Source organism: Arthrobacter sp. NPDC093139 (assembly GCF_044754165.1).
Lineage (GTDB): Bacteria > Actinomycetota > Actinomycetes > Actinomycetales > Micrococcaceae > Arthrobacter.
Genome location: NZ_JBIVOO010000015.1, coordinates 57471 through 104218 on the forward strand (window position 1 = coordinate 57471; position 46748 = coordinate 104218).

The window sequence follows — 46748 nt, forward strand, 5'->3', positions numbered from 1 at the left end:
CGCAGTCGCTGACACGGTCCGGGCATACCGGACCGCAGTCAACGAGCGCCGGACGGTGGTGCTGTCCCTTCCCACGGACGTCCAGGCCGCCCCCGCGCCGGACGGCAGTTCCTTACCGGGACCACTTGCTCCGCCGCAGCGGTTCGCACCCTCGGACGCGGCCGTAGAAGAGCTGACAGAGCTCCTCCGGAGCGCCCGGCGACCGGTTTTTGTGGCCGGCCGCGGCGGCCGCACGGCAGGGCCCGAAATCGCTGCACTGGCGGAGGCGGCCGGGGCACTTGTGGCAACATCCGCCGTCGCGCACGGCCTGTTCCAGGGCGACCCGTTCAACCTGGGCATCTCCGGCGGCTTTTCTTCGCCCTTCACCGCCAAGACGATTTCCGAAGCGGACCTGATTGTGGGGTGGGGATGCGCCCTGAACATGTGGACCATGCGCCACGGTTCACTGATCGGTGCCACGGCCAAAGTAGTTCAGGTGGACGTTGAGGACCGCGCCCTTGGGGCCAACCGGTCCATTGACCTGGGGGTGCTGGGCGACAGTGCAGAAACAGCGGTGGCTGTGCTGGAAAGGCTGCGCTCACTCCAGCACAACGCGGTACACCTGCGGACGCCGGAAATGGCACGACAGATCGCCGAGCATGCCCGCTGGAATACGGAACTGACAGAAGACTTGTCCACCTCCGACGTCATTGACCCCCGCGTGCTAAGCCGCGAACTTGACCGCATCCTGCCCTCCGAGCGCATTGTGTCCATCGACTCCGGCAATTTCATGGGTTATCCCAGTGCATACCTGTCCGTTCCGGACGAATTCGGGTTCTGCTTTACCCAGGCATTCCAGTCAATCGGCCTCGGTTTGTACACCGCCATTGGTGCCGCCAAGGCACGGCCTGACCGGCTGCCCGTCCTGGGTGCGGGCGACGGAGGCTTCCTCATGGCCATCTCGGAACTGGAGACCCTGGTCCGCGAGAAGATCCCCTTGGTGGCCACTATCTACAACGATTCCGCGTACGGTGCCGAGGTTCATCACTTCGATGCCGACGACGACGACCTGGAGGTTGTGCGGTTCCCGCAGGTGGATATCGCCTCAATCGCCCGCGGATATGGCGCTGCCGCCCTCACTGTCCGCTCGGTGGGTGACCTTGACGGCGTCAACGAATGGCTGGCAGGGCCCCGCAGTGCGCCGCTGGTCATCGATGCCCGCATCGCTTCTGACAGCGGGGCATGGTGGCTGGCGGAAGCGTTCAAGGGTCACTGATTGGAGGGCCCGGTCTTTCAAATATGCTTGGAAGGATTGCGATCCCGACAGAATCGAAAGCCAATCTCATGATTGACATGCCTGCGCCTTCGCTGCCCCAGCAACAGCTCATCTTGACGATATACGGTCTCTACGGGCGCCGCGGGGGCGGGCAGCTTCCCATCTCCGTGCTGATCCAGATGCTTGGCGAACTGGGTCACGATGCGCCCGGCGTCCGCTCGGCCGTGTCCCGCCTGAAAGCCAAGGGAGTGCTGACGAGCGTCAAGAACGGCGGCGTAGCCAGATACGAGCTCTCCGAACGTTCACTGAAGCTCGTCAGTGAGGGCGACGAACGCATCTTCGCGCCCTACCGTGCAGCCACCGGAGCCCCGTGGGTCCTGGCCATCTTTTCCGTGCCGGAGTCGATGCGGGACCGCCGGCACCAGCTGCGCACCGAGCTGACCAGGCTGGGTTTTGGTTCCATGGGGGCGGGGGTCTGGATCGCTCCTTCCGGGGTGCGGGAGGGCGCAAGGAAGCGGCTCGAATCCCGGGGGCTGGACGAGTATGTGGAGTTTTTTACCGGCGACTACTCGTCGGATTCCGACATGCGGGCGAAGGTGGCCCAATGGTGGGACCTGGAGGCCCTCGAATCGCAGATCTCCGAGTTCATGGACACGTATGGCGGATCACTGGAGGACTGGACCGCCCTGGTAGGGGACGACCCGGAAAAGGCTTTGGCCGCTTCCTCGGAAGATCTTCGCCGGGACGCTTTCCGCTACTACATCCCAATGCTGACCCTGTGGCGGCGCTTGCCCTACCGTGACCCCGGGCTGCCCCTTGAGTACCTCCCCCCGGGCTGGCAGGGGCCCGAGGCGCGCCGGATTTTCTTCAGCGTGCACCGCCTGATCGCCCCGATGGCTGAAATGTATGCCATGTCCCTGGTGCGGGAAGCGGAAGCAGCCTAGAAGTTAAAGCCCAGAACCCAAGAGAGGATCCGGCTGGCCAAATGTGGCCGGCCGGGTCCTCTTTTACTTTTCCGGGTCAGCGATCGCTGATGACAGCGATTCCCTGGATTTCAATCATTGCTTCTTTCTGCCACAGGCGGGTGACGCCGATGCCTGCCATCGCCGGGTACTGCGAACCCGCCATTTCACGCCAGATGCGTCCGATCTCGCGGCCGTTTGCCATGTAGTCCTCCACGTCGGTCAGGTAGATGGTCACGTTGACCAGGTCCTCCGGCTGGCCGCCCGCTTCGCGCAGGGTGGTGAGGACGTTCGAGAAGGCCTGCGTGAACTGTTCGATGATGCCGCCGGGGACGATGTTCATGTCCTTGTCCAGGGCTGTCTGGCCGCCCAGAAACACCGTGTTCCCGGCGAGCATCCCGTGCGCGAATCCGGACGGCTTGGGAAGCGACTCCGGGTTGATTGTCTTGTGGCCCATGCTGTTCCTCCTGGTGGGATGGCTTCTGGAAAAAGTTCAGGAAAGGCTCTGTGCAGATCCTTACCGCCATGCTACGTTGAGCATATGTGACGATCGTAAAAAAGTCGACACATCATTCATGAAGGGACAGAATCCAATGAAACTCGCCACCTTGCGCATGGCCGGACAGGGAACGACGGCGTCACTCGCCACGGGTGCCGGCGCACATGTTGCCCTCCCCGCCGCCGACGTCGGGGAACTGCTGGCCCGGCCGGACTGGCAGGACGTGGTCCGCGAGGCCGCTGCCACAGAGGAGCCGGTGGAGATTGAAGCCGGCGCCGTTGACTACGCGCCCCTTCTTCCCCGCGCAGGCAAGGTCATCTGCTGCGGCCTGAACTACGCGGACCACATCCAGGAGATGGGCAGGGAACTTCCCCGGTACCCCACGCTATTCGCCAAGTACGCGGACACCCTGGTGGGAGCGAATGACACCATCGAGATCCAGGGAAGCGACCGGGTTGACTGGGAAGCCGAACTGGCGGTCGTGGTCGGCGCTGAAATCTTCCGCGCGGACGAGGATCAGGCCGCAGCGGCAATAGCCGGCTACACCGTCGCCAATGACGTCTCCATGCGCGACTGGCAAAACCGGACACTGCAGTGGTTCCAAGGCAAGGCGTTTGACGCCACCACTCCGGTAGGTCCCGTCCTCGTCACACCCGACGAAGCCGGCGCAACATTCGACGTCGTTGGCTATGTCAACGGTGACGTCGTTCAAAAGGGCAACACCGGCACCCTGGTGTTCGGCCCCGCAAAACTGCTTTCCTACATCTCCCAGTTCACCACCCTGCGCCCAGGCGACCTTGTCCTGACGGGAACGCCCGGGGGAGTGGGCATGGGCATGACGCCGCCCCGTTTCCTGAATGACGGCGACGTTCTCGCCACCGAAATCACCGGGATCGGACGCCTTGAAAACGTCGTCCGCATCAGTCCAACATCAACCAAGGAGTGACCGCAATGAACCAGACAGCTACCGATTACCGCCTCAACGGCGACAACTCCATCTACGTCCAGGCCGACGGCAAGGTAGTGCCCGTGGTCACCCGGGCAGGGCATGAGGACACCAACACCGCCCAGTCCGGGGACTGCATCCGCGTCTCGGGCGTCAGCATCCAGCACACTCCGGCCACCAAGATCTGGTTCGGCCAGGTATCCAACACCCCCGGCTACCGCTCGCTGCCGCACCACCACGGCGAAGCCGAAACGGGCGGTTACGTGCTGCGCGGCCAGGGGCGCATCTACTTCGGGGAGAACTACCAGGAATTCCTCGACATGAAGGCCGGCGACTGGGTCTTCGTCCCGCCGTTCATGCCCCACGTGGAGGCAAACATGTCCGTCACCGAGGAGCTCGTCTGGCTGACCGCCCGCACCCCGGAGAACCTGGTGGTCAACCTCGACGACGTCGCCGACGCAACCCTCGCCGGCTACCGCAGGGCCTGACCGCATGATCACCGGAACCCTGACCTCGGAGACCTTCCTGCGGGCCGTGGAGCTCACGCCCACCCCGGCTCAGGTCTACGACGAGGCCTACGACGCCACAACCCAGTATGTGCCGTGGCCGAAGGCCTACGGCGGGGACATGGTGGCCCAGGCGGCAGCAGCAATGATGCGCTCAGTCGACGGAGACAGGGCACTGCACTCAATGCACAGCTACTTCATGCGGCCCGTCGACGTCGGGGCCACCATCCGCTACGAAGTGGAGCGGCTGCGTGACGGCCGCGGGTACTCCACCCGGACCGTCCGCGGGTTCCAGAACGGCAAGGCTGTCTACGCCGCAATGGGCTCATTCCAGGTTCCCGAGGACGGCCTGGACTTCCAGCCTAAGGCTCCCGCCGCCGTCGATCCTGACTCGCTGCGCAGCGCGGCCGAGGCGCTGGAAGAAGCCGGCGGCCCTGCCGCCGACTACTGGTCCACGGGCCGCAGCTTCGATATGCGGCATGTACCGGGACCCGTGTACATCGAACTGGAGGGCGGTCCCGTTCCCCAGCAGGTCATCTGGGTCAAGGCTTTCGATTCCCTGCCGGACGATGCCGATCTTCACCGGACAGCGCTGGCCTATGTATGCGACTACACCATCCTGGAACCGCTCTTGAGGGTCAGCAGCCTCCACTGGTCCAGCCCCGGACTCGCCACGGCCAGCCTGGACCACTCCATGTGGTTCCACCGCGACGGCCGCGCTGACGAATGGATCCTGTACGCCCAGGAAGCCGTGTCCGGCCAGAGCAACAGGGGCCTGGCCATGGGCCGCTTCTTCGACCGGCAGGGACGGCTCCTTGCCACCGTTGCCCAGGAGGGCATGATCCGCCCGGGCGCCTGATGTGCCACCCACACTCAACCACCTGCTTCACCGACGCACCACTGAAAGGAACGGCCATGAGCATGACGCCATCGGCCCACGTGGACACGTTCACCCGCGACCACCTGCCGCCCGCCGACACCTGGCCGGCGCTCGAATTCACCCTCCCCGAACTCCAGTATCCTGAACGGCTTAACGCCGCCGTTGCGCTCATCGACAGTGCCGTCGCCGAGCACGGCGCGGACAGGCCAGCGCTGCGGACCCCGGACGGTACCGTCTGGACCTACGGGGAACTTCAAAAGCGCGCCAACCAGGTAGCCCAGGTCCTCACTGAAGACCTCGGTGTGGTCCCCGGGAACCGCGTGTTGCTGCGCGGACCGAACAATCCGTGGATCGTCGCCGCCTGGCTGGGCGTGCTGAAGGCCGGGGCAGTAGTGGTGACCACCATGCCCATGCTGCGTTCCAGTGAGGTCGCCACGCTGATCCAGCTCACCAAGCCCGTGGTGGCCATCTCCGATCACCGCTTCGTGGAGGACCTCGAGCCTGCCGCCCGTAGGGTCGCGGTTGTGACCTATGGAGGGCCCGACGGCGGTGACCTCACCGCGCGTTGCGCCGCCAAGAGCGGGACGTTCTCAGCTGTGGACACCGCTGCTGACGACGTGGCACTCCTGGGTCCGACTTCCGGCACCACCGGCGTGCCGAAGGTGACCATGCACTTCCACCGGGACATCCTGGCCAACGCCGACACCTTCGCCCGGCACATCCTGCAGCCCACCGCCGACGACGTCTTTGCCGGGTCGCCGCCCCTGGCCTTCACCTTCGGACTGGGCGGACTGGTGGTCTTTCCCCTGCGGTTCGGGGCGTCCTCACTGCTCACGGAGAAGGCCGGCCCGGTGGAGCTGGCCGAACGCGCGGCAGGTGCGGGAGCGACTGTTTTCTTCACCGCTCCCACTGCCTACCGCGCCATTCTGAAGGAAGGACGGGGCGACCTCCTCCGGAACCTGAGGATCGCCGTCTCCGCTGGTGAGCACCTGTCCAAGGAGACGTGGGAAGCCGTTCACGAGGCCACCGGACTGCGGCTGGTCAACGGCATCGGCTCCACAGAGCTTCTTCACGTCTTCATTTCAGCGGCAGGGGATAACATCCGGCCGGGAACCACAGGCAAGGCAGTCCCGGGCTACCGGGCCACCATCCTTGACGATGACGGCAATGAACTCGGGCCCGGGCACAACGGGCGCCTGGCGGTCATCGGTCCCACCGGATGCCGCTACCTGGACGACCCGCGCCAGTCCAAATATGTTGTGGGGGGCTGGAACGTCACAGGCGACACCTTTTCCATGGATGGGGACGGCTACTTCACGTACCAGGCCCGGTCCGACGACATGATCGTCTCATCCGGCTACAACATCGGCGCCCCCGAGGTTGAAGCTGCGATAGACCAGCACCCGGATGTGGTGGAGAACGCCGTCATCGGCCGGTCCGATCCCGAGCGGGGAACTGTAGTCTACGCCTTCGTGGTGCTGCGCGACGGCGTCATCGGCGACGCTGCCAAGCGCAAGGAAATCCAGGACTTCGTGAAGGCGACCATCGCGCCCTACAAGTACCCGCGCGAACTCCACTTCGTCACCGAGCTGCCCCGCAACCCGAGCGGCAAGCTGCAGCACTTCAAGCTCCGCGACAGCATCGCGGGCGAAACCCAACTACTGACTGCTGCCGGCCAGTGCCAGGCATAAAAAGGAGTAAGACCATGAAAATCGCCATTGTTGGAGGCGGACCCGGCGGCCTGTACTTCGCAGCCCTGATGAAGCAGCTCGACCCGTCCCACGAGATCACCCTCTGGGAACGCAACGCAGCGAACGATACCTTCGGGTTCGGCGTCGTCTTTTCAGACGAAACGCTCGGCGGAATCGGTAACGCGGATCCGGTTGTGGCCGAATACATGAGCCGCCGCTTCGCCCGCTGGTCCGATATCGACGTCCACTTCGCCGGGCAGATGATCAGCGTGGGCGGCCAGGGATTCGCCGCGATGAGCCGCAAGGAACTCCTGGAACTGCTGCAGCGCCGCTGCGCTGAACTCGGCGTGGACCTGCGCTTCCAGACCATCGCCCCCGCCATCGAGGAACTCGAAGCGAACTATGACCTGGTGCTGGCGGCTGACGGCGTCAACTCGCAGATCCGGGCAAAGTACGCGGATGCCTTTGGCCCTGACCTGGATCCGCGGACGAACAAGTACATGTGGCTCGGTACGGACCAGGTATTCGAAGCCTTTAAGTTCATCGTGAAGGAAACCGAGTGGGGCGTCATGCAGATCCACGGTTACCCCTACTCTGATGAAGGCTCCACGTTCATCGTCGAGATGCATGAGAATGTGTGGCATGCCGCCGGCTTCGATGAAACCGCCAATGACGTCCTTCCCCCCGGAGTCTCGGATGAAAAGGCCATCGCCAAGGTGCGCTCCATTTTTGCTGAGGAACTGGACGGTTACGAAGTCCTTTCCAACAACTCGAAATGGCTGAACTTCAACACCGTGCGCAACCGCAGTTGGCGCAAGGACAACGTGGTGCTGCTCGGCGACGCAGCCCACACCGCGCACTTCTCCATCGGCTCCGGCACCAAACTGGCCATGGAAGACTCCCTCGCGCTGGCCGCCTGCCTACACGAACACCAGGACCTGGAGTCCGCCCTCTCCGCGTACGAGGCGGAGCGCCGCCCCGTGGTCGAATCCACCCAGCGGGCCGCCCAGGCATCCCTTGAATGGTTCGAACGGATCGGCCAGTACAAGGACCAGCACGCAACCCAGTTCGCGTTCAACCTGCTGACCCGCAGCCGCCGCATCACCCAGGAGAACCTGCGCCTGCGGGATCCGGAATTCGCTGCCGACGTGGAGCGGCATTTCGCACAGTCCCAGGGGCTTACCCAGATGGCACCGGCAATGTTCCAGCCCTTCCGCATTGGCGGACTGGAACTAAAGAACCGGGTTGTGGTGTCTCCCATGGACATGTACTCCGCCGTTGACGGTATCCCCGGTGACTTCCACAAGGTCCACCTCGGGTCAAAGGCCCTGGGCGGTGCGGGCCTGGTGATGACCGAAATGGTGTGTGTCTCCGAAGCAGGCCGCATCACGCCTGGCTGCACCGGGCTGTACACGGACGTCCAGCGGGACAGCTGGAAGGAAATCGTGGACTTTGTTCACAGCCAGTCCAGCGCCAAGATCGGCGCCCAGATCGGCCACTCAGGCCGCAAGGGTTCCACCAAGCTCATGTGGGAAGGCATCGACGAACCGCTGGACGCCGGCAACTGGCAGGCGGTTGGCCCATCTGCGGTCGCCTACGGCCCCCGGAACCAGGTTCCCCTGGAGCTGGACCGCGCCGGTTTGGACTCCATTAAAGAGGAGTTCGTCGCCGCCACGCTGCGGGCCGAGGAAGCAGGTTTCGACCTGCTTGAGGTGCACGCTGCCCACGGCTACCTGCTGTCCTCGTTCCTCTCGCCGGTGTCCAACCGACGGACCGACGAGTATGGCGGCAGCCTGGAGAACCGGCTGCGGTTCCCCCTGGAGGTGTTCGACGCCGTCCGGGCCGCCTGGCCTGCCGGCAAGCCGGTGACGGTGCGCATCTCCGCCACGGACTGGATCGACGGCGGCAACACCTCCGACGATTCTGTCGAGATCGCCCGGGCCTTCGTGGCACACGGTGCGGCCGGCCTGGACGTATCCACCGGCCAAGTGGCCAAGGAGGAAAAGCCTGCCTTCGGCCGCAGCTACCAGACGCCGTTTGCCGACCGCATCCGCCAGGAAGTGGCCGTCCCGGCAGGCGTGGCGGTCATCGCCGTCGGCGCCATCTCCACCTACGACGACGTCAACTCGATCCTCCTGGCCGGCCGCGCCGACCTCATTGCGTTGGGCCGCACCCACCTGTACGACCCCCAGTGGACCCTGCACGCTGCCGCGGAGCAGGAATACCAGGGCCCGGGTGCCGCCTGGATCCCGCAGTTCCGGGCCGGCCGCCGCAAGCCGCCGAGCTCCCGCACTGATGCCGTACGCCCCCGTCTTTCCCTCCTGAAGGAACCAGATGCTGAAACCACCAACCCACATCTTCGCTGGACCCCCGCGTCAGCCGCTGCATCGGTCCTGGTGAAGTAGCCATGGCCGCCGCACCCGCTACCAGCTGGAACGTCCCCAAGCGCAGCACCGGCATTGTCCTCTTCTGCTGCTGGCTTGCCATCCTGGCCGAGGGCTACGACGTCGGCGTGCTCGGCGCCGTCCTCCCCGCCCTTGCCGAGTACAAGGAATGGAACCTGAGTCCGCTTGCCTTGGGCGCCCTAGGCTCCTATGCATTGATTGGAATGCTGATCGGCGCACTGTTCATCGGCACGCTCAGCGACCTCGTGGGCCGCAAGAAGATGCTGCTGGCCTCGATGGCCATCTTCACCCTGACCCAGGCAGGTGCAGCATGGGCTCCCACCCCGGAACTGTTCGGCCTGTTCCGCCTCATCGGCGGCCTGGGCATGGGCGGTGTCATCCCCGTGGCAGCGGCGCTGACCATCGAATACTCGGCCCCGAACAAGCGCTCCTTCAACTACGGGCTCATGTACTCGGGCTACTCGCTGGGCATCGTGGCAGCCGCCCTGGCCGCTTTGTTCGTCCTTCCGCTCGGCGGCTGGCGTGCCGTGATTGCGATAGGCGCCGCACCGGTGGTCCTTCTGCCGGTGATCTGGAAGCTCCTCCCCGAATCGCTGGAATACCTCGAGTCCAAAGGCCGCAGGTCCGAAGCGAAGGCGCTGGCCGCGAGGCTCCGAATCACTGACTACGCACCGGTCGCTGCACCGGCACCGACGGCAGCGGGAGCAGTGGTAGAACCGTGGTGGAGAACCATCACCACCATGTTCTCCCGCAAGTACCTGCGGTCCACGGTCTTCTTCTGGATCTCCTTGTTCTGCGGACTGGTCCTTGTTTACGGCCTTAACACCTGGCTGCCGAGCATCATGAAGAAGGCCGGCTACGATCTCGGCTCATCCCTCACCTTCCTGCTGGTCTTCAGCCTTGCCTCCGCCATCGGCGGCCTCCTCCTCGGCCGCGCTGCGGACAAGTATGGCAAGAAGCTCATCCTGGTGGTGTTCTATATCCTTGGCGGCCTGGGCATCATGCTGCTGGTCTTCCCGAACACTATGGTGGTCAACCTGCTGTTCGTCGCGTTCGCAGGCGTTGGTTCGATCTCCACGTCCCTCGTTCTGACGGGCTACATCGCCGACTACTACCCGGCCAAGGTCCGTGGCACTGCCACTGGCTGGGCCCTGAGCTTCGCCAGGCTGGGCGCCATCTCCGGCCCCTTGATCGGCGGCTGGATCGCCGGCTCGAAGCTGCCGTTCGAGGCCAACTTCGCGATCTTCGCCGGAATCGCGGTGTTGGCAGCCGCGGCGGTGGCGATGATTCCCAAGCCGCAACCCGAACCGCTGATGTTCTCGGCAACTGCCTATGGCGATCCGGACGAAGAGGCCGCCGGGATCGGCGCACGCTAGGAGCATCATGAATCACGCTGGAATGCGGGGGAGTGCCCCTGCGGAGAGTGTCGGAAGCCCGGACGCCCAGTTTCCGGAGGCAAGCGTCGAGCGGACCGTGGAGTGGGTGGATACCGACGCGTCGGGCCACCAGCACAATTCCGCCGTTCTGCGGTGGGTGGAGGCGGCAGAGGCTGAGCTCTTCCGCAATCTGCAATTGCCGCGGTACTTTCCTAGCGCCCCCCGCGTCCAGCAGGTGGTCAACTACACGGCCAAGCTGTGGTTCGGACAGCGCGTAAGGGCGACAGTGAAGATCACCGCGCTTGGCCGGACCTCGCTGACCATGGGCTTTGAGGTCCGGTGCGAACCTTCCGGTGCCCGGGACGACGCAACGCCGAACGCCGGCACCGTGGCCGCGTTCGGCACAGTCACCACGGCACATGTCCCGCAGGGAGCTTGCACCGCACAGCCCTGGCCGGAGGACTTCGTCAGGGCTGTGCAGGGCACTGCTTAGCGAGCCCACTTCCGGGGTACCACCAACAATCTCAAAAGAGGATTTTGTCATGACCAGAATGTTGATCATTGGGCCGCCCGGCTCCGGCAAGGGAACCCAGGCAGAACGGATTTCCGGGCGACTTGGCGTCGTTGCCATCTCCACCGGTGACATCTTCCGTGCCAACATGAAGGGCAACAACCCTCTTGGCCGGGAAGCTAGAAAAGTATCTGGACGCCGGCGACTTCGTTCCGGACAACGTCACGAACAACATGGTTCGTGAGCGCCTCAACGAGTCCGACATGGACAGCGGTTTTGTGCTGGACGGCTATCCCCGGACTGTTTCATAGGTGGACTACCTGGAACGGATCCTGGCTGCAAAGGGCCAGAAGCTCGACGTAGTCCTGCAGCTGACTGCAGGCAACGACGAGCTTGTTGCGCGCATGCTTCGCCGGGCGAAGGAGTCGGAGCGTACTGACGACAATGAAGTCGTCATCCGCCACCGCCTGGACCTCTACCACGAGCAAACCGAAGCCGTTGTGGCACAGTACGCTCGGCGCGGCATTCTGACGAAGGTGCATGGCACCTGCAGCGTTGGCCAAGTCACGGAGCGCGCGCTCAACTCCTCAGACAGCGTAGTGGCAGCCTCTTAAGCCATCATCGCGTCGGCGATGCCCTACGGTCTAGTCAGGGGGAGCGCATCCCTCGATGTTGGCGTTGCGCAGGATTAAATGTCCAACCGTGCTGCTTGGGACAGTTTGTTGAAGTTGGACCAGTTCGGTGCGCGTCCGCATGAAGGGAGTGTGTGGACATTGTCCACACACTCCACGTTGGACCGGGCATTACAGCCTTCGGACTGCTTCGGATTCTGCATGTTCGCAGGTTCCCAGTGTTTGCAGGGGTCGGAATACGGTTAGAGTCCCACCTCGGGCACAGTGTTTTCCCAGGTCAGAGGTTTGTTTGGAGTTTGAGTGTTGACAAAACTTGACGCATGGGGAGTCCAAGGTGTAATGGCAGGACCCGTTGCGTGGGCTGGAAGGCCTTATCCGTGACCGGTGGCTCGTTTCGGTTTCCCAGTGGATCACGCAGCCCTTCTGCCCAATTACCGCCAGTACTTGAGCACGCATGTCATGCACGCGCCGTCCGACCAGCAGCGGCAACTTGCCCGTGGCAGCGGAGTCGGGGCCGTGAAGCGTCACGTTGGGGTTTAAGACCTGCTTCATTAATCGTCAGTAAAAGGGAACTGGTACCAATTCTGACGGCTCGGGACTCCTGCCTGACGTTATGCTGGGGTGTGCTTCAGCCTGACGGTTACTCACCTTCCAAGCTTTTTCAGGCCATTGTTGGTGATACGACCGCGCACCAAGGCCTGGAGGGGTTTCCGGGCCTTATTGGCCGAGACTTATTAGCTTCCATGGCAGACGGCTGGGTTGTCCGGCTGTGATGTCGAGTGAGGCCTCGGCTTGTTCTATGTCTTCCGGTGCGAGCAGGGTGCCTGTGGCGATGCGGGCGTTGTTTGATGCGATGACCCTGCCGTTGGGGCCCAGCAGGACGACGGCCGGTTCGCGTATTTGGAGCGCCCGGAGGAAGACTTTCTCGAGCTTCACCAGCGGAAGATCGCATCCCAAAACATGTGTCCCTTGTGCCGTGGGGGCAGGGACGCAGAGGGTGATGATGCTGACGTTGATGCCACCTAAGTCGACGTAGGGGCCTACAGCCACGGGCCGTCCGGTGGAGGAGGGGAGTTTGAACCATTCACGAGTGGTGTAATCGTAGTAGTTCAGCGAGTCGGGATTGAGGTCGTGGGTGACGAATTTTGGTTCGCCTTTAGGCTGCGCCCTCCACCATTCCAACCAGTGCGGTGCTTCAGGGAGGCTCCCCGGGGCGTAGGCAATCCCTGCGCCGATGATGAGGTCTGAGTGCAACTGGATGAAGCGGGACAGTTCCTGCTTGAGGAAGAGAAACTCTGCACGGCGGGGGATTCCGGGCGCGGCGTTGGCGGCCGCCGAGACGGTGTTGGCGATCTTTTCCAGGTCGGCGAAGACGCCGTTGATGCTGGTGGAAAGGGCCTCCGCGGTTCGCTGAAGGGTTTCCGTGAGGGATTCCAGGTCAGGCTCCTTCTTCGGGCTGCATCGTTAGTCTCAAGTGCTGTTCAATCAAGAATTCCATGTCGCTTCGGCTGTGCTGTTCAGCTGCGCGGGCGGCTGCATCGGCGTCCCGGTCCCTAATTGCCTGGACGATCGCCGTGTGCTGTTCCACCGCTGAGTTTTCGCCGTCGACGTGATCCGGGATGCCCCACCAAAGGGTCATCAGTTCAGCTTCGAGTTGAAGTGCGACCGAGGTCAGCCTGCTTGATTGCGCGCCAATGCTGATGGCCACATGAAATCGGCTGTCCACGCGGCGCCGCGCCTTTTCATCGACCGTGTCGCGGTGGCGTTTGGCCAGGTCTTCGAGATGTTCTACGTTTTGAGGATCGGCGCGGCTGGCGGCGAGCCGGGCAGACATGGAAGCTACGGCAGCCCTCAGGTCGCCAAGGTCCCTCAGCGCTTCTGTGCTTGTCTCCCTGAGCTTGTGCTGTAACTCCGTGTCGGTCAGTTCGATCTGGCGGCGGATGACGCTGCCCCCGCTGCGGCCGCGGCTGGTTTCGATCAGTCCTTTGGTCCGGAGGGCGGCCAGGGACTGGCGAAGGGTTATGGGGGAGATGCCAAGCTCCGAGGCGAGTGCAGACTCGGTCGGCAGCCTGTCGCCTTCGGTCAGGATGCCCATCAGGATCGCTGTCTCTATTTGATGGGAGACCTGGTCCGCGCGGCCCAGTCCTTCCGGCTCGCTTCCACGCAGTAGCAGCAGCAGGTCCAGGGCGCGCGTGGAGATTACGGCACTTTCCATTCCGGATCCTTCCTGTCGCTGGTCCAGCGGGCCTTGGCCGGCGCACTTTCCCTATTGCCTTGAATCTTTACACATTAGAAGCCGATCCGAAACCGCGGCTGGTCGTAAAACATATATCTCTAAACTATTGCTTCAATAGTAGATGTTGTGATCTACTTCATATGTCCCCAGAGGAGCCGGACGTGACCGACCCCGGTCGGCAGCTGATTTGGGACACCGTCCGTCCCAAACCCATGGGAGCCCGGCGGTCACCGTTCGGACTCAGCACTCAGCGGATTTGGCCGCGCAGGTCCCGATTCGCCCACCTCTATCGGTAAACATCAACGACAGTCATTTCAGGAGAGACATATGAACCTTCGTCCGTTCTCCCGCACGATGCGGAGCAGCCTCACGGCAACCATCCTCGTCACCGCCCTGGTTGGAGCGTCCGGATGCGGCTCTTCGTCGCAGGCCCAGTCCGGTGGAGGTACGGCCGGCTCGGCCACTCCCAGCGCGGATTCCACACTCACCCAGATGGTGCCAGCCTCGGTCCGCGACAAGGGCACCATTACGGTCGCCACAGCGGTTTACGCCCCCGCGGTCATGGAACCCGTCGGAGGCGGCGAGGTGACGGGCTGGGACATCGAGCTCACCCGCAAGGCGGCCGCTCTGCTCGGCCTGAAAGTCGACTTCAAGGTCGTTCCCTTCGACGGCATCATTCCGGGACTGCAGGCCGGCCGCTACGACGCCGCTACGGGCGAGATCAACGTGACCCCGGAGCGAACAAAGGTCGTCACCTTCGTTACTAACTACGCCTCGAAGGATGAGTTCGTCGTCAAGGCCGACTCGGCAAAGGAAGGTTTTGCTACGCCGGCTGACGTTTGCGGGTTGAAGATCGGTGCTTCTCTTGGGTCTTCCCAGGCGGCAACGGCACAGTCGATGGTGGATGCGTGCAAGGCATCAGGCGGAGCGCCGACCACGGTGGAGACCTTCCAGACTCAGGCGCAAGTGAACCTGGCGCTTAGTCAGAGCCGAATTGATGCCTCTCTGGCCAGCAGCAGCCAGGCAGCCTACACCGTTGATCAGACCAAGGGTCAGTTCAAGCTGGCAAGGCTCGGGTTTGGCCCCGAAATCCAGTCCGGCCTCGCCCTGGCCAACAACGCTGACACCCCCAAGCTCGCCAAAGCCTTCCAAGCCGCCACGGACAAACTCATCAAGGACGGCGACTTGGACAAGGTCCTCGGCGAGCTTAACGGTGGCCTGGGCGCAGTGGATAAGTCCGAGATCGTCCCGAATCCAGGCAGCTGATTCCGGATGAAGACGGACGGAACCGAAAGGTATTAGTGTCATGGAAAGCGCAAAAGTAACATCACGCTCCCATAAGATGCCGGCCGCTAGCGGTGGCGGGGCAACAGCAATGACGGTCGACCAGCAAACCTTAGCCAAGGAAACCGTCCCGTTGCGGCACCACGGCCGAAGGGTCGCCGCTGTCATCCTTCTACTGCTTGTGGCGAACCTGATCCACTCCATGGTGACCAACGAGAACTTCCAGTGGGTGACCGTGTGGCACTACCTGTTCCACCCGGAAATCATGGCCGGACTGGGGCGCACCCTGATCCTGACCATCGTCGGCATGACCTTCGCAATCCTGCTGGGAATCCTCCTGGCAGCCTGCCGGCTCTCAGAGAACAAGGTCCTTCAGTCCGTGGCGGGCGCCTACCTCTGGTTTTTCCGGGGAACACCACTGCTGATCCAACTCATCTTCCTGTACAACCTTTCCGCGCTTTACCCGCGGCTGGGCATTGGTGTTCCCTTCGGCGGACCGGAGCTGCTGGGAGGCCCCACCAACTCCGTGCTGTCGCTGTGGACCGTGGCCTTGGTGGGTCTGGCCTTGCACGAGTCTGCCTACATGGCCGAGATCGTGCGGGGAGGGTTGCTCTCGGTGCCCAAGCACCAGACCGAAGCGGCAGCGGCGCTGGGCATGAACAACCTGATGTCCTTCCGGCGCATCATCCTGCCCCAGGCGCTGCGGGTGATCGTGCCGCCAACAGGCAATCAGGTCATCGGCATGCTTAAGTACAGTTCCCTGGTCAGTGTCATCGCATTGCCTGATCTGCTCTACTCCGCCCAGATGATTTACACCCAGACCTTCGAGACCATCCCGCTTCTCATCGTCGTCTCGTTCTGGTACCTGCTGTGCACGAGCATCCTGACCATCTTCCAACAGCGCATCGAGCGCTACTACGGACGCGGCGTTGCAGGCCACCAGGCCATTGCTCAGCGGCGCGGCGGGTTCCTGGGCTTGGGGGCACCGCGCAAGCGCGTCCGGACGACGTTGTCATCGACCACCGTTGAGGAGGGCTAATCATGGCCACCACCCCCAGTACTGAACTGATCAGGGATCCGTCTGAACCCATCGTGAAGATCGTTGAACTGCGCAAGAGCTTCGGCGACCTGGAAGTGCTCAAGTCCGTCAACCTGGATGTCTATCCCGGTCAGGTCGTTGTCATCCTCGGCCGATCCGGCTCGGGCAAGTCCACGATGCTGCGATGCATCAACCACCTCGAAAAGCCTTCCAGCGGAGCCGTCATGGTCAACGGAGAGGTTGTCGGGTACAGGGTCAAGGGCGAGAAGCTGCACGAACTGCGACCGAACGAGATCGCACGCCAGCGGGCAGTTACAGGCATGGTCTTCCAATCCTTCAACCTGTTTCCGCACCTGACCGTCCTGGAGAACCTGATGGAGGCGCCGTGCCGCGTTCTGGGGCGATCCCCGAGCCAGGTTCGCGAAGAGGCCATGAGGCTGCTCGCCAGCGTCGGGCTGGCCGAGAAGGCCGATGCCTACCCCGGCACCCTGTCCGGCGGGCAACAGCAGCGGGTCGCCATCGCCCGGGCCCTGGTTATGAAGCCGTCGGTCATGCTGTTCGATGAACCCACGTCAGCGCTCGACCCTGAACTCGTCGGCGAGGTCCTTGAGGTGATGAAAGAGTTGGCGCGAAGCGGCATGACCATGATCGTAGTGACCCACGAGATCGGATTCGCCCGCGGAGTCGCGGACGAGGTGGTCTTCATGGCCGATGGGCGCGTTGCAGAGCAGGGCCCCCCGTCCCAAGTCATCGACAACCCTCAGACCGAGGCCACCAAAACCTTCCTGCGCAGCCTCAACGAACGCCGCGACACCCCTGTCCACTGATTACCGCGCCCGGGCAACACTGTTCCTGCAACCGCACGCCAGAGGTGCCGAGTCGCTTTGCCGGCCCAGCACGCAAAGCTATTGCATTAATCATACAATGATGTATCTTTAAGTTGTGACCAGGGGCACAGCGGCCTCTGAAGCCAACCCCGGACCTCGTGCACGCAGGCCGCGCGCTGTCAGTGAAGAGAGTGACGGTATCTGCGTCACCACACAGCTTCCCCCTCGGGTGCCTCCTGCTGAATGGCAGACAGAGCATCATTGCTCCCTCTAGAAGGAAAGTTCAAACACATGAAAGATGTAGTCATCGTCGGTGCAGGACTCGCCGGTCTTTCGGCCGGATGGCGCCTGCGCCACTGGGACACGCTCCTGCTGGAGTCGGGCCACCGTGCGGGCGGGCGAATTCGCTCAGAGCGCCGTGGTGCCTACTGGCTGAATTGGGGAGGGCACGTCTTCGCAGGGGCCGGATCGTCCACGGATGCCTTGCTCAATGAAGTCGGCGTAACCGCCGTTCAGATTCCGGGTTCCCTCCAGGCCCTGTCAATGAACGGCAAGTTCATCCGCAAGGGACACATCGCCACCTACCCGTTCCGCATACCGATGTCCCTCTCAGCCCGTATCGACACGCTGCGGGCCGGCATGAAGGTCGTCAGCGGCGTCGCCAAGTACACCGGCGTCGTGCGGAAACGCCCGGGGGAATCCGGTGCCATGCGCCAGCAGCGCATCTACGACTTCGAGAACGAGCGCTCGTTCCAGGACTTCATCGGAAACCTCTCCGAGGACGCCGCCGCCCTGTTCAAGACCACCGTCACACGCTCAGCCGGTGACATGAACGAGATCTCCGCCGGCGCCGGCATCGGGTACTTCAGCCTCGTCCTGGGCATCGGCCAAGGCCTGAGCCAAGGCATTGTCGGCGGTCCGTCCACCCTGACCGAATCAATCGCCGCGTCGCTGGGCGACCGCATCGAGCTCGGAGCCACCGTGCAGGAGGTCGTGCACCGGAAGAACTCCGTCCTCGTCCGGTACAGCCAGGGCGGCGTCGACCGTGAAGTGGAAGCCCGCGCCGTTGTCCTTGCCACCACCGCTGATGTCTCGCACAGGATCGGCGTGGACCTTCCGGAGGACCTGCGCGGTGCCCTTAGCCAGATCAAATACGGCCCGCACGTCAGCACTGCCTTCCTGACCAACGAGACCTCGGCAAGGCCGTGGGACGACATCTACGCCATCGCGGCGCCGAAGCGCTCGTTTGCGATCGCACTGAACCAGGCGAGCATCGTCCGCGGCACCGAATCCGTGCGGAAGCCCGGCGGCAGCTTCATGACCTTCTCACCCGCCAGCCTGGGGCGCGCGTTGCTGGACAAGAGCGATGAGGAAGTCATCCAGACCCACCTCGCCGACCTGGACCAGGTCCTCGGCCACGGCTTCGCCGACAGCGTCGTCGAAGCCGAGACGGACCGGTGGAAGGTTGCCTCGCCCTACTCCTTCCCCGGCCGGGCCAAGCTCCAGTCAACCCTCATGCGCGGGACGGACCGCGTGTTCCTTGCCGGTGACTTCCTCGGAACCCTCTACACCGAAAGCTCGATCACTACCGGGTTCTCGGCAGCCCAGGAAGCCGCCAGCCTGCTGGCCACCCACCGCCAGGCCCCGCCCCATTCCGGCATCTCAATCGTCGCCTGACCCAACATTCCCCACAACCGTACAGAAGAAGAGGAACCCTTCATGGCTAAAGAACTCAGCGGTGTCCTGACCGCACTGTCCACCCCGTTCAACCCGGACGAAACCATCGACGTCGCCACCCTGCGGCAGATTGTTGACCGCTCCATCGACGCCGGCGTCGACGGCGTCGTCGCCGCAGGATCCACCGGCGAAGTCGGCGCCCTGTCCTACGAGGAACGCCTGCTGCTCATCAACACCGTCATCGAACAGGCCAACGGGCGGGTCCCGGTCATCGCCAACACCGGGGCCACCTCGACAGCCGAGGCCATCCGTCTCTCGCAGGCGGTCGAGAAGGCCGGCGCGGACGTACTCATGCTGATCACGCCCTACTACGAGCCGCTCTCCCTGGAGGAGACAGTCACGTACATCAAGGACGTCGCCCGGTCCGTCACCATTCCGGTCATGCTCTACAACATCCCGGCCGTCACCGGGGTCAACCTGGACCCGGCAACAGCCCGCGCGCTGGCCGAAGACATAGACAACATCAAGTACATCAAGGACTCCAGCGCGAACTGGGAACAGGCGCTCCAGCTGATCCACCACCACGCGGATGTCATCGGCACCTTCATCGGGTGGGATGTCTACCTCTACAGCGCCCTTGCCGAGGGCGCGGCGGGTGTCATGGCCGGAACCGCCAACGTCGTGCCCAACGAAATCGTCGGTGTCAGCCGGCTGATCGCCGAAGGCGACTTCACCGGTGCCCGCGAGCTGTGGAACGCCGTATACCCGGTCATCGACGCGCTCCTGTCCGTGCCGTTCATCCCCGCCGTCAAGGCCGGCCTTGGCCTGCAGGGCCTTCCCGCCGGCTCCCCCCGCCGCCCCACGGCCGACCTCAACGCCGAAGACCTCGCACGGGTCCAGCACGCCCTCTCCGCCCTCAATGTGAAAGTGGGATAAGACCATGACCACGACTGACACAGCATCGTTTACCGTCCGCCGGGCCGAAGCCGCGCTCACGCCTTCCCTGCCTCCTTTCGGCCAGTTCATCGGTGGGGCGTTCGTCGCTTCGAGTTCGACTGCAACCGTCGATGTGGAGAATCCGGCCACCGAGGAAATCCTCATGCAGGTTCCCTCCGGTTCCGTTGAGGATGTTGACGCTGCCGTAGCGGCTGCCGTAGCGGCCAAGGCCGACTGGGCAGCGAGGACCCCCAAGGAGCGTTCCTCGGTCCTTCTCCGCATAGCAGACATCATCGAGGCCAACCGCGAACTGCTCGAAACCCTTGAAGCCGCCAACACCGGCAAACCGGCCGCCGTGGCTGAAGACGACATCTCCAGTGCGATTGACACCTTCAGGTTCTCAGCCGGCGCGACACGTGCCTTCACCACCCCCGGCGCGGACGACTATGCACAGAACCACACCTCGGTGATTCTCCGCGAGCCCGTGGGTGTGGTCGGCGTCATCACTCCCTGGAACTACCCGCTGCTGATGGCTGCCTGGAAGATCGCCCCGGTCCTGGGCGCCGGCAACACCCTTGTACTTAAACCGTCAGAGCAGACTCCGTTGACCACCCTCAAGCTGGCTGAGCTCATCGCCTCCGAGATTCCGGCAGGCGTCCTAAACATCGTTACCGGCCCCGGCCGGGTGGTGGGAAACCGTCTTTCGGAGCACCCGGATGTGGACCTGGTTGCGATCACCGGAAGCGTGGGCAGCGGCCAGAAGGTCGCCGCCAGCGCAGCCTCCACCGTCAAACGCGTGCACCTGGAACTCGGCGGCAAAGCGCCCGTCGTCGTCTTTGATGACGCCGATCTGGAGGCCGCCGCCAAGGGCGTCCGTGAGGCCGGGTTCTGGAACGGCGGACAGGAATGCGGCGCGGCGTGCCGCGTCCTGGTCCACGAATCGGTCGCAGAGAAGTTCACCGAACTCCTGGTGCGCGAAGTGAGTGACATTACCGTCGGCGCCCCCGGCGCCGGCGACGACGTCGAAATCGGTTCCATGATCTCCGGGGACCACTACAAGAGGGTGCTGGCCGCGCTTGACGACCTTCGCAAGGAAGGCCTGACGATCGCCGTCGGCGGCAACGCCCTGGAGGGACCGGGCTACTTCATCGAACCCACCGTGGTGACCGACGTGCCCGCCGGTGCAGCCATCGCCAGCACGGAGATCTTCGGCCCGGTCGTGTCGGTGGAAACCTTCAGCACCGAGGAAGAAGCCATTACACGAGCCAACGAAACTGTCTACGGACTGGCCGCCTCGGTATGGACCACCAACGCCGCCCGCTCCCTCTCCGTACCCCGCCGGCTTGACTTCGGCACGGTCTGGGTCAACTCACACCTCGTCATCGCCAACGAAATGCCCTGGGGCGGCTTCAAGGGCTCCGGCTACGGCCGGGACCTCTCCACCTACGCCCTGGAAGACTTCTCCCGTACCAAACACGTCATGTACAACTGCGGCTAAAGTCAGCCCACTTGTGGTGCCCGGCGACCGTGCACCCCGGATTCCGGGGTGCACGGTCATATCCACGGGAACCACCAGGAGAAGGCACACACGGACAACGAGAGGACGACCGGGCCATGGACCTCAGACGCATCACTGACTGGACTCTCCTCACCGGGGCGAGTGTTGAGATCCGGCAGCAGGGAGCACATGTCTGCAGCGGGTACGTCGATGCAATAAATGACGACGGTGACATCCTTTGGCTGCAGGCGCCTGGACAGAACCGCAGGCTCTTCGAGAAGGCTGAGTTCTTCGAGGCCTGGGCAGCGGAGGACCGCCCAGGCTTCCACTACGAAATCACGACGAGGTCAGTGGCTAAGTAACCGGCAACCAGCTACTCCATCAGCACATACACCGTGCGGGAGGCTGACCACTCCCCGGAAGTCAGTACGATCACGAAACCTAACCCCGGAAGGCCTGATGCAGACGACTCCTTAATCGGGAGTAAAGCTATTGCATTTATCATACAATGATGTATCTTTAGTGGTAGGCCACGTCTGAGCAGCGAGACAAGAAGGTGGCGGCAAGGAAGCGTGGAGCCGAGATCTCATGTGTACTCCGTCCCGATCAGGCCGCCCGTACTAAGCAGGAGAAGTTCATAGTCGCAGCGCGGTTATCACCGGCTGGGTACGTGATGGCCCCGGGGACTGTGGAACGGGCCACGCCGCTCATCAAGGCCCAGCACCCTCATTGACCGGGTGGTCAAGACAATACTCAAACGCCGAATTCCCAGTGCAGCGAACACGGCGGAATCCATCACATGCACGCCAACCGTCAGGAGTGAGAAGTGTCAACGATGAACAACAGAACTGCCAGCCAGGGGGGTGCCTCTGCGGCAAGCAAACGGCGCTTCCTCATCAGAATGGTCACCGTCCTGATCGGCGGCATGGTCCTGGACGGCTATGTCCTAGGCATCATCGGTCCGGTCTCCGGGAGGATGGCCGAGGACCTGCAGCTCAATGCATTTTGGCAGGGTCTGATCGCTGCGGCCGCTCTGGTCGGAATCCTGATCGGCTCACCACTGGGTGGCTGGGCCTCGGATAAGTGGGGCCGCAAGCCAATCTTCATGTTCGACATCGGCCTGTTTGCGATCGCGTCCGGCATGCAGTTCTTCGTTGACTCACCGATATGGCTCATTGTGGTGCGGCTGCTGATGGGCATCGCGATCGGCACCGAGTACGCAGTGGGCTGGCCGCTGATGGCTGAGTTCTCACCCACCCATCTGCGGGGGCGGCTCATGGCGGCAATGGGGATCGCCTGGTACGGCGGCTTCATGATCGCGTTCCTCGTCGGCCATCTACTCAATGAGTACACGGACCTGAGTTGGCACTTCATCCTGGGTACGAGCACTTTCCTCGCGGTGGCCCTGTTCCTCGCCCGGCTCGGCCTGCCGGAGTCACCGCGCTGGCTGTGGAGCGTGGGCCGCAAAGACGAGGCGCGCGCCCTGGCCTACAAGTACATGCCGGAAGACGCGCTCGACGACGTCCGGCACGAAGACGTTCGCAAGGGCAGCTTCGGGATGCTGTTCTCCAAGCAGTACTGGCGCTCCACGCTGTTCATCTCGGGGTTCTGGTTCTGCGCCGTGACACCGTACTTCGCGATCGCCACGTTCGCCGACAGCGTGTTGAATCAGTACGGCCTCGCCGGCGGTCTCGCCGGGGGAGTCGGGCTCTCCGCCGTCGCCCTGGCCGGCGTCGTCGTCACGTTCCTGCTGATCGACAAGGCCGGCCGCCGCCTGCTGACCGTCCCGACGCAGTGGCTGTGCGCCGCCGTCCTCGCGATCATCGGACTGTGGGTAGGCGCACCGGCGCTCGTCGTGCTCATCCTCTTCCTGGTCTTCTCATTCTTCAACGCAGGCTACAACACGTTGACGAACGTTTACCCGGGGGAGGTCCTCCCGACCGAGATCCGAGGGATCGGAACAGGTTTCGCGGCCGCTGTCAGCCGCGTCGGAGCAGGCATTGGCATCTTCCTCCTCCCGATGTCGATGGAAACCCTCGGGGCCGGGCCCACCATGCTGATCGCCGCCGGAGTCGCCCTCGTCGGCGCCGCCCTATCCCAGTGGCTCGCTCCGGAGACCAAGGGCAAGACCCTCACCGAGGCAGCAGCAGGATACTCCCACTAAGAACCGGCCCGACATCAGGCAAGATCCGGGCTCGTGGCCCTGCACGGACGAATATCTACATTCCCCTCGTCAACAGGGTCACGAGCTCTTGGCCGTCCATGATCCGCTCTTGGACTTCTGGACTGGCTTGCCGCATATCCGCTATCAGCGTTGGTGGCACAGCAAATACGGGGATGTGAGAAACGCTCTCACGTCAGGATGGGGTGTGATCCAACCTGCCATGTGCTGTCTCGTAAGCCGGGGGTTGCGTGACAGCTGCCGGGTTTGCTGGCGTTGGAGAACTTGGGAAGGGCGCCCTGCTGCGGGACAGTGCGCCCTTTGGTTGCGGCACGTTGAAGTGTCACGTGCCCGAATGTGTTCTTAGCTGGCGGCCTGGTTGAGGGCGTATTCGATGTCGACGTCGTCGTCCATGGGTTTGACGATTCGGCCTGTTTCGTGGACGTCCTTGGGTCCGGCGTGGCGCCGTGTTCGGGCGGATTCGGTGCCCGGTCGGGTACGTAGGAAGCGCGGGTAAAGCTAGTGAACGTCCCGGCATCGTAGATTTCCAGGAGTGTCTTCCGGCCGCCCGGGCATCCCATTACGGTGGGGTTTGTCCGCTCGATTTCCAGGAGGCTCTGAATGCGCAAAGTGACCGCAGGTCTGTTCCATTCCGTTGACGGCGTGGTGTCAGATCCGTACAAGTTCCAGTTCGACAGTTTCGACGACGAACTCGGCGAGGGGCTGACCAGGATGATGGAAACAGTGGATACCGTGGTGCTGGGGCGCGTGAGCTATCAGGAGTGGGCAGGCTATTGGCCCACCGCCTCCGTGGACGAGGACTTTGCCGCCTTTATTAACCCTATTGAGAAGTACGTGGCGTCGCGCACGCTCAGCGAACCTCTCGAATGGCAGAACTCGCAGTTGATGGATGCCCCGCTGGAGCAGTTCGTGGCCAAGTTGAAAGAGCGCGACGGCGGCGAGATCGCTGTATGCGGCAGCATCTCGGTTACGCGGCAGCTGCTGTTCGCCGGGCAGCTGGACACGCTAACGCTCATGACCCACCCGGTGGTGGCGGGAAGCGGCCGCCGCCTGTTCGAGGACGGCGACCCTTTGACCCGGCTGGTACTTCAGGACCAGTCCCGGACCAGCAAGGGCAACGTGATCAGCAGGTACGGGAGGCTTGAGGGCTAACCGTTGGGGCAGACCGGAGCTTCGCCAGTGGGCTGGTGGTCTGTCGGTGGGGATTCCAGGTCTGGCTGGATCCAGCTGGCGGTAGGCGGGGAGCCGGCGGAGGCAGCTTTTTCCAGCCTCTGTTCGAAAGCAAGCCGGACACGGGCAACACCCTCGTGCCAGCCGATCGAGCGGCATCCGATGCAATATTCACGAACCTCAACCCCCGCTTCCCGGAACTTCTGCAGCTGGGCCGGGTCGGCGCCGTCGTCCGTTACCAGTGTCCAAGGGAGCGCGAGCCGCGCCCACGCGTGGAACGGCCGGAGGCCGAGCTTTGAGGAGTCCGCGAGGACGTAGACGTTGTTGCCGCGCCGGGCCAGGAGTTCCTTGAGCCGGGTCTGGGCGTGGTCGGCCTCGTAGATGCCGTCCTCGGCGGTGACGGCGTCGGCGCCCAGGAACACTCGGTCGAAGCTCATCCTCTCCAAGGCTGCCTCGGCCAGCGGTCCCACGAAGCTTTGGCTCAGGCTCCGCAGCCCACCGCCCAGGCAGTCCACGTCGATGCCCTCGGAATCGGCCAGTTCCTGCATGGTGCTGATGCCCGGGGTGGTAACGGAGAGCAGAACTTTCCTGACGATGTGAGTCCGGCAAGTGAAATTTTAGTTGTCGGAGCGGCGGCGGACTGTTGTTCCCGTTGTACTCTTCTTGCAGTTCAGGGCCCTACAAGAGCTTCAGGGAGACGTGTTCCTGGCCAGCGCCGGGCTCAGCCGGGCAGCCCCCGAGGACGTGGCCGTCGCCCGGCATAAATCCGGGGGTTCAGTCCCCGTGCCGTCTCAGGTGCTGGTCCCCGGTTCCCTCCCGCGCTTCCGGCCTGCCCGCCAGCCCGGCAGGGCGGTGTCCAACATCGTGGCCTTTTCGGTGCTGAGTGTGCCGCGGCCGAGTTTGAACCTCTGCGACTGCAGCCACTCGCCCAACTCGCGCTCCGCGTCGGTCTCCGCCTTCTTCCGGCGTGGCCAGTCTAGCCCTGCTGCCCGGTATTCAATGAGAGCGCCCAGCCGGTCCTGCCAGAGGGCCTCCCGTTCTTGATGGCCGGGCCGGCCGCGCCAGTCCGGCAGCACCGCCAGGCCCTCACGAACCGCGGGGTCAAGGATTCCGGCCTTGGCGTCGCGACGCCGGCGCCGCAGCCACGCAGCCAGCTTCCGCTCCCACGCCTGATCTGCCGTGGATGACGGGTAGCGCCCCGTTGCCTGGACCATCGCAATCACCTGGTTCATGCGTTTCAAGCCTGGCCGTGCGGCCTGCGCGGTGGTTTTGCCGGCGGCGGCGTGGGCCGCTTTCAGTGCCGGGTCTGCCGCCTTTGCGGCGGCCAGGTGGTAGCTCACCGTCGATGGCGGGGCTCCCGTAAGTTCAGCGATCATCTTTCGGGACAGGCCCGCCCGGTACAAAAGAACCCAATCAGAACGGGGAGCCGCGTCGGACCGGCTCCTACTCACGGAGCCATCCTGCCCCGGGATCATTCCAGCATCCTCGATCCTGGCCCAAGCTTTTCTCAGGCTGATGACGGCTCCGGATCAGGCAGGTCACGGACAGCCGACACGGGGCAATGCAGCACATGCAGCATCTCCAAATCCAACAGCTGACGGGTTCCCGTTCTGGCATCAAGGATCCAGAAAAGCTCCAAGGCCGGAACGACGGCGAGGACCCGCCCGCGGTGCAGGACCCGCCCATCACGCCATGCCTCAATCTGGTCTCCGACCGCCAATTCTGAACACGCCCGGACTTGTGCTGCAGCCATGACGGGCTCCCTTCATGCCGCTACCTACAGAACCCAGTGTGAGCCCTCATGGTTGCGCAATCATTTCCATGACATGACTTCCTCGTGTCCAGACGACGGGTAACGACAGAGGTCAGAAGGTCTTCATACCCGCCCAAGCGCATGCGCCGTGCGGCTCCTGTCACTGTTGGGCCCGGGCCTGAACCAGGACGCCTTTGCCGTGGGCACCGGCAACAGCAAGCAGGCTCCTTCCGGCAGTTCTGACGGGCCGCCGTTCGGACGCCTAACATTCCCGCATGGACGCCAAACTCTACGCCTGCCTGAGTTACTGCCACGCCCGCTGCCCTGAGCTGACTCCGGGCAGCCGGGTTTGACGTCCCCCCGGGGACGGGTGCTGCATGCCGAGGTTCGCATGGGGGAGGCGGTGCTGAGGGTGGCCAGTAACGACGCCGACTACCAGCGGAGGCCCCAGAGTTGGGTCTGTGTGCTCCGGCCTGGGATTGGGGGAATGGAGCCAGCGAAACCGACAAGGCTGCCCATGTCTTCTGCGACCCAATGCCGCTCGGCATAAGGTCCCGCGAGTAGTTCTGACAACCTGGCGAGCCGATCATACGGTCTGCTTCTCGATGAATGACTCGGACAGGAGACTTGAGTAGGTCTCACGCCAGCACAGAAGCTGCAGGTTCGCAAGCTCGAAGGCGTCGCCTGGTAATGCCCGGCGCAGCTGAGGGTTTTCCTCCACCCGCCGATACTAGACCTCTTACACATGAAGCCATCGGCATCCCCTAACTTTGGCGTCCCAAGTCCTAGAAGTTTGTGACGAGGCACGAATAGGGCCACGCTGTCAGCAGCTGCGGCTAAGGGTCTTTACAGGGGGTTCGGGCGGGGAAGCCCTGATGCTCGCTCCTGAGGTCATCTGGTGTGCTGATCGCGATAGTACTTTCCGTGCCTAATGGCCTGTTCCACGAGGTCGGCTGCCCAAGGCCGCGTTCCATGGTGGAAGACCATGCCTTCGGGAAGTCCCTGGACGGAGGCGGTGGAACCGGAGATGTCGATGGTGATCCTGCCCTCGGCCATGGGGGCGTTGGTGATGTGCAGGTCACCGTAGGATTCCGGGAGTACGGGATCCATCCAGAGGCCGCCGAGTGCTACGTCGGCGTAGTAGCCCATCAGGCTTTTCACGAGCTGGATTGGGGTGGTTGCGGCCCAGGCCTGCGGTGAGCACGCTGTGGGGTAGGGAATGGGTTCGTCGAAGTGCTCGCGGCTGAAGCCGCAGAACAGTTCGGGCAACCGTCCCTCTGAATGCTCAGCGGCCTCAAACAGGGCGGTAGAGATCCGTTGTGCTTCGGCTGTGAAGCCGTAGCGCATCAGACCCGCCTGGATTATTGCATTGTCGTGGGGCCAGACTGACCCGTTGTGATAGCTCGCTGGATTGTAGGCTCCCATGTCGCTGGCCAGGGTCCGCACGCCCCAGCCGCTGAACATCTCCGGGGACATCAGCCGTTCGGCCACCAGCGGGGCTTTGTCCTTATCGACAATGCCGAACAACAGCCCGTGCCCCATGTTCGAAGCGCATGCATCAACCGGCCGTTTGTCGCGGTCCAGGGCGATCGCGTAATAGCCGCGATCAGGCAGCCAGAACTGCTCGTTGAATTGTTTCTTCAGCCGTGCAGCGCGTTCCTTGTACTTGACGGCCAAGTCCGTGTCACCGGCGTCGTAGGCCAGCCAGGACCGTCCAAGGTACGCGCTGTAGACGTAGGCCTGCACCTCGCACAGTGCGATCGGCGGCTCGGCCATCCTGCCGTCCGCGAAGTTGATCCCGTCCCAGGAGTCCTTCCAGCCCTGGTTAATCAGCCCCCGGTCATTGAGGCGTTCATACTCGACGAACCCGTCCCCGTCCTTGTCCCCGTAGTCCCGGATCCACTCCAGCGCCCGGTCAACATTTGGCATCAGGGCGTCTATGGTGTCTGTGGTGAATCCCCAGCGGCTGACTTCCGCGAACAGCGCCACGAACAGCGGCGTCGCGTCGACGCTGCCGTAGTAGGCGGATTTGCCGCCCAGCGCCAGTCCGCTGGAGACATCGAGGCGGACCTCGTGAAGGATCTTGCCGGGTTCCTCCTCGCTCATCGGGTCCACAAAGCTGCCTTGGCGGTCTGCCAGCGTCTGGATGGTGCCAAGGGCGAGGGACGGGTCTACCGGCAGCGCCATGAGGGACGCCCAGAGCGAGTCCCGGCCGAATAGCGCCATGAACCACGGCGCACCGGCAGCAACCACAATCCGGTTCGGGTGCTCAGGATCTTCTATCCGCAGTGCACCCAGATCGTCGTAGCTGCGTCGAAGTGTCCGTTCGATGGAGCGGTTGCCCATCTGCAGGACCGGAATCTTGGACACCCACTCCTGCCGGCGCAGGTCCCGCGGAGACATTTCACCCTCGTCCGGACGAACGAACGGCGCCACGGCGCCGGTTCCGTTGGCGGTAGGCGCCACACTCACGGTGGCACTCCATTGTCCGTGCGGCGGGACAACGGCCCGGAACGTCAGGGCCTCCGGCGCTGCCTCGGCGCCGGAGCCAGAAACAACGACGCCCTTCCGGACATCCTGCCAGGCTGCCCGGATGGTCAGCGATTCGCCATCCGCTTCACGGGACTCGTCCCACCGCCCCTGGATGCGTGCCTCCTTCACCTCAAAGAGGTCCGCGAAGTCCACCTCGACTGCAAGGGACACTATGCACTCGGCCGCGCCCGGTGAGTGGTTCCAGACGGTGATCTGCTCCAGGATTCCGGTACCTACCTCGCGGAGACGTTCAACGATCAGCGGGCTGTCGGCGTATCCGTCGGAACGTGGCACGCGGCTGACGAAGAGGGCACGGTACGGCTCCTTCGTCTTGGCGGCCAGCGGCTCTAACGGATCACCATTAACTGTCAGATTCCAACGGGAGAGGATCCGGGTGTCCTCGAAGAAAACTCCGTGCGGATATTCCGGATGGATATCGCCGTTCGCCGAGGAAATGCAAAAGGATGACCCCTCCACAAGAGTGACTGTTCCGGGGCCCAGCGGTCCGGCAGCAGTATCAGCATTCCATCCAGCCATCCCGGCTCCTTCAATGACTGACTTCAACGGCTTCAACTTTGGCGGTACCGCGCAGGCCACTATCGACGGTCGATCGCTGTCTTCATTTCTCCAACCGACGCTACGCCCGTGCAATGGGCGATGCCAGCCCCTGCGGGGACTGATGGAAGAGGTCCGCGGCCGGATACGTTGCCTTATCTGAAAGGTCCGGAAGGGGCGGGCGCGGACATTGGGGGGCGGGGTCGGGGGAGAGGCGGGTTTGCCTGCCGTACAGCAATCAGGAGAAATTAGTTAGTGCGGCGGTCAAGAGTTCTGCTGGCGAGCCGAGACGAAGGTGAAGGCCGGCTGCTGCCACTGGCTCGCCGTTGATTACTACCTCGTTGACGTCGGCTGCTGTTGCGGTCATGGGCAGCTGGCCGGGTGCTGATCCGGCAGTGCGGACCGAGGCGGAAGCAATGGCAACGATGTCGCAGACGGCGCCGACCTTAACGGACGCAGGTGCGATGGGTGTAGCCATTGAGGTAGCGGCTCCTTCGGTTGCTGCCAGGAGCATTTCACTTGGTGAGAACCGTCCTCGTTTTCCGGAGTGAAGCCGCTCACCGTATTCCAGCGCGCGCATTTCCAGCCATGGGTCTATGACTGCGTGCTGGTCCGTTCCAAGGGCGATGCAAGCACCGGCGTCGGCCAAGGCCCGGGCAGGACCGATGCCGTCTGCCAGGTCCGCTTCTGTGGTGGGGCACATAACTATCGTTGCGGCTGCGTTCCCCAGCGCCGAGATGTCCTCCTCTGTGAGATGAGTGCAATGAACTGCCGTGAGGCGGTGGGTGAGGAGTCCGTGTTGGGCCAGGAGCCCTGTTGGAGTCAAACCGTAAGCGTCAAGGCACGCGGTGTTCTCGGCGGGCTGTTCGCTCAAATGGATGTGCAGCGGTATTGCCGGCGGCAGTTTCTGGGCCACTACGGCGAGGTCTGCTTCAGGCACTCCGCGAACGGAGTGCAGTGCTGCGCCGACGTTGACCATTTCGCTGGAAAAGGTCTTGCTGATTTGTTGCCGAAGGGAGTCCAGTCTGTCGAGCCAGGTGTGGACGTCGGGGTCGCCAAAGCGGGCTTGTTCCGGCCCGAGAGGCAGGCCAATTCCTCCGGCGAGGTAGAGAGTGTCAAGGAGGGTTAGCCTGATCCCCGCAGCCTGGGCAGCCCGGGCCAGGGCGAGCTCCATGGCGTGCTGTTGCGGGTACGGGGCACCTCCGGGCTGGTGGTGCACGTAGTGAAACTCAGCCACGCTGCTGAACCCGGCAACCACCATCTCCGTGAAGACAGCTGTTGCGAGCTGCTCATACGCGTCGGGTGTCAGCTCGGAGGCGCTCCGGTACATGTGCTCCCGCCAGACCCAGAAGTCACCGCGGTCATGATGAGTGCGTCCGCGCAGGATTCGGTGGAACGCGTGGGAATGCGCATTTGCCGCCGCCGGAAAGACCACTCCCTGCAGCACATGAGCGCCGGGCGCGGCCTCCACGCCGACGCTGATCCCAACGATCCTGCCTTCCGTTGTTTGAATTTCCACGCCCTCGGCCACTATCGGGCTGTCTGTGCCCTCAACGAATGCGGCCTCACACCAATAAAGTTTCACAGCAGGCCCGCCAGAACGTCGGCGAGTGCAATGGCGCCCGCATCGGCATCCTGGTCCGTCACATGTTCCTCTGGAGAGTGGGAAATCCCGCTGGGATTGCGCACGAAAAGCATGGCAGAGGGCACCAACCCGGCCAGCACTCCGGCATCATGGCCGGCGCCTGTGGCCAGCATGGGAGCCTCCGGCAGCATCGCCCGGATTCGCCCGGTCAACGAGGCATCGAAGTGCACGGTGCTGCTGTACGATTCCTCGGTGAGTTTGACCGTGCAGCCTTCTTCGGCAGCTACTCTCTGCGCTCGGCCATGGATTTCTTCCACCAGGTGTGCGGTGACCGCGTCGTTGGGATGCCGGGCGTCCAGCCACATGTCCACGCGGGAGGCGATGACGTTTGTACCGCCGGGGACTGGAATGATGCGGCCAACGGTGGCACGCGCATCTGGTTGGCGCGCTGCAATCTGGCGGACGGCCATGATGATCTGCGCGGCTGCGACCATAGGGTCCGCTCTGTCGGCCATCAGTGTCGTGCCGGCGTGATTGCCCTGGCCGTGGATGCTCAGTTTCCAGCGGCCGTGCCCGAGGACCGAACTGCCAACCGCGACACCCGGGCCCTCGGACCCCAGCCCTATACCTTGTTCCACATGCAGTTCCACAAATTCGCCGATCCTTGCCAACGCATCCGGGTCGCGGCCGACATGACGGGGGTCAAGGCCGTTGGAGCGCGCTACGTCTGCGAACGTGTCCCCGTCACTGTCCCTCAGGCGAAGCGCCCTGTCCGCGTCGATGGCCCCAGTGAGGAGCCGCGACCCCAGGCAGGCTACGCCGAACCGCGACCCCTCCTCCTCGGGAAACACGGTGATCGCCAGCGACCGGGCGGGCTTGATGCCGCGTGCCTTGAGGAGATCAACGGCAGCCAGGGCGGAAGCCACCCCGAGCGGCCCGTCGTATGCCCCTCCTCCGGGCACGGAGTCCAGATGGCTGCCGGTCACGAGGGCTCCATCTTGCTGAGGCCCCCACCAGGCCCAGATAATGCCGTTGCGGTCTGTTTCAACATCCAGTCCCCGCCGCTGGGCCTGCTCCCTGAACCAGTTTCGCAGGTCAAGTTCGGCAGTTGAGTAGACCGGCCGCGTGTAGCCCCCACGGACGGGGTCCTGCCCCACGTCGGTGAGTGAGTGCAACATCTGACTGACAGTTTCCAAAAGGAACCTCCAAGGTGAAGAACCAGCACGATGTCCTGGCTTAGCGGATTGGGGCTGTTCCTTTTAGAGACAACCCAGGATTAAAGACAACCCCGGAAGAAAGCAACTGGCAGACAGCGGCGATAAGATCGCCGCAACCCTGTGGGGCTAATGCGATGCGCGCCTGCCGCCCGTCGCCCCGCCAAGATTATGGCTCTCCCCTCGCCGCATCGCGGCTGTGATTGCACAAACGGGTAGGACATTTGTTAGTCCGTTTCCGGTCCATTGCAGTAGGGGCAGTTTTCGGGACAACTAGATTGGTTTGCATCCGCGCCTGCAAGGACGCACAGGAAAACATGTGAAGGCAGCCTGCGGGTCGCCGACCGGGAATCAGCGCGGCCCGGATATCGCGCGGATCGAGTTTTCACTTTTGTCGGAGTTCCGGAGTGAACCGGTCCTCGATGTGGAGGCTGTGTGAGCTTTCGGTGCATATGTTTGTCCTCGGTTCGGTTGGAAGTGCGTTGGGGTGTTCTGCGACTTCAGGGTTGTCAGTGCGATGATCAGGCAGCGGGAGCCCGCCAGCTTGAGCCTGAGATTCTCGGGCTCGGCGGTGTTCCTTATTTCCAGGAGATGCCCTGGCGGAAGGTGGATCGGGGAAAAGCCGGTGGACATTACTGCGGTCTCGGACTCAGGGCTGTATATGAGGGTTGTATCAGCTGAGGTAGTGAAGTCGCGGGGGTGTCCTGGCTCCGTCCACTCCCATCGAGGTGAAACGTGAGCCGGTGAGTAGATGAGGTTTACGTCTTGGACGGGACCGTTTAGCAGCTCGCACTGAACGTCGGAGCTACCATCGAAGTTCAGGGTTTGGAATGGCGCAAGCACCTCGCTCGAGTGGCCGTCCACGTGCAGTCGCATACCCTTTCCATGGATCACTGTGATGAGCCGCTTCATGTCCGCGAACTTCGAGAATGGGCCGTCAGCCACGATGTCGGCCTTGGACAGACGCCAGGTGTACTTTTCTTTGGGGCCGCCGCGGAGTAGTTCTGTGGTCTGCCCGCCACCGTTTTTCCACGGCATCGGGGTGTAGTCCGTGGGTGCATAGCTGACTGTTTGGAACATGACTTGTCACTCCTGAATGTGGGTATGCCACAGGGAATTGCGCAGCTACCTCCTACGGCATCTCCCAGCAGGTCGCTGACTCAATTTTGTTTGGCTTCGTTCATGGGGATGCGGACGCCGCGTTCTTTGGCGACGTCGAGGGCGCGGTCGTAGCCGGCGTCGGCGTGGCGGATGACGCCCATGCCGGGGTCATTGGTGAGGAGCCGCTCAAGCTTTTCGGCTGCGAGGTCGGTTCCGTCGGCGACAGAGACCTGGCCGGCGTGGATGGAGCGGCCGATGCCGACTCCGCCGCCGTGGTGGATCGAGACCCAGGTGGCGCCGGAGGCGGTGTTCAGCAGGGCGTTAAGCAGGGGCCAGTCGGCGATGGCGTCAGAGCCGTCGGCCATGGCCTCGGTCTCGCGGTACGGGGAGGCGACGGAGCCGGAGTCGAGGTGGTCGCGGCCGATCACGATGGGCGCCTTGACCTTGCCTTCCTTCACGAGCTGGTTGAAGAGCAGCCCGGCTTTGGCCCGTTCGCCGTAGCCCAGCCAGCAGATGCGCGCCGGCAGCCCTTCGAACTCCACGCGCTCACCGGCGGCGTCGATCCAGCGGTGCAGGTGCTTGTTCTCCGGGAAGAGCTCCTTGATCGCGGCGTCGGTGACGGCGATGTCCTCGGGGTCTCCGGAGAGCGCGACCCAACGGAACGGTCCCAGGCCTTCGCAGAACAGGGGCCGGATGTAGGCGGGGACGAAGCCGGGGAATTCGAAGGCACGGGCGTAGCCGCCCTTCCGGGCTTCATCGCGGATGGAGTTGCCGTAGTCGAACACCTCGGCGCCGGCGTCCTGGAATTCGACCATGGCCTGGACGTGCCTGGCCATGGACGCCTGGGCCTTCTTGGTGAAGCCTTCCGGGTCAGCCTCGGCCTCGCGGTGCCATTCCGCCACAGAGATACCCTCCGGCAGGTAGGACAGGGGATCGTGGGCGGAGGTCTGATCCGTGACGATGTCAACGGTGAGTTCGCCGGCCCTGTGGCGGCGCAGGATCTCGGGGAAGACCTCGGCGGCGTTGCCGACATAACCGACGGACCAGCCGCGGCGCTCCTCCTTGGCCTTGAGCACTTTGGCGATGGCGGCGTCGAGGTCGGTTTCCACCTCGTCCAGGTAGCGCTTGCCGGCCCGGCGGCGCAGACGGGTCTCGTCGACGTCGACGATCAGGCAGGCGCCGTCATTGAGTGTGACGGCGAGCGGCTGGGCTCCGCCCATGCCGCCGCAGCCGCCGGTCAGGGTCAGCGTGCCGGCGAGGGTGCCGTTCTCGTCCCCGGTGAGCTTGCGGGCGATGGCGGCGAAGGTCTCGAACGTGCCCTGCAGGATGCCCTGGGTGCCGATGTAGATCCATGAGCCCGCGGTCATCTGCCCGTACATCATCAGGCCCTCGGCCTCGAGCCGGCGGAACTCGGGCCAGTTGGCCCAGTCGCCGACAAGGTTGGAGTTGGCCAGCAGCACGCGCGGCGCCCACTCATTGGTGCGGAACACACCAACAGGCTTGCCGGACTGGACCAGCAGGGTCTCATCCTTTTCCATCGTTTCCAGCGTGCGGGTGATGGCGTCGAACGCGGCCCAGCTTCTGACCGCCCGGCCGGTGCCGCCGTAAACCACCAGATCGTCCGGGCGTTCGGCCACCTCGGGGTCCAGGTTGTTCATGAGCATGCGCAGCGGGGCTTCCGTCTGCCAGGACTTGGCGGTGAGCTCGGTGCCGCGGGCTGCTTTGACCGGGCGGGCACCGGTAGTGAAATCGGCGGGTGCCATAAGGGACTCCTAGATGGGGGAGATGAAAAGGCGCTGGTGTTTACTTTGTTGCGGCGGCAGGACGGTGACCAGACTTGGCCAATTGAATCTGCTCGTAAACGTGGTGGCGCAGTTCAGTGAACCGCGGCAGAGACCGGGTGTTGAGCTGGTCGCGTTCCGCTGGAAGGTCGATGTGTAGGTCCTCCTGAATGACCGTGGGGGAGGACGAGAGGATGATGACCCGCTCGCCCAGGTACACGGATTCGTCGATGTCGTGGGTGACAAACAGGACTGTGACGCCCAGCTTCTTCCACACCGTGCGGATCAGGTCCTCCAAGTCAGCCCGAGTCTGAGCATCAACGGCGGCGAACGGCTCGTCCATCAGCAGGACTTCGGGCTGGTAGGCGACGGCGCGGGCGATGGCAACACGTTGCTGCATACCGCCTGAGAGTTGCCAGGGGTAGGACATCGGAACGTGGGACAGGCCCACCGCTTCGAGCGCCTCATCGACGAGCCTGTCGCGTTCAGCCTTCGGTACACGCTGGTTCTTCAGCGGCAGTTCGACGTTCTCGCGTACGCGCATCCAGGGGAAGAGTGAGCGGCCGTATTCCTGGAAGACCACCGCCATCTTCTTGGGCGGACCGGAAACCTCCACCCCGTCCAAAAGCACCTGGCCTTCCGTAGGCGCCATAAGCCCGGAAATGCACTTGAGGAGCGTAGTCTTGCCGGATCCGGACGGGCCCACCAGGCATGCGAGCTCGCCGGCGCGGAGGTCGAATGTCAGGTTCCGCACCGCTTCGATGGGTCCGCCGTCAGTTTGGTAGACCTTTTTCAGGCCGCGAACCGAGAGCATAGCCTGATGGTCCCGGTCGGCTCCGGACACACGGCCAGTGATGATGTTCTTGTCAGTGGTTTCAGACGGCATTTTCTACCTCTCGCAGGCCGTGGTACCAGCGCAGGATACGGCGCTCGGTGAATTGGAAAATGAAGGACAAGGCCACTCCCACCAGGCCCAGGATCACGATGCCGGACCACATCTCAGGGATGGCGAAGGATCGCTGGAACTGGACGATGGTGAAGCCCAGCCCGGAGGAGGAGGCGAACATTTCGGAGATAACCATCAAAATCAGTCCGATGGACAGGCACTGGCGCACTCCGGCCATGATTTGTGGGCTGGCGCTGGGCAGGACAAGGTGGCGAATACGGGCCGCTCCTGAAATGCCGTAGGTATGCGCGGAGTCCGACAGTACACCGTCGACGGCGCGCACGCCCTCGATGGTGTTCAGCAGCACCGGCCAAATGCAACCGGAGATGATGACTGCTACCTTCATGGAGTCAGTGATGCCCATGAGCAGCATGAGCACGGGGACAAGCACCGGCGGCGGGATGGCGCGAAAGAACTCAAGGACCGGCTCCGTCAAGTCCCGCAGCCATTTCACCGATCCGATAAGCAGGCCCGCCACAATTCCTATGATGATGGCGGCAGTGACGCCCATAATAAGCCGGCCCAGGCTGGGCAGCACATCGGAGAGGATGCGGTCACCGAACCACGTCTCAGCAAAGGTGCCGATTAAGGTGGCGGGTGTGGGGACGAAGAAGTTTTCGTCGCCGGCAGTGGCCGCCGCCCAGATAAGGACCAATATCGCGGGCAATCCCACGGCATAGGCGACTCCCTTTAGGATTTTCATATGATCACCTCTGCACGCACCGAGGAGTGCCAGGAAAGGGTCTTGCGCTCAATAGAGCGCATGACCAGATTTATCAGGATCCCGATCAGGCCGGTGGCCAATACCAGGGCGTACATGCCCGCAATGGCCCCACCGGATTGCGCCAGGGCAATTTCACGCCCCAGCCCCGGAGAGCCAATGACCAGCTCGGCGGTAATCGCCAGGATCAGCGCGACCGATGCGGCCAGGCGGACCCCGGTCATCAGGTAGGGGAGCGCCGTTGGGAATACCACGTAACGAATCCGTGCGAACTGGCCCAGCCCGTAGCTCTTGGCGGTGTTCATCGCCACGTTGTCCACGTCTGCCACTCCATACAGGACTTGAATAAAGACCTGCCAGAACGAGGCGTAGATGATGAGCATCAGGGACGACTCCATCTTGACTCCGAACAGCAGAACAGCCAGCGGGATCAGCGCCACAGAGGGAATGGGGCGCAGGAACTCGACGGTGGAGTTGGTGAACCTCCGCAGGAAGGATGAGGACCCTATGACGAAGCCCAGCAAGGTCGCGGCCAGGACTGCAGTCACCAAGCCGATAAGCCAGGCGAGCATTGTTTCAGCTACTGCAATCCAGAACGCGGTATAACTGAAGTCCGTGGCCAGAGCCAGCAGAACCTCCGAGGCCGGCGGCAGGAACCGGGCGTCAACGACTCCGACGTTTGGCACCAATTCCCAAATCAGGAGAAAGCCTGCGATTCCGGCGGCGCCCAGCAGTTGCTTGCTGGGCCGGGGGTGGGCCCTTTGCGGCATCTTTGCCCTACTGTTTATGTCCATTCTTCTTCCCGAGAGATCGCGTGCACGAGACTGACGTGCACGAAACTAATGTGCACTTGGGCGCCTATTTGGCGATCATCGCCTCGTAGTCCGGGTCCTTTTTCAGTACCTCGTACTCCTTGGCGGCGGTGCCCAGCTTCTTAAGGGCGTCCGTGTTGACGTCCTTGTTCCACTTGGACATCACCAGGGCCTCGGCGAGTTCAGGCGTGACCTTTGCGTAGTCCTGGATGATGGCGCGTACCTTGTCCTCATTCGCTGAGGCGAATTCGAACGACTTGTGCAAGGCCCTGCGGAAGCGCTCCACGAGTTCAGGATTCTTTTCCAGCGTCTGCTGGGACGTGAAGTAGAAGGCCGAATCGAAGTTCTCGGCCATGTCCGTCATGGGACTGGCCACGATTTTTCCACCGGCTTTGAGGATCTGCGTCCGGAAGGGCTCGGTTGTCCATGCAGCATCGACATCGCCCCGCTCGAGGGCGGCCGGCATATTCGGGTAGGGCATCTCCACGAATTTCACGCCCTGCGGATCACCGCCGGCCTTCTCAACGGAGTTTCGGATAGTGATGTCCGCAAAGTTGTTGAGAGCATTCACTGCCACTGTCTTACCGACCAGGTCGGCCGCGCTCTGGATGCCGCTGTCTGGCATTGCCGCCACCTCGGTTGTGTCGGCTCCCGGCTCGTTCGTAGAGGTGGAACCGTTCGATACCACCGTCACCGGTAACCCCTTGTCCCGAGCGATCAGCAGGGAAACAACGTTCGAGTACCCGAATTGGTACTCCCCGGTGGTAACTGCAGGCACGATAGCTGCCCCGCCCTGCGCCAGCTGGACGTCCAGCTCGATGCCCTCCTCCTGGAAGTAGCCCTCCTGCATGCCCAAGTAAACCGGGGCGACATCGGTGATCGGAATCAACCCCACACTCACCTTCTCCAAGTTGCCGCTTCCGCCTCCACCTTGGGTGGCTGCTGCCGTTCCGGGCGAGGACGGGCTGCCTGCGCCGCAGCCGGTAAGGGTAAGCATTCCGGCTAGGACTGCCGTGCCCGCTGCGACAACAGCGCGCCGGCTCGAAACGTGCGCGGGAAGGGATTTTGATGACATGTGGTTCTCCAGGATGTTCCGGTTCAAAGTTTCAAAGAGTAAAACGTAACTGCCGTCACATGAAAGTTACTCCGTGGCGCTGGGCAGCGTCAATGGTTTGGGGCACAATAATTGCCGTACAGTGAAATGGAAGTTTTACAGTTGTGAAAGCCAGCCCCTTCTGCCCTAGCGAGGAAGCATGACCGCCCGAACAACGCAGGACCCCACCACCCGTGCCGCAGACCGCACACTCGGGCTGCTGCGTGCCGTGTGCGAGAATGACGGCGTAAAGCTCGTTGACGCAGCCAAGGCAGTCGATTTGTCTGCAAGCACGGCGCTGCGTCTGCTTCGGACCCTTGAGGCCAACGGGTTTGCCACCCGGACGGAAGACGGACTCTACCGTCCAGGATTCAGGATGGTGCAACTCGGCGTGCAGGCCCTGAGTCACGAATCACTGGTGGCCACCAGCCGGGTCGCGCTCCAGTCCCTTGTTGAGCAGACCGGTGAGTCCGCCTACCTGAGCGTTCTGGTGGACAACACACATGGCTTATATCTGGCGATCGAGGAGGGTACGCACACCGTGCGCCACATCAACTGGGTTGGCCGGACATTTCCTCTCCAAGGAAGCGCTGCCGGTGCGGTTCTTCTTGGCCAGGTAGAGGCGGGAACCTATGCCGTTGTTGCCAACGGCGTCGAGGCGGATGTAACGGCTGTGGCGGCACCCGTCATAGTGGGCTCCAAGGTGGCCGCCGCCCTCAGTATCGTGGCCCCCAGCTACCGCACCACCTCCGATGCCGCTCAGCATTTGGGAACCTTGGTTGCACGGGAGGCGGAGAAACTCTTTGCCACTCCCGGTCTCGTTGCCGTGGCAGACGCTGCCCCAGGGCAAGCTTCATAGAAAACAGTCCGGACGCGAGTATGGAGGCTATCGGCTGCCGACTCTGCCGTGCGTATGCTGGCTTTGGGATGTTTCCACTCTTAGGAAGCCCGTCAGCATTAGCTGACAGGCTTCCTAAGTTTGTGAGTGGTCAAATGCTCGCCCTCTCCCGCAAGGTTCTGGGCCCACCTCTAATGAGGTCTTGTGGCGCGGCATTCAATTTCAACTGCAGGTCCAGTGGGGTCGGGAACCTGATGCTTCCGACTTGATTGAGGATGGCTGGCCGTTCATGGCCGGATGAGCGGTACCTGCCTAGTGAAGCGACGCTGAAGTTCCTCCTCTACCTTTTCCAAGCTGCGGCCTTTGGTTTCGGGAATTGATCGGATGTAGAAGATGAGTGTTCCGATATTGATCACGGCGAAGAGGAAGAATGTAGAGCCTTGGATCGAGTCGATAAGGATGGGGAAGACCAAGGACACGATCGTGTTGGCGATCCAGACGAAGGAGATCGCGAGTCCTGTAGCGAATCCACGGATCCTCAACGGGAAGATCTCGGCCAGCAGGAGCCAGAAGATCGGCCCGATGCAGGCCTGCATGAACAGGAGGAATAGCAACATGCCTGCCGGGACGAGGTAGGAGCGAAGTGAAGACTCCGGCAAAAGGAAGAAGATGCCGATGAGAGCCAGTGCCGCGGTCAGTCCGGCTTGGCCGGTAATGATGATTGGACGCCGGCCAATTCCACGATGCAGCAGATAAATGCCCAGCAGGGTTGCGAGCACGGACACTACGCCGTTGCAGATGGGTGCCACCAGGGACGCTTGCGTATCCAGCCCCGTTGAAATCAGGACCGAAGGCGCGAGCCACATGATGCTGTTGACGCCTGTTGTCTGTGAAAGGAATGCAATAGCAATCCCGAGGAAGACAAGTTTACGAATCCATGGTGTTTGAGGTCCCGGGTGCTGCCCGTTCTGCTCCCGGCGTCTTTTGCCGCCGATGCCTGCATCTCCTGAAGTTCCTCGTCGATAATGTCCGCCGGTCGCGTACGGAGCAGCGACTTTCGAGCTGTAAGCGATGAGCTGGCCGGTAACGATCATCAGTTCGTTCACCGTGACAATCTGCCCGCGTCGTGAGGCTGGGGCGAGCTCGGCGAGGAAGACCGGCTCAGTGGCCGAGGCTCCGCCCACGGCCAGACCGAGAATGAAGCGGGCAACTATGATTGTGGCGGTGTTCGGAGCGATGGCACACCCGATGGCACCAATGAAGAAGATCACCGCGAGCAACATGATGTTGCGTTTGCGGCCCTGTCAATCCGAGAGGCGTCCGCCAAACAGCGCCCCAAACGCCGCCCCGAAAACGAGGGAAGCGGTCACAACGCCTTCTTGGGCGGCGGTGAGCTCCAGCCCGCCTGCGCTTCCAGGCAGTGTCATGAATGGAAGGGCGCCGCTGATGACGCCGGTGTCATAGCCGAACAGCAAGCCGCCAAGGGTCGCGATCGCAGTGATCAATCCCAGCTTCGGGCCAGTGGATTCGGTAATGCGGGGTTTTCCGAGTACAGGAGACGTCTGCGTCTGCATATTGGTCCTTTGTGTGGGAGGGTCAGATGCGGGCGGGAGCCCAGTCCGGGGCATCACGGAGCAGCACGGAACTCAGGAGTTCGGCAGACTTGCGGACGCCTTCGCCGGAGTTCACAAGGACGTCCTCGTGCTCGATGTTAAGCGGGCCGTTGTAGCCGACTGACCGCAGGCTGTAAACGAAGTCTGCCCAGAATGCGGCACCGCCGGGATGGCCTAGACCAAGGGTCACGTAGTTCCAGGATCGGTCCGTGGCGCGGGCCGGGGGCAGCGTGTCGAGAATGCCGTTGACTGCAGTGTTGGGCGTCTCAATGCGGGCGTCTTTGGCATGTACGTGGAAAATTGAGGAGCCCAGCGCGCGTATGACCGCAAGAATGTCCGCGCCCATCCACATGAGATGGGACGGATCGAGGTTTGCACCAACGACGTCGTCACCGACAATGCCCTGCAGCCGCTTCATTGTGGCCACATTGAAGACGAGTTGCCGCCCGTGCATTTCAACCGCCAGGCGAACGTTATGGCTTCTTGCGAATTCAGCGAGCTGAAGCCAGTAGGGCTCTGCTACTTCTGACCATTGGTATTCCAGGATCTCAAGCGTCTCCGGCGGCCACGATGTAGTGATCCAGTTAGGCGCCTTCTCACCCCGCGCGCCGGGAAGCCCGGACATCAGAACAACCGTGGGCACGCCCATCTCGGAGGCCACCCTTATGGTGTCGCGCACGACCCTGTCGTGGGCAGGTCCGGTCACGGGATGGAGCTGATTTCCATTCGCGTTCAGTGCGCTCAGGGTGAGCCCGCGGGAGCTGATGGCTTCAACAAGGGCCTTGCATGCTGAGGTGCTGGAAACGAGCTGGTCGAGGTTTGCATGGGGGGAATCGGACCAGTTGCCGGTGGCGATCTCCACAGTGTCCATGCCAAGTTCGGCTGCAATATCGAGCACCTGCTCGAGCGGACGCGAACCCAGGGAGTCGGTAATTAGTCCGAGTTGCATGAGTGTTCCTTTCCTACGTCTTTGTGCGGAAATGAGGACGAGCAGGCTATCTAAAGCTTTAGATCCCGATGTTAGACATAATGTCCTTACATATCAAGAGTCTGGAGCGTGGTACTCAGAGCATGGGAGAGGGGCCCGGGCAGGACGATGTCCTGTTCGTCGCCCCTGAGATGTCGAGACGATGCCCTGTCACGGTGCTGCCGATGACGTCCGATTGCGGCTCAACGTGGGCAGTGAGGCCTTTCGGTCATCCGCGCCGATCCTGCTGAAACCGCAAGGGCCATGCCTTCGGGAACGCGGATACTGGCAGGCTGCAGTTCGAAAGCCACGCTCACGGCGTTGGACGTATCGGACCCGCGCGGGCTGATTGCCGCCAATGGCGGTGGGTTGCCTATGCGGGCGTTCATAGGACCAGGCGAGCCAAAGACCGGAGAACTTAGTTCCCATGTCCGCGCTGTCAGAAGCAGGAGGCGATAGGATCACTCCATAGTGCCTAGTCATCATAAGAACGCCAAGCGAGTCGGAATCATTGACGTCGCGCGCGAAGCAGGCGTGTCAACGGCAACAGTCAGCTTCGTTCTCGCAGGAAAGGCGCCGGTGGCGGACGCCACGCGTGAACGGGTCCTGGAAGTGGTTCGCCAACTGGGCTACCAGCGCAACCGGCACGCCCGCGCACTGCGCCGCGGCGCGCCGAAGTCGCTATCAGCCGTGGTGCCGGACGTCACCAACCCTTTCTATGCGGAGCTCATCGCCGCCATCGAGAATGCGGCGAGCGGCAGGGGTTTCATGCTCTCACTTATGAACTGCCAGCTGGATCGCGCCCGCGAGGTGTCTTATTTAGGCGCCGTATTCGACGAGGTGCCGGATGGGATCATCTATGTCCCCATGACAAGCGACGCTGTGCATGAAGTAGAGTCCCGCTTCAATTCCGGTCCGCCGATTGTAATCGTGGATGAGATAACGTCCCATGCGGGCGCCGGCGCGGTGTCCGTTGACAACGAAGCGGGAGCCCGCATGGTGGCACGCCATTTTCATTCACTCGGACGCCGGCGCGCGCTGGTAACCGGCCCGCCGCGGGGACTGCCGACGTCGGCAAGCCGAGCCGCAGGATTCATCGACGAAGCCGCGAAGGTAGGCCTTGAGGTAGGGCAGGCGGCGTTCGGTCAGGTCCGTACCTCCGACGCCGGTGCCGTCGCAGCCGACATACTTATCGGTGATCGAACCATCGACGCCTACTTTGCCGGCAATGACGTCCTCGCCATCCAGGTTCTCTTCGAGCTGCAGCGAGCCGGCATACGGGTGCCCGAGGATATCGCCATTTGCGGCTTCGACGGCATCGGCTGGGGGCAAATGATTACACCGCGGCTAACTACCGTGCGGCAACCGATCGAACAGATCGCCAATGCTGTCATGGATCTCATCTCAATACCCCAGGGCGAACACCAAGACATCGTCCTGCCCGTCGAGTTCATGCGTGGCCAGACAACGTAGCCTGGCGGTTCCGCTGTCGGCAGGATGACGATCGAACACCCACGTCAGAAATCAGCTCCCTCTTAAGCGAGTTCGCCGCAGCCCCGAGTCAACAAAACCGGGGGCAGTCCCAGGGCCTTCTGGTAGGACTCTGCCTGCTGACCAACCTGAACAAGGCTGCTGATGGATTGGCGAGGGCGATCGCAAGCGAAAAGCCCGCGGGAGTTGACTACTCAGCGTCTTTTATGGCCAAACCTGCCTTTGCCAGGCCGTTCGGCCTAATGTTCGTTTTGGTCGGGACTCTATTCATTTTCAGCATCTTCTCTGGTCCATGAACGCTTCCGTGGTTTGGAGGGCGGAGCTGTCTGATCCAGCTCTGCCTGGGAGTCGGAGCGAAGCGCGGATAAAGCCGGCTAGCCAGACAGAGGCCGCCCGGTAAAGGTTCGGCTAGGAACGCTCAACGTAGTCGGCAACGATGGTGAATTCATCCTGTTGCGCTTTGTGCCAAGCGAGTCTCACTTTCTCGCCTGGGACAAGTTCGAGAATCTCATTTTCTCTCTGGACGATGCACGAGAAGTGGGCGAAGCATTCTTCGACCACGCCCTCAATCTGGATGGATCCCCACCCTTCTTCGCGGTGCCAGCTCTTCACGGTTCCCTTGCTCAGAGGTTCATCCATGGCACCGATGATAGCCATCTCCTTTTCTTGGCCACTGAGGGTCGGTTGTGTGGACGGATAGTTTTTCCGCCCGGGTCAGGGTTCCTGATACGACGAGTCCAACTGCAGCTTGCCCACAATCGCTCAGTGGGCGCCATCGGAAGCTGATCTACTTACGCGCATCCAACCCAATAGCGTTTCCAACACTGAGGGCTAGAAAGACGATCCGGAAAACGACGTGTCAAGTCAGGGATGCGATGATCACCTGCGGAAAACTCATCCTCGCGCATGAAGTCATGCCTACTGACTGTTTGGGGTATCCGACGCTACCGTTCCGTTGCGCTAGTCTGGTGGGAGTCCGTGCAATGGGAAAAGTTGGAGACACTAATGCAGGTGTGCACGGGAATGTGCTCTCGCTGCGTCTAGACGCCTTCCGCCGGGGACTTCCACCTGGCCATTGACGTGAAGCGTGTGTGGCGAGCGGCCGAAACGCGTGTCTACTCGGCGTCCTGAGCGTCAAGGGCACCCGGTTGCCCCGCCGCGGCCAGCCACGTCGACGAGGGCACGGATGAGTTTGGGACCCAGCGCCAGTGCTGCATCGTTGTGGTTCGCCGCCGCTACCTCCACCTCGATGACATAGTTTCCGGCGTCGCGGGCCGCCTGAGCCACGTCCCGGCTCTGCTGTGCGGGCACGATGGTGTCCGCGCTTCCGTAAACCACGGCGGTCGGGATGTCCGCTCGCACTACGTTCTCGCGTACCGGGTAGTGATCGCGAAGCATCCAGCCCACCGGCACGCCATAGGCTGCCCGGCCGACGTCGGCGAGCGAGGTAAAAGGTGAGCGCAGCAGCATCGCGGCTGGAGGATGCTCGGTGGCGAGCTCCGTGACCACCCCGGCGCCGATGCTCTCCCCGAAATAGACGAGCGAGCCGGCCGGTACTCCTGCCGCACCTGTCAGGAACTCGCGAGCGGCACGGACATCGCGCGCGAGACCGTCCTCGGACGGGTACCCGGGATTCGCCGCGTAACCGCGATAGTCGAAGAGCAGCACGCCGAACCCGAGCTCACTGATCGCTCGTCCCAGCCCTGCCCGATAAGCCCGGTTGCCGCCGTTGCCCGGTGCGACGAGCACGGTCGCGCGGCAGCCGTCTGCGGCTGGCAAGTACCAGGCACCGAGCTCGAGGTCGTCACTCGTCATGAGCGTGACTTCCTGGGCTCCGGGCAACAGCTCGGCGGCAGGGCGTGGCCGGCCGCGGTCGGGAAAATAGATGAGCGAGCGTTGGAAGAACCACGCCATGCCAATCAGGAGCCCGACGACGACGAACACGGTCGCGAGCGGCATGATCCTTCGCACCGTCAACTTTTTCGCCACCGTCTTATGATCGCAGAGCGGTTCCCGCCGCACACGGCACGTGACCCACGACCTGATCACCGACCGCTGACGCACGCCGTCGAGCACGTGTTAGACGGAGAAGAAGAAATTCGACAGTCGTGGGCAGACGGCATTTCTGCCGTGACGCCGGCGACCCGGATGCCCAATCACTTGGCGAGAGTGACGACGTTTTGGCTTCGTTCAAGTCGGTGACCATCGGCGTCATTATCCACAGCTCGCCGGTGTGACGTCCTGCGCTACGACGAGTGCGGCCCTTTCTGTCGCCGCAGTCTTCGCAGCGTTCAATATTCAGCCGGAGAAGGCTGACCAGGACTGGAGGGCGTGGTCGAGGGACAGCAGTTCCGAGTGCAGCGTCGACGTCGACGCCGTCTCGTTCTGGGTGAGCATGGAGACTGCCTTCAGGCGGGAGAGGGTGCGCTGGGCCAGCTCGTCCTGCTCGACAGGCCAGGGCCGGGCATTTTCCAGTTCCATCACCGCGGCTGTGGACAGCCGCTTCAGCTTAAGCGTGACGGCCGTGCATTCCAGGCTGCCCGTGCGGTTCAGACACATGTTGTCATTCCACTCCTTGATCCCCTCCCAGAGCCTGTGCCGGTGCTCCTCCACAATGACTGCCGGCGGAAGGGCTTTGGGGGCGGGTACGGGGGCGACGGGCAAGGTGGTGGACAGCCGTGGTGGGACCGGTGCGGGCGTCATCGTCTGGAGTTCAAGGTACATGCTTGTCTGCGGTGCCGGTGCCTGAGGGGCCGGTGCGGACGTTTGAGGAGGGGCCGGCTGGGTGCAGCCGGAGAGGAGGAGGGCAAGTGTCACTGTGGCCAACGACTTTGTCGGGCTCATGGGTAGGATGGTACGCCTTTGGTGCGAGCTGTTAAACCCGTACACGTGAACCGGCGAAGTCGACGCCGTTCTGGGCGGAAGATGATCCTACTCACGAGGCCATGTTAGGCCGCAATGCGACTCCAGGGCCGAGGAGAGGTTCCGGGTTCCATAGACCTGGCTGGGCCCCACGATCGGGGAATTATCAAGTCGCCGGGATGCCGGCTCAACCGCTCCAAGGGGCCGAGACCCTAGCCCTTCCGAGCGAGCCCATCTGCCCACGCGCCGCCGAATATGTGAACCCATGGTCCACCGTCGTAGGCCCATTCCTCGAGGAGGATGCGGTTGAAACGCTCGACCTTGCCGTTGGTCTGGGGCCTATAGGGTCTGGTGCGTTTGTGGCTGATTCCG

40 protein-coding genes and 4 pseudogenes (1 of these 44 only partly in view) are annotated in these 46748 nt (G+C 62.8%); 21 read left to right on the top strand and 23 right to left on the bottom strand.

Features of this window, described 5'->3' with window-relative positions:
* Together ACIP90_RS18490 and ACIP90_RS18495 are read left to right on the top strand one after the other, a co-directional pair.
* Nucleotides 1–1255: the 3' portion of a thiamine pyrophosphate-binding protein gene (locus tag ACIP90_RS18490; RefSeq protein ID WP_400581052.1), read on the top strand. The gene continues 464 nt to the left of window position 1, outside the view; the window shows 1255 of its 1719 coding nt (coding positions 465–1719); its start codon lies off the left edge, out of view; the stop codon is at nucleotides 1253–1255.
* 68 nt (nucleotides 1256–1323) lie between these two features.
* Nucleotides 1324–2199 carry a PaaX family transcriptional regulator C-terminal domain-containing protein gene (locus ACIP90_RS18495; protein WP_400581054.1) on the top strand — a complete coding sequence of 292 codons (876 nt, stop codon included), beginning with the start codon at nucleotides 1324–1326 and terminating at the stop codon, nucleotides 2197–2199.
* Nucleotides 2200–2275: 76 nt separating this feature from the next.
* Here the strand turns inward: ACIP90_RS18495 and ACIP90_RS18500 are convergent, their stop codons facing one another.
* Entirely contained in the window at nucleotides 2276–2674 is a 399-nt protein-coding gene (locus ACIP90_RS18500) for a RidA family protein (protein WP_400581056.1), read from the bottom strand.
* 136 nt (nucleotides 2675–2810) lie between these two features.
* Here ACIP90_RS18500 and ACIP90_RS18505 point away from each other — a divergent pair, with 136 nt between their 5' ends.
* The 8 genes and pseudogenes from ACIP90_RS18505 (at nucleotide 2811) to ACIP90_RS18540 (ending at nucleotide 11645) form a co-directional block, all read left to right on the top strand.
* Nucleotides 2811–3662 carry a fumarylacetoacetate hydrolase family protein gene (locus ACIP90_RS18505; protein ID WP_400581106.1) on the top strand — a complete coding sequence of 284 codons (852 nt, stop codon included), beginning with the start codon at nucleotides 2811–2813 and terminating at the stop codon, nucleotides 3660–3662.
* A gap of 5 nt (nucleotides 3663–3667) precedes the next feature.
* Complete coding sequence (locus tag ACIP90_RS18510; RefSeq protein WP_400581057.1) at nucleotides 3668–4150, top strand: cupin domain-containing protein; 483 nt, start codon at nucleotides 3668–3670, stop codon at nucleotides 4148–4150.
* A gap of 4 nt (nucleotides 4151–4154) precedes the next feature.
* Nucleotides 4155–5027, top strand: coding sequence for an acyl-CoA thioesterase (locus tag ACIP90_RS18515; RefSeq protein WP_400581059.1), 873 nt, complete (start codon nucleotides 4155–4157; stop codon nucleotides 5025–5027).
* 56 nt (nucleotides 5028–5083) lie between these two features.
* The gene (locus ACIP90_RS18520) at nucleotides 5084–6739 is read left to right on the top strand and encodes an AMP-binding protein (protein ID WP_400581061.1); all 1656 of its coding nucleotides are present in this window, start codon (nucleotides 5084–5086) and stop codon (nucleotides 6737–6739) included.
* A 14-nt stretch (nucleotides 6740–6753) separates the two neighbouring features.
* Nucleotides 6754–9144: a bifunctional salicylyl-CoA 5-hydroxylase/oxidoreductase gene (locus ACIP90_RS18525; protein WP_400581062.1), complete on the top strand. Its 2391-nt coding sequence runs from the start codon at nucleotides 6754–6756 to the stop codon at nucleotides 9142–9144.
* 2 nt (nucleotides 9145–9146) lie between these two features.
* Nucleotides 9147–10520: an MFS transporter gene (locus ACIP90_RS18530; protein WP_400581064.1), complete on the top strand. Its 1374-nt coding sequence runs from the start codon at nucleotides 9147–9149 to the stop codon at nucleotides 10518–10520.
* A gap of 7 nt (nucleotides 10521–10527) precedes the next feature.
* A complete protein-coding gene (locus tag ACIP90_RS18535; protein WP_400581065.1) occupies nucleotides 10528–11013 on the top strand; it encodes an acyl-CoA thioesterase in 486 nt (161 codons plus the stop codon).
* A 49-nt stretch (nucleotides 11014–11062) separates the two neighbouring features.
* A pseudogene (locus ACIP90_RS18540) lies at nucleotides 11063–11645 on the top strand (adenylate kinase).
* A 735-nt stretch (nucleotides 11646–12380) separates the two neighbouring features.
* Here the strand turns inward: ACIP90_RS18540 and ACIP90_RS18545 are convergent.
* On the bottom strand, nucleotides 12381–12917 hold the full coding sequence (locus ACIP90_RS18545) for a cache domain-containing protein (RefSeq protein WP_400581067.1): 537 nt from the start codon (nucleotides 12915–12917) through the stop codon (nucleotides 12381–12383).
* A 184-nt stretch (nucleotides 12918–13101) separates the two neighbouring features.
* Nucleotides 13102–13878 (bottom strand): FadR/GntR family transcriptional regulator, encoded by a 777-nt coding sequence (locus ACIP90_RS18550; protein WP_400581069.1) that lies wholly within the window; start codon nucleotides 13876–13878, stop codon nucleotides 13102–13104.
* A 348-nt stretch (nucleotides 13879–14226) separates the two neighbouring features.
* Between ACIP90_RS18550 and ACIP90_RS18555 the strand changes: the two genes are divergently transcribed.
* From ACIP90_RS18555 to ACIP90_RS18595, 9 genes are all read left to right on the top strand, one after another.
* Complete coding sequence (locus tag ACIP90_RS18555; protein WP_400581070.1) at nucleotides 14227–15165, top strand: transporter substrate-binding domain-containing protein; 939 nt, start codon at nucleotides 14227–14229, stop codon at nucleotides 15163–15165.
* 109 nt (nucleotides 15166–15274) lie between these two features.
* On the top strand, nucleotides 15275–16222 hold the full coding sequence (locus tag ACIP90_RS18560) for an amino acid ABC transporter permease (protein WP_400581072.1): 948 nt from the start codon (nucleotides 15275–15277) through the stop codon (nucleotides 16220–16222).
* Nucleotides 16223–16224: 2 nt separating this feature from the next.
* Entirely contained in the window at nucleotides 16225–17049 is an 825-nt protein-coding gene (locus ACIP90_RS18565) for an amino acid ABC transporter ATP-binding protein (protein WP_400581073.1), read from the top strand.
* Between the two features lie 291 nt (nucleotides 17050–17340).
* Nucleotides 17341–18726, top strand: a complete 1386-nt coding sequence (locus ACIP90_RS18570; RefSeq protein ID WP_400581075.1) for a protoporphyrinogen/coproporphyrinogen oxidase — start codon at nucleotides 17341–17343, stop codon at nucleotides 18724–18726.
* Between the two features lie 42 nt (nucleotides 18727–18768).
* Nucleotides 18769–19662 (top strand): 4-hydroxy-tetrahydrodipicolinate synthase, encoded by an 894-nt coding sequence (dapA, locus tag ACIP90_RS18575; protein ID WP_400581077.1) that lies wholly within the window; start codon nucleotides 18769–18771, stop codon nucleotides 19660–19662.
* A 4-nt stretch (nucleotides 19663–19666) separates the two neighbouring features.
* Nucleotides 19667–21160: an aldehyde dehydrogenase family protein gene (locus ACIP90_RS18580; protein WP_400581078.1), complete on the top strand. Its 1494-nt coding sequence runs from the start codon at nucleotides 19667–19669 to the stop codon at nucleotides 21158–21160.
* 116 nt (nucleotides 21161–21276) lie between these two features.
* Nucleotides 21277–21522, top strand: coding sequence for a hypothetical protein (locus tag ACIP90_RS18585; protein WP_400581079.1), 246 nt, complete (start codon nucleotides 21277–21279; stop codon nucleotides 21520–21522).
* 473 nt (nucleotides 21523–21995) lie between these two features.
* Complete coding sequence (locus tag ACIP90_RS18590; RefSeq protein WP_400581108.1) at nucleotides 21996–23324, top strand: MFS transporter; 1329 nt, start codon at nucleotides 21996–21998, stop codon at nucleotides 23322–23324.
* A 618-nt stretch (nucleotides 23325–23942) separates the two neighbouring features.
* Nucleotides 23943–24494, top strand: coding sequence for a dihydrofolate reductase family protein (locus ACIP90_RS18595; protein ID WP_400581081.1), 552 nt, complete (start codon nucleotides 23943–23945; stop codon nucleotides 24492–24494).
* Nucleotides 24495–24688: 194 nt separating this feature from the next.
* Here the strand turns inward: ACIP90_RS18595 and ACIP90_RS18600 are convergent.
* The 13 genes and pseudogenes from ACIP90_RS18600 to ACIP90_RS18660 form a co-directional block, all read right to left on the bottom strand.
* Nucleotides 24689–25090: pseudogene (locus ACIP90_RS18600) on the bottom strand (DeoR/GlpR family DNA-binding transcription regulator); the annotation flags it as partial.
* A 213-nt stretch (nucleotides 25091–25303) separates the two neighbouring features.
* Nucleotides 25304–25963, bottom strand: coding sequence for a helicase associated domain-containing protein (locus ACIP90_RS18605; RefSeq protein ID WP_400581083.1), 660 nt, complete (start codon nucleotides 25961–25963; stop codon nucleotides 25304–25306).
* A 56-nt stretch (nucleotides 25964–26019) separates the two neighbouring features.
* Nucleotides 26020–26265, bottom strand: a complete 246-nt coding sequence (locus tag ACIP90_RS18610; protein ID WP_400581084.1) for a hypothetical protein — start codon at nucleotides 26263–26265, stop codon at nucleotides 26020–26022.
* A 586-nt stretch (nucleotides 26266–26851) separates the two neighbouring features.
* Complete coding sequence (locus ACIP90_RS18615) at nucleotides 26852–26986, bottom strand: hypothetical protein (RefSeq protein WP_400581085.1); 135 nt, start codon at nucleotides 26984–26986, stop codon at nucleotides 26852–26854.
* Nucleotides 26987–27156: 170 nt separating this feature from the next.
* Nucleotides 27157–29334, bottom strand: a complete 2178-nt coding sequence (locus ACIP90_RS18620) for a glycogen debranching N-terminal domain-containing protein (protein ID WP_400581086.1) — start codon at nucleotides 29332–29334, stop codon at nucleotides 27157–27159.
* 256 nt (nucleotides 29335–29590) lie between these two features.
* Nucleotides 29591–30937 carry a formimidoylglutamate deiminase gene (locus ACIP90_RS18625; protein WP_400581087.1) on the bottom strand — a complete coding sequence of 449 codons (1347 nt, stop codon included), beginning with the start codon at nucleotides 30935–30937 and terminating at the stop codon, nucleotides 29591–29593.
* A complete protein-coding gene (locus ACIP90_RS18630) occupies nucleotides 30934–32115 on the bottom strand; it encodes an allantoate amidohydrolase (protein WP_400581089.1) in 1182 nt (393 codons plus the stop codon). Before ACIP90_RS18630 ends, ACIP90_RS18625 begins: the two co-directional genes overlap by 4 nt.
* A 387-nt stretch (nucleotides 32116–32502) precedes the next feature.
* Entirely contained in the window at nucleotides 32503–33231 is a 729-nt protein-coding gene (locus ACIP90_RS18635) for a HutD family protein (RefSeq protein WP_400581090.1), read from the bottom strand.
* A gap of 80 nt (nucleotides 33232–33311) precedes the next feature.
* Nucleotides 33312–35015: a urocanate hydratase gene (gene hutU, locus ACIP90_RS18640; RefSeq protein ID WP_400581091.1), complete on the bottom strand. Its 1704-nt coding sequence runs from the start codon at nucleotides 35013–35015 to the stop codon at nucleotides 33312–33314.
* 40 nt (nucleotides 35016–35055) lie between these two features.
* Entirely contained in the window at nucleotides 35056–35847 is a 792-nt protein-coding gene (locus tag ACIP90_RS18645) for an ABC transporter ATP-binding protein (RefSeq protein ID WP_400581109.1), read from the bottom strand.
* A gap of 61 nt (nucleotides 35848–35908) precedes the next feature.
* Nucleotides 35909–36682, bottom strand: coding sequence for an ABC transporter permease (locus tag ACIP90_RS18650; protein ID WP_400581092.1), 774 nt, complete (start codon nucleotides 36680–36682; stop codon nucleotides 35909–35911).
* On the bottom strand, nucleotides 36679–37494 hold the full coding sequence (locus ACIP90_RS18655) for an ABC transporter permease (protein WP_400581093.1): 816 nt from the start codon (nucleotides 37492–37494) through the stop codon (nucleotides 36679–36681). Before ACIP90_RS18655 ends, ACIP90_RS18650 begins: the two co-directional genes overlap by 4 nt.
* A gap of 64 nt (nucleotides 37495–37558) precedes the next feature.
* Nucleotides 37559–38587 (bottom strand): ABC transporter substrate-binding protein, encoded by a 1029-nt coding sequence (locus tag ACIP90_RS18660; RefSeq protein ID WP_400581094.1) that lies wholly within the window; start codon nucleotides 38585–38587, stop codon nucleotides 37559–37561.
* Nucleotides 38588–38765: 178 nt separating this feature from the next.
* Here ACIP90_RS18660 and ACIP90_RS18665 point away from each other — a divergent pair, with 178 nt between their 5' ends.
* Nucleotides 38766–39464, top strand: a complete 699-nt coding sequence (locus ACIP90_RS18665) for an IclR family transcriptional regulator (protein ID WP_400581095.1) — start codon at nucleotides 38766–38768, stop codon at nucleotides 39462–39464.
* A 266-nt stretch (nucleotides 39465–39730) separates the two neighbouring features.
* Here ACIP90_RS18665 and ACIP90_RS18670 read toward each other — a convergent pair whose 3' ends face one another.
* The 3 genes and pseudogenes from ACIP90_RS18670 to ACIP90_RS18680 form a co-directional block, all read right to left on the bottom strand.
* Nucleotides 39731–40516, bottom strand: a complete 786-nt coding sequence (locus tag ACIP90_RS18670; protein WP_400581111.1) for an MFS transporter — start codon at nucleotides 40514–40516, stop codon at nucleotides 39731–39733.
* A pseudogene (locus ACIP90_RS18675) lies at nucleotides 40502–41071 on the bottom strand (MFS transporter); the annotation flags it as partial. The pseudogene ACIP90_RS18675 and the gene ACIP90_RS18670, both read right to left, overlap by 15 nt.
* Entirely contained in the window at nucleotides 41040–42005 is a 966-nt protein-coding gene (locus tag ACIP90_RS18680) for a sugar phosphate isomerase/epimerase family protein (RefSeq protein ID WP_400581097.1), read from the bottom strand. The pseudogene ACIP90_RS18675 and the gene ACIP90_RS18680, both read right to left, overlap by 32 nt.
* Nucleotides 42006–42494: 489 nt before the next feature.
* On the opposite strand from ACIP90_RS18680, the gene ACIP90_RS18685 reads away from it, so the two are divergent.
* Entirely contained in the window at nucleotides 42495–43496 is a 1002-nt protein-coding gene (locus tag ACIP90_RS18685) for a LacI family DNA-binding transcriptional regulator (RefSeq protein ID WP_400581099.1), read from the top strand.
* A gap of 426 nt (nucleotides 43497–43922) precedes the next feature.
* Here the strand turns inward: ACIP90_RS18685 and ACIP90_RS18690 are convergent, their stop codons facing one another.
* From ACIP90_RS18690 to ACIP90_RS18705, 4 genes and pseudogenes are all read right to left on the bottom strand, one after another.
* Nucleotides 43923–44153 (bottom strand): cold-shock protein, encoded by a 231-nt coding sequence (locus tag ACIP90_RS18690; protein ID WP_400581100.1) that lies wholly within the window; start codon nucleotides 44151–44153, stop codon nucleotides 43923–43925.
* A gap of 495 nt (nucleotides 44154–44648) precedes the next feature.
* A complete protein-coding gene (locus ACIP90_RS18695; protein WP_400581102.1) occupies nucleotides 44649–45473 on the bottom strand; it encodes an alpha/beta hydrolase in 825 nt (274 codons plus the stop codon).
* A gap of 339 nt (nucleotides 45474–45812) precedes the next feature.
* A complete protein-coding gene (locus ACIP90_RS18700; protein ID WP_400581104.1) occupies nucleotides 45813–46358 on the bottom strand; it encodes a hypothetical protein in 546 nt (181 codons plus the stop codon).
* 296 nt (nucleotides 46359–46654) lie between these two features.
* Nucleotides 46655–46748: pseudogene (locus ACIP90_RS18705) on the bottom strand (integrase core domain-containing protein); the annotation flags it as partial.

What these genes read in the sequence shown, in the direction of transcription:
- ACIP90_RS18620 (WP_400581086.1), bottom strand. Translation starts at nt 29,334, where the DNA reads ATGGCTGGATGGAATGCTGATACTGCTGCCGGACCGCTGGGCCCCGGA.
- ACIP90_RS18655 (WP_400581093.1), bottom strand. Translation starts at nt 37,494, where the DNA reads ATGGACATAAACAGTAGGGCAAAGATGCCGCAAAGGGCCCACCCCCGG.
- ACIP90_RS18700 (WP_400581104.1), bottom strand. Translation starts at nt 46,358, where the DNA reads ATGAGCCCGACAAAGTCGTTGGCCACAGTGACACTTGCCCTCCTCCTC.
- ACIP90_RS18590 (WP_400581108.1), top strand. Translation starts at nt 21,996, where the DNA reads ATGAACAACAGAACTGCCAGCCAGGGGGGTGCCTCTGCGGCAAGCAAA.
- ACIP90_RS18585 (WP_400581079.1), top strand. Translation starts at nt 21,277, where the DNA reads ATGGACCTCAGACGCATCACTGACTGGACTCTCCTCACCGGGGCGAGT.
- ACIP90_RS18680 (WP_400581097.1), bottom strand. Translation starts at nt 42,005, where the DNA reads ATGCAACTCGGACTAATTACCGACTCCCTGGGTTCGCGTCCGCTCGAG.
- ACIP90_RS18550 (WP_400581069.1), bottom strand. Translation starts at nt 13,878, where the DNA reads ATGGAAAGTGCCGTAATCTCCACGCGCGCCCTGGACCTGCTGCTGCTA.
- ACIP90_RS18570 (WP_400581075.1), top strand. Translation starts at nt 17,341, where the DNA reads ATGAAAGATGTAGTCATCGTCGGTGCAGGACTCGCCGGTCTTTCGGCC.
- ACIP90_RS18610 (WP_400581084.1), bottom strand. Translation starts at nt 26,265, where the DNA reads ATGGCTGCAGCACAAGTCCGGGCGTGTTCAGAATTGGCGGTCGGAGAC.
- ACIP90_RS18555 (WP_400581070.1), top strand. Translation starts at nt 14,227, where the DNA reads ATGAACCTTCGTCCGTTCTCCCGCACGATGCGGAGCAGCCTCACGGCA.
- ACIP90_RS18695 (WP_400581102.1), bottom strand. Translation starts at nt 45,473, where the DNA reads ATGCCGCTCGCGACCGTGTTCGTCGTCGTCGGGCTCCTGATTGGCATG.
- ACIP90_RS18630 (WP_400581089.1), bottom strand. Translation starts at nt 32,115, where the DNA reads ATGTTGCACTCACTCACCGACGTGGGGCAGGACCCCGTCCGTGGGGGC.
- ACIP90_RS18665 (WP_400581095.1), top strand. Translation starts at nt 38,766, where the DNA reads ATGACCGCCCGAACAACGCAGGACCCCACCACCCGTGCCGCAGACCGC.
- ACIP90_RS18645 (WP_400581109.1), bottom strand. Translation starts at nt 35,847, where the DNA reads ATGCTCTCGGTTCGCGGCCTGAAAAAGGTCTACCAAACTGACGGCGGA.
- ACIP90_RS18505 (WP_400581106.1), top strand. Translation starts at nt 2,811, where the DNA reads ATGAAACTCGCCACCTTGCGCATGGCCGGACAGGGAACGACGGCGTCA.
- ACIP90_RS18660 (WP_400581094.1), bottom strand. Translation starts at nt 38,587, where the DNA reads ATGTCATCAAAATCCCTTCCCGCGCACGTTTCGAGCCGGCGCGCTGTT.
- ACIP90_RS18565 (WP_400581073.1), top strand. Translation starts at nt 16,225, where the DNA reads ATGGCCACCACCCCCAGTACTGAACTGATCAGGGATCCGTCTGAACCC.
- ACIP90_RS18525 (WP_400581062.1), top strand. Translation starts at nt 6,754, where the DNA reads ATGAAAATCGCCATTGTTGGAGGCGGACCCGGCGGCCTGTACTTCGCA.
- ACIP90_RS18650 (WP_400581092.1), bottom strand. Translation starts at nt 36,682, where the DNA reads ATGAAAATCCTAAAGGGAGTCGCCTATGCCGTGGGATTGCCCGCGATA.
- ACIP90_RS18580 (WP_400581078.1), top strand. Translation starts at nt 19,667, where the DNA reads ATGACCACGACTGACACAGCATCGTTTACCGTCCGCCGGGCCGAAGCC.
- ACIP90_RS18530 (WP_400581064.1), top strand. Translation starts at nt 9,147, where the DNA reads ATGGCCGCCGCACCCGCTACCAGCTGGAACGTCCCCAAGCGCAGCACC.
- ACIP90_RS18635 (WP_400581090.1), bottom strand. Translation starts at nt 33,231, where the DNA reads ATGTTCCAAACAGTCAGCTATGCACCCACGGACTACACCCCGATGCCG.
- ACIP90_RS18595 (WP_400581081.1), top strand. Translation starts at nt 23,943, where the DNA reads ATGCGCAAAGTGACCGCAGGTCTGTTCCATTCCGTTGACGGCGTGGTG.
- ACIP90_RS18520 (WP_400581061.1), top strand. Translation starts at nt 5,084, where the DNA reads ATGAGCATGACGCCATCGGCCCACGTGGACACGTTCACCCGCGACCAC.
- dapA (WP_400581077.1), top strand. Translation starts at nt 18,769, where the DNA reads ATGGCTAAAGAACTCAGCGGTGTCCTGACCGCACTGTCCACCCCGTTC.
- ACIP90_RS18690 (WP_400581100.1), bottom strand. Translation starts at nt 44,153, where the DNA reads ATGGATGAACCTCTGAGCAAGGGAACCGTGAAGAGCTGGCACCGCGAA.
- ACIP90_RS18560 (WP_400581072.1), top strand. Translation starts at nt 15,275, where the DNA reads ATGACGGTCGACCAGCAAACCTTAGCCAAGGAAACCGTCCCGTTGCGG.
- ACIP90_RS18515 (WP_400581059.1), top strand. Translation starts at nt 4,155, where the DNA reads ATGATCACCGGAACCCTGACCTCGGAGACCTTCCTGCGGGCCGTGGAG.
- ACIP90_RS18510 (WP_400581057.1), top strand. Translation starts at nt 3,668, where the DNA reads ATGAACCAGACAGCTACCGATTACCGCCTCAACGGCGACAACTCCATC.
- ACIP90_RS18535 (WP_400581065.1), top strand. Translation starts at nt 10,528, where the DNA reads ATGAATCACGCTGGAATGCGGGGGAGTGCCCCTGCGGAGAGTGTCGGA.
- ACIP90_RS18500 (WP_400581056.1), bottom strand. Translation starts at nt 2,674, where the DNA reads ATGGGCCACAAGACAATCAACCCGGAGTCGCTTCCCAAGCCGTCCGGA.
- ACIP90_RS18495 (WP_400581054.1), top strand. Translation starts at nt 1,324, where the DNA reads ATGATTGACATGCCTGCGCCTTCGCTGCCCCAGCAACAGCTCATCTTG.
- hutU (WP_400581091.1), bottom strand. Translation starts at nt 35,015, where the DNA reads ATGGCACCCGCCGATTTCACTACCGGTGCCCGCCCGGTCAAAGCAGCC.